The organism is Rubripirellula reticaptiva (assembly GCF_007860175.1).
Taxonomy (GTDB): domain Bacteria; phylum Planctomycetota; class Planctomycetia; order Pirellulales; family Pirellulaceae; genus Rubripirellula; species Rubripirellula reticaptiva.
On sequence record NZ_SJPX01000001.1, the window covers coordinates 634,388 to 692,058 of the forward strand.

Annotated in this window: 46 protein-coding genes (2 of these 46 running past the window's edge); 17 read left to right on the forward strand and 29 right to left on the reverse strand. The window is 55.1% G+C overall.

Annotation, left to right across the window (positions count from 1 at the left end):
* The 7 genes from Poly59_RS02350 to Poly59_RS02380 all read right to left on the reverse strand — a co-directional run.
* Nucleotides 1-177: the 5' end (the start) of a Gfo/Idh/MocA family protein gene (locus Poly59_RS02350; RefSeq protein ID WP_146532457.1), read on the reverse strand. 1,179 nt of this gene lie to the left of the window's left edge; only the first 177 of its 1,356 coding nucleotides appear in the window; it begins with the start codon at nt 175-177; the stop codon falls past the left edge of the window.
* Between the two features lie 82 nt (nt 178-259).
* Complete coding sequence (locus Poly59_RS02355) at nt 260-1,144, reverse strand: DUF1571 domain-containing protein (RefSeq protein WP_146532458.1); 885 nt, start codon at nt 1,142-1,144, stop codon at nt 260-262.
* 162 nt (nt 1,145-1,306) lie between these two features.
* The gene (locus Poly59_RS02360) at nt 1,307-3,040 is read right to left on the reverse strand and encodes a hypothetical protein (RefSeq protein ID WP_246151323.1); all 1,734 of its coding nucleotides are present in this window, start codon (nt 3,038-3,040) and stop codon (nt 1,307-1,309) included.
* 356 nt (nt 3,041-3,396) lie between these two features.
* Complete coding sequence (gene infA, locus Poly59_RS02365; RefSeq protein ID WP_146532459.1) at nt 3,397-3,618, reverse strand: translation initiation factor IF-1; 222 nt, start codon at nt 3,616-3,618, stop codon at nt 3,397-3,399.
* Between the two features lie 269 nt (nt 3,619-3,887).
* Nucleotides 3,888-4,301 carry a 30S ribosomal protein S9 gene (rpsI, locus tag Poly59_RS02370; protein ID WP_146532460.1) on the reverse strand — a complete coding sequence of 138 codons (414 nt, stop codon included), beginning with the start codon at nt 4,299-4,301 and terminating at the stop codon, nt 3,888-3,890.
* 104 nt (nt 4,302-4,405) lie between these two features.
* Nucleotides 4,406-4,834: a 50S ribosomal protein L13 gene (gene rplM, locus Poly59_RS02375; protein ID WP_456238988.1), complete on the reverse strand. Its 429-nt coding sequence runs from the start codon at nt 4,832-4,834 to the stop codon at nt 4,406-4,408.
* Nucleotides 4,835-5,130: 296 nt separating this feature from the next.
* A complete protein-coding gene (locus Poly59_RS02380; protein ID WP_186775969.1) occupies nt 5,131-6,066 on the reverse strand; it encodes an ATP-binding response regulator in 936 nt (311 codons plus the stop codon).
* 220 nt (nt 6,067-6,286) lie between these two features.
* Here Poly59_RS02380 and Poly59_RS02385 point away from each other — a divergent pair, with 220 nt between their 5' ends.
* Entirely contained in the window at nt 6,287-7,588 is a 1,302-nt protein-coding gene (locus tag Poly59_RS02385) for a prepilin peptidase (protein ID WP_222436028.1), read from the forward strand.
* Between the two features lie 6 nt (nt 7,589-7,594).
* Here Poly59_RS02385 and Poly59_RS02390 read toward each other — a convergent pair whose 3' ends face one another.
* Both Poly59_RS02390 and aroE read right to left on the reverse strand, forming a co-directional pair.
* Entirely contained in the window at nt 7,595-8,035 is a 441-nt protein-coding gene (locus tag Poly59_RS02390; protein ID WP_146533206.1) for a GNAT family N-acetyltransferase, read from the reverse strand.
* 118 nt (nt 8,036-8,153) lie between these two features.
* Nucleotides 8,154-9,647: a shikimate dehydrogenase gene (gene aroE / locus Poly59_RS02395; RefSeq protein WP_146532463.1), complete on the reverse strand. Its 1,494-nt coding sequence runs from the start codon at nt 9,645-9,647 to the stop codon at nt 8,154-8,156.
* Between the two features lie 155 nt (nt 9,648-9,802).
* Between aroE and Poly59_RS02400 the strand changes: the two genes are divergently transcribed.
* From Poly59_RS02400 to Poly59_RS02410, 3 genes are all read left to right on the forward strand, one after another.
* The gene (locus Poly59_RS02400; protein ID WP_146532464.1) at nt 9,803-10,969 is read left to right on the forward strand and encodes an outer membrane protein assembly factor BamB family protein; all 1,167 of its coding nucleotides are present in this window, start codon (nt 9,803-9,805) and stop codon (nt 10,967-10,969) included.
* A gap of 74 nt (nt 10,970-11,043) precedes the next feature.
* A complete protein-coding gene (locus Poly59_RS02405) occupies nt 11,044-12,360 on the forward strand; it encodes a coproporphyrinogen-III oxidase family protein (protein ID WP_146532465.1) in 1,317 nt (438 codons plus the stop codon).
* The gene (locus tag Poly59_RS02410) at nt 12,357-12,851 is read left to right on the forward strand and encodes a glycine cleavage system protein H (protein ID WP_390621416.1); all 495 of its coding nucleotides are present in this window, start codon (nt 12,357-12,359) and stop codon (nt 12,849-12,851) included. Before Poly59_RS02405 ends, Poly59_RS02410 begins: the two co-directional genes overlap by 4 nt.
* Nucleotide 12,852: 1 nt before the next feature.
* On the opposite strand, the gene hisI is transcribed toward Poly59_RS02410, so the two are convergent.
* Nucleotides 12,853-13,254, reverse strand: a complete 402-nt coding sequence (hisI, locus tag Poly59_RS02415) for a phosphoribosyl-AMP cyclohydrolase (protein ID WP_146532467.1) — start codon at nt 13,252-13,254, stop codon at nt 12,853-12,855.
* Nucleotides 13,255-13,432: 178 nt separating this feature from the next.
* On the opposite strand from hisI, the gene Poly59_RS02420 reads away from it, so the two are divergent.
* Together Poly59_RS02420 and Poly59_RS02425 are read left to right on the forward strand one after the other, a co-directional pair.
* Complete coding sequence (locus tag Poly59_RS02420) at nt 13,433-14,023, forward strand: glycosyltransferase family 2 protein (RefSeq protein ID WP_146532468.1); 591 nt, start codon at nt 13,433-13,435, stop codon at nt 14,021-14,023.
* 84 nt (nt 14,024-14,107) lie between these two features.
* Nucleotides 14,108-15,139, forward strand: a complete 1,032-nt coding sequence (locus tag Poly59_RS02425; protein ID WP_146532469.1) for a DUF3500 domain-containing protein — start codon at nt 14,108-14,110, stop codon at nt 15,137-15,139.
* Nucleotides 15,140-15,265: 126 nt separating this feature from the next.
* Here the strand turns inward: Poly59_RS02425 and Poly59_RS02430 are convergent, their stop codons facing one another.
* The 3 genes from Poly59_RS02430 to smpB are packed head-to-tail and all read right to left on the reverse strand — an operon-like array spanning nt 15,266 to nt 17,859.
* Complete coding sequence (locus tag Poly59_RS02430; protein ID WP_146532470.1) at nt 15,266-16,660, reverse strand: ABC transporter permease; 1,395 nt, start codon at nt 16,658-16,660, stop codon at nt 15,266-15,268.
* Between the two features lie 3 nt (nt 16,661-16,663).
* A complete protein-coding gene (locus Poly59_RS02435; protein ID WP_146532471.1) occupies nt 16,664-17,347 on the reverse strand; it encodes an ABC transporter ATP-binding protein in 684 nt (227 codons plus the stop codon).
* Nucleotides 17,344-17,859 (reverse strand): SsrA-binding protein SmpB, encoded by a 516-nt coding sequence (gene smpB / locus Poly59_RS02440; protein WP_146532472.1) that lies wholly within the window; start codon nt 17,857-17,859, stop codon nt 17,344-17,346. Before smpB ends, Poly59_RS02435 begins: the two co-directional genes overlap by 4 nt.
* Before the next feature lie 189 nt (nt 17,860-18,048).
* Between smpB and lipA the strand changes: the two genes are divergently transcribed.
* Entirely contained in the window at nt 18,049-18,972 is a 924-nt protein-coding gene (gene lipA / locus Poly59_RS02445) for a lipoyl synthase (protein ID WP_146532473.1), read from the forward strand.
* Between the two features lie 31 nt (nt 18,973-19,003).
* Here lipA and Poly59_RS02450 read toward each other — a convergent pair whose 3' ends face one another.
* Nucleotides 19,004-20,383, reverse strand: a complete 1,380-nt coding sequence (locus Poly59_RS02450) for a tetratricopeptide repeat protein (RefSeq protein ID WP_146532474.1) — start codon at nt 20,381-20,383, stop codon at nt 19,004-19,006.
* Nucleotides 20,384-20,526: 143 nt separating this feature from the next.
* Complete coding sequence (locus Poly59_RS02455) at nt 20,527-22,086, reverse strand: sigma-70 family RNA polymerase sigma factor (RefSeq protein ID WP_146532475.1); 1,560 nt, start codon at nt 22,084-22,086, stop codon at nt 20,527-20,529.
* An 881-nt stretch (nt 22,087-22,967) separates the two neighbouring features.
* On the opposite strand from Poly59_RS02455, the gene Poly59_RS02460 reads away from it, so the two are divergent.
* Nucleotides 22,968-23,498 carry a hypothetical protein gene (locus tag Poly59_RS02460; RefSeq protein ID WP_146532476.1) on the forward strand — a complete coding sequence of 177 codons (531 nt, stop codon included), beginning with the start codon at nt 22,968-22,970 and terminating at the stop codon, nt 23,496-23,498.
* Between the two features lie 177 nt (nt 23,499-23,675).
* Here Poly59_RS02460 and Poly59_RS02465 read toward each other — a convergent pair whose 3' ends face one another.
* The gene (locus Poly59_RS02465) at nt 23,676-25,133 is read right to left on the reverse strand and encodes an SHD1 domain-containing protein (protein ID WP_186775970.1); all 1,458 of its coding nucleotides are present in this window, start codon (nt 25,131-25,133) and stop codon (nt 23,676-23,678) included.
* A 307-nt stretch (nt 25,134-25,440) separates the two neighbouring features.
* On the opposite strand from Poly59_RS02465, the gene Poly59_RS02470 reads away from it, so the two are divergent.
* Nucleotides 25,441-26,562: a hypothetical protein gene (locus Poly59_RS02470; protein WP_146532478.1), complete on the forward strand. Its 1,122-nt coding sequence runs from the start codon at nt 25,441-25,443 to the stop codon at nt 26,560-26,562.
* 57 nt (nt 26,563-26,619) lie between these two features.
* On the opposite strand, the gene Poly59_RS02475 is transcribed toward Poly59_RS02470, so the two are convergent.
* The 3 genes from Poly59_RS02475 to Poly59_RS02485 form a co-directional block, all read right to left on the reverse strand.
* Nucleotides 26,620-27,417, reverse strand: coding sequence for a methyltransferase domain-containing protein (locus tag Poly59_RS02475; RefSeq protein ID WP_146532479.1), 798 nt, complete (start codon nt 27,415-27,417; stop codon nt 26,620-26,622).
* Nucleotides 27,418-27,561: 144 nt separating this feature from the next.
* Nucleotides 27,562-28,098, reverse strand: coding sequence for a DinB family protein (locus Poly59_RS02480; RefSeq protein ID WP_246151324.1), 537 nt, complete (start codon nt 28,096-28,098; stop codon nt 27,562-27,564).
* A 19-nt stretch (nt 28,099-28,117) separates the two neighbouring features.
* A complete protein-coding gene (locus Poly59_RS02485) occupies nt 28,118-28,570 on the reverse strand; it encodes a hypothetical protein (RefSeq protein ID WP_186775971.1) in 453 nt (150 codons plus the stop codon).
* Between the two features lie 374 nt (nt 28,571-28,944).
* Between Poly59_RS02485 and Poly59_RS02490 the strand changes: the two genes are divergently transcribed.
* The 4 genes from Poly59_RS02490 to Poly59_RS02505 all read left to right on the forward strand — a co-directional run bounded on the left by Poly59_RS02490 (nt 28,945) and on the right by Poly59_RS02505 (nt 35,016).
* Complete coding sequence (locus Poly59_RS02490; RefSeq protein ID WP_146532480.1) at nt 28,945-31,011, forward strand: biotin/lipoyl-binding protein; 2,067 nt, start codon at nt 28,945-28,947, stop codon at nt 31,009-31,011.
* Nucleotides 31,012-31,076: 65 nt separating this feature from the next.
* Complete coding sequence (locus tag Poly59_RS02495; protein WP_246151429.1) at nt 31,077-31,961, forward strand: efflux RND transporter periplasmic adaptor subunit; 885 nt, start codon at nt 31,077-31,079, stop codon at nt 31,959-31,961.
* A 72-nt stretch (nt 31,962-32,033) separates the two neighbouring features.
* A complete protein-coding gene (locus Poly59_RS02500) occupies nt 32,034-34,271 on the forward strand; it encodes a site-2 protease family protein (protein WP_186775972.1) in 2,238 nt (745 codons plus the stop codon).
* A gap of 343 nt (nt 34,272-34,614) precedes the next feature.
* Entirely contained in the window at nt 34,615-35,016 is a 402-nt protein-coding gene (locus Poly59_RS02505) for a DUF3467 domain-containing protein (RefSeq protein WP_146532481.1), read from the forward strand.
* 143 nt (nt 35,017-35,159) lie between these two features.
* Here Poly59_RS02505 and argH read toward each other — a convergent pair whose 3' ends face one another.
* Nucleotides 35,160-36,575, reverse strand: coding sequence for an argininosuccinate lyase (argH, locus tag Poly59_RS02510; RefSeq protein WP_246151325.1), 1,416 nt, complete (start codon nt 36,573-36,575; stop codon nt 35,160-35,162).
* 106 nt (nt 36,576-36,681) lie between these two features.
* Here argH and Poly59_RS02515 point away from each other — a divergent pair, with 106 nt between their 5' ends.
* A complete protein-coding gene (locus Poly59_RS02515) occupies nt 36,682-39,432 on the forward strand; it encodes a hypothetical protein (RefSeq protein WP_146532483.1) in 2,751 nt (916 codons plus the stop codon).
* Here Poly59_RS02515 and Poly59_RS02520 read toward each other — a convergent pair.
* Together Poly59_RS02520 and Poly59_RS02525 are read right to left on the reverse strand one after the other, a co-directional pair.
* Entirely contained in the window at nt 39,409-40,203 is a 795-nt protein-coding gene (locus Poly59_RS02520) for a sirohydrochlorin chelatase (protein WP_146532484.1), read from the reverse strand. The two genes, Poly59_RS02515 and Poly59_RS02520, sit on opposite strands and share 24 nt — an antisense overlap.
* The gene (locus Poly59_RS02525; protein WP_146532485.1) at nt 40,200-40,589 is read right to left on the reverse strand and encodes a heavy-metal-associated domain-containing protein; all 390 of its coding nucleotides are present in this window, start codon (nt 40,587-40,589) and stop codon (nt 40,200-40,202) included. Before Poly59_RS02525 ends, Poly59_RS02520 begins: the two co-directional genes overlap by 4 nt.
* 238 nt (nt 40,590-40,827) lie before the next feature.
* Between Poly59_RS02525 and Poly59_RS02530 the strand changes: the two genes are divergently transcribed.
* Entirely contained in the window at nt 40,828-41,664 is an 837-nt protein-coding gene (locus Poly59_RS02530; RefSeq protein WP_146532486.1) for a hypothetical protein, read from the forward strand.
* Nucleotides 41,665-41,704: 40 nt separating this feature from the next.
* A complete protein-coding gene (locus tag Poly59_RS02535) occupies nt 41,705-42,892 on the forward strand; it encodes a hypothetical protein (protein WP_146532487.1) in 1,188 nt (395 codons plus the stop codon).
* 50 nt (nt 42,893-42,942) lie between these two features.
* On the opposite strand, the gene Poly59_RS02540 is transcribed toward Poly59_RS02535, so the two are convergent.
* From Poly59_RS02540 to Poly59_RS02560, 5 genes are all read right to left on the reverse strand, one after another.
* Complete coding sequence (locus Poly59_RS02540) at nt 42,943-43,401, reverse strand: hypothetical protein (protein WP_146532488.1); 459 nt, start codon at nt 43,399-43,401, stop codon at nt 42,943-42,945.
* Nucleotides 43,402-43,460: 59 nt separating this feature from the next.
* Entirely contained in the window at nt 43,461-44,141 is a 681-nt protein-coding gene (locus tag Poly59_RS02545; RefSeq protein WP_146532489.1) for a tellurite resistance TerB family protein, read from the reverse strand.
* 88 nt (nt 44,142-44,229) lie between these two features.
* Nucleotides 44,230-46,089, reverse strand: a complete 1,860-nt coding sequence (locus Poly59_RS02550) for an IRE (iron responsive element) (protein WP_146532490.1) — start codon at nt 46,087-46,089, stop codon at nt 44,230-44,232.
* Complete coding sequence (locus Poly59_RS02555) at nt 46,086-47,981, reverse strand: ABC transporter permease (RefSeq protein WP_146532491.1); 1,896 nt, start codon at nt 47,979-47,981, stop codon at nt 46,086-46,088. Before Poly59_RS02555 ends, Poly59_RS02550 begins: the two co-directional genes overlap by 4 nt.
* Nucleotides 47,978-48,979, reverse strand: coding sequence for an ABC transporter ATP-binding protein (locus Poly59_RS02560; RefSeq protein WP_390621417.1), 1,002 nt, complete (start codon nt 48,977-48,979; stop codon nt 47,978-47,980). Before Poly59_RS02560 ends, Poly59_RS02555 begins: the two co-directional genes overlap by 4 nt.
* Nucleotides 48,980-49,191: 212 nt before the next feature.
* On the opposite strand from Poly59_RS02560, the gene Poly59_RS02565 reads away from it, so the two are divergent.
* The gene (locus Poly59_RS02565; protein WP_146532493.1) at nt 49,192-50,754 is read left to right on the forward strand and encodes a bifunctional folylpolyglutamate synthase/dihydrofolate synthase; all 1,563 of its coding nucleotides are present in this window, start codon (nt 49,192-49,194) and stop codon (nt 50,752-50,754) included.
* Nucleotides 50,755-50,846: 92 nt separating this feature from the next.
* On the opposite strand, the gene Poly59_RS02570 is transcribed toward Poly59_RS02565, so the two are convergent.
* Together Poly59_RS02570 and Poly59_RS02575 are read right to left on the reverse strand one after the other, a co-directional pair.
* Nucleotides 50,847-55,946: an Ig-like domain-containing protein gene (locus tag Poly59_RS02570; protein ID WP_146532494.1), complete on the reverse strand. Its 5,100-nt coding sequence runs from the start codon at nt 55,944-55,946 to the stop codon at nt 50,847-50,849.
* 569 nt (nt 55,947-56,515) lie between these two features.
* Nucleotides 56,516-57,671, reverse strand: partial view of a hypothetical protein gene (locus Poly59_RS02575; RefSeq protein WP_146532495.1) — the 3' portion only. 683 nt of this gene lie beyond the right edge of the window; only the last 1,156 of its 1,839 coding nucleotides appear in the window; its start codon lies off the right edge, out of view — the gene reads right to left on this strand; its stop codon occupies nt 56,516-56,518.

Here is a 57,671-nt window from a genome sequence, read left to right on the forward strand (position 1 = left end):
CACTTCCACTGGCTCAACATTCATCAACTGAAGCAGGTCGCACTTGCCGTACCAACCACACCCGATCAGCCCAACTCGGCGTGGCCTTGATTTTTCGTCCGCATAGGCTCGCGATTGAATCGCGGCAACAGTCGCCGCCGCGGCAGTTGCACCGTGAATAAAATTACGTCGATCCATGATGTCTTGGAGTGTACGAGTGTAAAGAAGTTCGAAAAAGGACAGACGGCCGAACGGCCGAATCAACCTCCATGATACTCGATCAAAACAGCGGAAAACCATAGTTCGAGTTCTTGGTGTCAAAGTCAGTCTCGGTCAGGCCCACATTCGTTTTCAAATCGTGATAAGCGTACGACTCTAAAAGCGGCGGCTCGTCACCCAATTGTTCGGGCCAACCAAAGCTGCGGTAACTGAGAATCAGTTGGCGTTGTGGATCGACGACAATCTCGGCGACGGAAAAATCGTCTTCGCTGTCGCTGGGTTCACGGCGACGGACCTGGATCAACTGACAATCAACTTCATCAAACAGATGGCCGTCTTTGATCGCAACTTCGACATTGGGGTTATTGCGATCCTGCTCGCCTCGCTCGATCAGTTTTTCAACCAGCTTCACCAAGCCAATTTCGCTGATCGGATAGCGTTGCCCTTGCATCGCGATCATTCCGGTCGGATCCAGCCAGATCGTTTTCAATCCTAAAATCATGCCAACTTCGTGGACCGCCATTTTCCCATCGTATAAGTCTTCGGCCCAAATCACCTCGCGTCCTTGCAAAGAGGCCGGAGATTCGAAACGCAGATAGATCCGCCGAGGCGACTGGTTTTCGTCACCTCCGAACCGGGTCTGAGCGCGGATTGAAATTTCGGCGGGCTCGCCTAGGACTCCGCTTGCATCGCGTTCTTGCTTGACGAAACGAGCGGTATAGTCATCCAAGTTGGTTTCCATCGCCAGCAACGCGTCGCTGGCCATTTTCAAGACATCGTCAATACCGGGCGATTGCACGGCCGGATTGTCGGACTCCGGTGCATCGCTTCGCACATACACGGTTAGCGGTCCCGTCGACGATCCCGCTGTCGAAGTTTGCGTGAACCGCCAAACCACAACGCCAGCTACGATCAATGCGATACCGACCAGAAATTTCTTCAACATCCGAATTAACCTTCCCCAACGCTCCAATTACGACGATTCCAAAAAACAGGCCGTAGCGAGCCTCAACGAGTCAGGACGGACACAATCTAACGGGTCCAACACCACTCATCAAAACTCGCTACGGCCGACGCAGCTTCGATAGGCATTCGCCTACGAGTCCGACTAGAATTGATTTTGGCGACCTTGGCTTTGCATCGCTGCCGCCGCAATCGCTTTGATCAGGCCTTCGCCAATCTTGATAACCGACGCCTGACCGTTTTCGACGCTATTTTGTACGATGGTTGCGATCCCCTGATCAGCCGCACTGCCAAGCGCGTCGATCATCGCCGAAATTGCCGCATTGGACTCTACCGAATTGGCGTACTGAAGAATCGGCAACAACGTGAACTTCAACTGTCCGACCGGACGATCGGCACCCTGATCAAGCGTGCTGCTGTCGATCAACTCTTTCAACAACGCCTCGCTGTTGTTACCAACTGCCAAGTAAACTGCTTTCGGACCGGTTCCGACGTGCACTCGCAACGTTTCGCCAAAGACTCGGCGAGCTTCGTCTTCGCTGGCTGGAACGTCGGCTTCGACCAAGTGCATGTTGACGTCTTTGTACGTGCTGACGTCGAACGTGAACCGAGGCGCACCCTTTTCGTTCTCGATTTTGGCAGCCAAGTCTTTGACGATCTGAGCAGCTTCGTTGCCGTCTGCGACGAACGAGCCAAACACGAAACGGAAATCGTTCTGATCGGCCATCAACAATGTTCCGACATCGGCGCGGCCTTCTTCGATCGACGACATCGCTAACTCTACCACCCGGTCAATCATCGCTCGGATGTCATCTCGTTGAGTGGCTGAAAGGTTGTCTTCGTTTTCGAGCGCTCCACCGAGCGACTTCAGAGTGCTCTTGAGCGTCATCCGCGTCTGCTCGACGGCTTCGGGGCTAATCGACGTGGCGGCGTGGTAGTAGGCGGCGGCGTCCGAACGGATGACTGACGCAAACTGTGAAGGAATCGGTTGCTGGCCACCGTAAATCGCAGCCAAAGTTGACCCGGCGACCGCGGTGAACGATGTATCGATGACGACTTGTTTGCCGGGTTCGTCAACGTTGATACCGAACATCAAGGTGTCAGTTTCGTTGATGAACTGCTCAAGCTGCTTCATCGTGCTGTCGGCCATTTCACGTGCAGATTCGGCATCCGCGCCGTCCTGCTTTTCCATCGCTTGCTCAAATCCTTGGCGAATTTGGGCGACCAACATGCCGCGAGTCGCAGCTGGCACTTGTTGCATTTGCAATCGAAATGCCAGGTCAAAGTCGTTCCCCAACCCAGCAAACAACGCGGTTGGATCGGCAGGTGCGAGATCCAACAAGTCCTTTCGCTGTGCCATCACGGCCCAAGCACCAAGTTGGCGAATGTAAACCGTGTTCGGCCCCAGCGCGATGACCAACGTGCCGTCGTCTAACTCGTCCGCAGGTCCGGTTTGAGCTTCTAGCCGCTTCAAAACGGTCTTCACGTCAGCGGACGGCAAGACTGCGATCGGCTGGGGAACGCCATCAACCAGTGGCACTAACACGCCAACGGGCATGTCCATATCGATGCCCTGCGTGTAGGTCCCCGCGATCATTGTGAACATGCCGCCAACCTGTGGCTGGCCGCCCAAGCTGGACAGGTAGTTCACATCTCGCATCAACTTGTTGATCGAGCCGAGCGTCAGCACCAAGACTGGTTCGGTTGCATTGTCCGTCGCCGCAGGTGCGTTATCCAATTGCAGCTTCTCTTGACCCAAAACGGGCGACACAGCCATTGGCGACACCGCGATCGCCAGACAGGCGACCCAGCCGGTAGCTGCTGCGGTAAACGACTTGGCAATCCAACCTTGCCGTGATGTTTGATTCCACAAACCCATTGTTCCAAAATCCTAAGAGAGGGGGAGGAGATTATTCAGCGGTGAACGAAACCATTCACCGAATTCATTCGAATGACACACAATCGCCGACACTAACCATTACCCGACGGCGACGCGTTAAGTTTCGCGGGTTACAAAGAATTGGGCAATCGCGACATTCTGATTTTCATAGCTCGGCACCACGCCAGCCGCGTATCAGGGGTCAACGACACTGCCAGCCTCGCTTGCAATACAGAGACGTTCAGTCGGTCGCCCGAGCAGGAACAGCCGCCCAGCGAGGCGAGCACACCCCATTTAGAAATCGATCGACGCATCGACAAGGAAACACAAACTTCCCTGCCCGATGCGGACCGTGACTACCGTTCTCGGTAGGTGATCCGACCTTTGGTCAAATCATACGGGGACAGTTCAACGCGAACCTTGTCGCCCGGCACGATACGGATAAAGTGCTTGCGCATGCGTCCTGCGACGTGCGCCAATACTTCGCTACCGGTTTCCAATTGGACCCGAAAACGAGTATTCGCAAGTGCTTGTGTTACCGTGCCTTCAACCTCGAAGGCATCTTCTTTCTTTCCCAAAATCTATCCTCGAACTCGTAAATGGTTGCTTCGGCGAACATGCCGATGCGATCGAAACTCGCGAGAATGGCCAGCATCACTGACCCACGAGTACCCAAAGAATAGGCGAACGCTGCCAAAAATGGCAGCCCCAATGCCCACGACAGGAATAACTATGCAAATTCCTTGCCGGATCTCGCAGAGAGGCGAGAAAGTGGCCGATCGCTCCGCGACCGAAAAATCCCGACTGACCAGCAGTCGGGAAAATTGCCACAAGCAGCGGAACGCGATTAACGCTTGCTGAACTGGACGCCGCGGCGTGCACCACGAAGACCGGGTTTCTTTCGTTCCTTCATGCGAGAATCTCGCGTCAGGAAGCTGCCTTCACGCATCGGATCATGCAAAGTTTCGTCGAAACTGCACAAGGCACGAGCCAATCCCATCCGAATCGCACCGCTTTGGCCGGTCATTCCGCCACCACTGACACGAACGACGACGTCAACTTTGTCCGCATGCTCAGCGGCGTCAAGCGTTTGCATGATCGAGACTCGATCTTGCTCGTTCGCGAAATACTGCTCGATCGGGAGAGTGTTGACGGTAATCTTTCCGCTGCCAGCACGCACGCGAACGCGAGCAACACTGCTTTTACGGCGACCTGTGCCGAGAGCGTCTCCGTTGATTTTGTCCTTTTTGACAGCGATCATAGATTCGAGCGTTTATTAAATGAGGGATTGGGAGATGTGGGTAATCTGAATCTTGGTTGACGAAGCCATCCGGCAACGCCTGCTCACAGTAACAGTCGGCCGGATTAGACCTTCTTGCTAGTACGATTCAATTCTTGAGGCATTTGCGCGGTGTGAGGATGTTCCGGACCCGCGTAGATTTTCAGCTTCTTAATCATTTGGTAAGCCAACTTGTTCTTCGGCAACATCCGACGAACAGCGTGGAAGAGCAAGTCTTCTGGCTTACGATCACGGCGGTCGCCATAGCTTTCAAGACGCAGACCGGTGTATCCGGTGTACCACGTGTAGTGGCGGGCGTCCATTTTGCGACCGGTCATCGCGATCTTTTCAGCATTCGTGACGATCACGAAATCGCCGCAATCAGTGTTCGGGGTGTATTGCGGGCGATGCTTGCCCATCAAAACAACCGCTATATCGCTGGCCAAGCGACCGAGCACTTCGTCGGTTGCATCAACGTGGTGCCATTGCTTAACGACTTGGTCAGGTTTTGCGATGAAGGTTGGTTGAGCGACCACGGAAATGACTTATTTTTAGCGTTCGATTCGGAATTGGTTCGTCGCTTCGGCAGACGAAGCCCGTAGGGGACGTCCAGCGAAGAATCGGGGAATTTATCGAGACTGGCCCGATTGGGCAAGGCCTTTTATCGCGATTGGTTGCTAATTCGCGCTCGAGTACCCACATTGCGGCGGCTCCAAGCATCCGTTTTCGGCGACACTTTTGCCCAGGGGCGAGTGGACACTGCTGAAAACAGGGCGTTTGGGCGGCATGGGACGGCATTTCCCCTGGCGAACTAATCGTCGGCGGCGGCAGCTTCGGCGGCCTTCTCTTCGTCGGTTTTCTTGCGTTTGATCATCGTGATTTCGTTGCCTTCGTCATTGTGCCGAACTTCGTCCATAAAGGCATGGATCAACAATAGGCCCCGACCGCCTGCACGTTCCAAGTTTTCGGGATTCGTTGGATCGCGCAGATCGGCACAACTGAACCCGTTTCCTTCGTCTCGGATCGTGAAGGTGACCTGGTCGGAAGTCGCATGAAGATAGACATGCAGCTTTCGGTCCTTATAGGGCTCGATCGTTTTCCGATGCGCGATCATGTCGACGTAGGGCTGGCCGTCGTCGATTTGACGCAGTTCCGAAGACACTTCGAGATTGCCGTGGACGATCGCGTTGACGAGAGCTTCGTCCAGGGCCATCGCGACTTGCATTCGTTCACCATCGTCGAACAGTCCCAGTTCAACGACCGGCAACTCCAACCGAGCGATCACGCTGGGGACCAGCGTTTCATCGTTGCTGAGTTTCAATTTCAACGTGCATTCAACGGCGTATTGAGCGACTTCGCGAACCGATTGCGCGGCCTGATTGACGGACAATACTTGCCGGATCACCGGACAAAGCGTGGTCGATATGATCCGTTTGGGCACATAGCTTGATGCGCCACGCCGTAGTGCTTCGGCTGCAACATCTTCACTGCCCTCGCTGGTTGTCAGCACCAACGGCAGTCCCGGTTGGCTGTAGTGCAAGGTTTCGACAAGTTCCAACCCGCTCATCCCAGGCATTTCCAAATCGGTCACGACCAACAGAGGCATCTCCGCGGCAATCGCAACCAATGCCGCTTCCGCATTTTCAGCGGTACGAACCACGAACCCATCTTGCTCCAGCACAATTTGCATCTGGTAGAGCTGGGTCGGGCTGTCGTCGACAATCAGGATATGGGGAGTGCCGGTCATGAATACTATTATTGGTGGCGTCGGGTGCCCGATCCGATAGGAACCTGCGTTGCCCATTCTAACGAATCGCGCGCGCGGGTGGGGAAGCCGTTGCTGACGAATTGGCCGAGTTAGTTACCTGAGTGAATTGTCCGACCGAATCAGTCTCGGTTAGGATTTGAATCCGCGAGCCCGGTAAGCTTGCCAATCGATTTCCTCTCCTCTCGCTTGAAAGCTCATTTTGCGTCGCTGGCGATTTCCAATCCAAACGGCGTTCTTGTTGACGGTGATTGCCGTCATCTTGGCAATCGTCGCGTATGTGTTTGGTCTGTCGTGGTGGCAAGCTCTCCATCACAGTTATTACGAACCCAACGATTTGTGGATCCCGCGGGCGATCGATGTGGTGGTTGCGTTTTGGAGTTTCTGGGTTGGATCGTCGATCGGCAGCTTTCTGAACGTGGTTGCTTGGCGAATGCCTCGCGGCGAGGGCGTCAACGGCCGCTCGTACTGTCCACGATGCAAAAACCGTCTGCGAGCTCGCGATAATTTCCCGGTGTTCGGTTGGCTGGCACTCGGTGGCCGCTGCCGTACTTGCCGACTGCCGATCTCGCCGCGTTATCCAATCGTCGAAGCGGCCGTCGGAATGTCGCTGACGCTTGTCTCCATTGGCCAGCTCTACCGACTGTCGTTGCCTGGCCAACCAGTCCATTCGCACGGCGGTCCCTTGTGGGCACCGATCATCGACGGTCCGGTGTTGGTGATCCTGCTGTTCCATGTGTTTGCGGTTGCTTTTGCATGGGCGATGGGACTGGTACGACTGGACCGAAACCCGCTTCCCAATCGCTTGGTCTTCACCGGCTTGGGAACGATCGTGATCGCGATGTTGGTGTTCCCGATGCTGATGATTGTTCCTTGGCAGAACGCCGCTACGACCGCAGAAACTTGGACGGGACTAAGCCTGTATGTCAACGCAGGCGTTCGAGTGCTGACGTCGTTGGCGGCCGCTGCTTTGATCGGTCGTTCTCTGGCCCGAGCCTTCTGTCCATCGGCGGATCCCAAAGCCGATCCCCTGGGAAAATCAACGCGCCGATTGATCGACGTGATTGCGATCGTTGCCGTGCCATCGCTGCTGGTAGGCTGGCAATCGGTTCCTGCGGTGACCGTGATTGCGACGTTGATCGCGATTCCCCTTCGCGGAATTTTTCGCTCGCCCAAGCGAATCGGCACTGACGGACTGGGCGCGTTCGCGCTGGCGATGCCGATCGCGTTGACGATGCAACTGATCGCTTGGCGATGGCTGTTGGTCCAAACATGGTGGCCGAGCGGATTCAACGGCGGACCTTGGACGATCCTCGTCTGGGCCGCCGCGATCCTGGTTGTGCCGGTGTGGCTGCGAGACCCCGAAATCAAGTTGCCAATGCCCGGCCCCGATTCCGATCTGAATCAGGCCGAAGACGAAGACGAAGACGACGACGACGAAGACGGCAACGATGAACTGGAAAACGAAGACGGTGAACCACCGGATCGCCGCGACCAGCCGTAATGCCGACTACTCTTTGGGTCGCGGACGCAATTGGCAAAACAGTGCTTTCTTTTGATCAGGAAGCGAGAAATCGAAGCCGCAGCCCTGCAAGAACTTCTCTGACGAACTGATCGCCATCACTTCCATCACGTTCAAGCTCTTTGCTCGCTCGACACAATGCCGAACCAGTGACCGACCGACGCCGCTGCCCTGATATTGGTGATGGACAGCCAAGCATTGCAACTCGGCCAATTTGGGACTGTAGATTTCGATCGCGGAAAACCCAACCAACTGAACTTCGCGTTGATCTTCCATTCGAATTGCCACAAACCCATGCCGTGTCAACTCGATCACTTCGGCTTCGGTCCGTGCCAACAACAATCGCTGCATCACATAGGGTCGCATTAGCGCGTGAATCGTCTCCGCATCAGCGGGAGTCGCCTGGCGAACGGAAATCTCAGATGGCATCGGTACTTCGGCCGCCGATTGCTGAGCCCCTGTCGTTTCGGAATTGCCTGACACCGCATTGTCCAATTCGGTTGAATCCAAAGTTCGCACCTCTCGTTATTTTAAGTTTAGTTAGATGCTAATCATTCAATTGAACCGGATTGGTCGCTTGTTTGATCGTGTCACGCATCAGTCTGACCGGCGCATCATTGCCAGTGAATAATTTGTACTGATACGCTGCCTGCCGGACAAACATATCGATACCAGTAATGACTCGGCATTGGGCCCGTTTGGCGTATTTGATCAGCATCGTGTTCTCTGGGTTATAAACCGTGTCAAACACAACCATGAACTGGTTCATCGATCCCGACTCGAATGGCGAGCTGTCGACATCGGGGTGCATGCCGACCGGTGTTCCGTTAACCAGCAAGTGAATCCGTTGCTCGTGCCGATCGGACCACTCGATGGCACGGCAACCGAGTTCGGAAGCCAACAACTGGGATTTTTCCATGGTCCGAGACGTGATCAACACTTCGCAGTGACGTTGTCGCAACCCCCACGCGATTGCTCGCGACACGCCGCCGGCACCCATCACCAGCGCCGTTTTGCCTTGCATTGGGCGGTCCAGTTTCTTGTCGATTTTGAACGCTTCTTCGATACAGTCCATCGCCGCGCGATAATCGGTGTTGTAACCAAGCACGTCTTTGCCGTCGAAAATCATCGTGTTGACCGCGCCGATGCCCGTCACACTCGATTCCGCTTGCGTGCATTCATGCAGCGCCGATTCTTTGTGCGGAATGGTGACACTTAGGCCATGCACGCCAAGTTCTTCGCAGTGCCTGATAAAGTTATACAAGTCGTCTCGGGTGATCCGAAACGGTAAGTAACGCGCGTTGATTTTCTGGTCTTCGAACGCCTTGTTGTGAATCAGTGGGCTGTGGCTGTGCGCGACGGGATCCGCCACGACTCCGAACAGAGCGGTGTCGTCGTTGATTTGGTCATATCGGTAGAGATTTTTCATCTCTTTCCATTCCAACAATCCCGGCGCCACCTTCTTCTCTTTGCTAAACGAAGCATAGGTGAACGGCGAACCTAAACGATTGGCCATGATTCGCGTGATCATGCCGGTCTCGCCCATGCAGATCCCGATCGTCGGCACTTTCGCTTCCTTGACCAACTTCATCATCCGCAAATTATCGCTGAACGAAGTCGCCATCGTCGCGATCTTAACGATATCAGCGTCCTCTTCGGCCATTGCGGCGTGAAGTTCTTCCAAGTTATCCGGCGTATCTTCGAACCGGTGGAAGCTGATGATTCGCTTGGTCTGGCCGTACCGAGGAATCTGAGAGGCGACGTCGGCTTCGATGTCGACGTACTCGACACCGGCGGCGATCGCACTGCGCAGCAGCGTCATCCGTTCTTCTTCGGTCTTCATCCACCGGCCACCGTCGTTCCGGCGGCGCACTGTGACAACCACTGGGCCAGGCCGATTGTCGATCAATCGCTTCAGACTGACCGCCCGACCGATGTAATCGAGTCGTAATTCGACGAGTTCGGCGCCCTGTTCAACCAAATACTGATGCTCGGCGATCATCCGAGTATGGCGGGCACGTCCGAGAGTGACACAAATCATAAAACGGTGCTGATAAAGTTAACGAAACGGCGAATCGACAAAGAGCCTATAATAGACGCTGCCTACCTTGCGAGCGGGGGTCTTTTTGTCCGCTCGCAGAATGCTTCCACCGTCTACATCCACGCGACTCTCTGCGACTTCGGACGACATTGCTGATGCCCCGATTGACTGCTAACGCCCGAATGTTCCGACCCTCTGTCCGCATGGTCGGTTTATCGGCCGCATTCCTTGCCGTAACGATGGCGATCCCGTCCATCGCGGCTGAAACCAACAACTCGAACGACTGGCCGCTGCCTCGCGGTGACGCGCAATCGACCGGGTCAACCACGATGGACGTCCCCGACGACCTGAAGGTTCGCTGGGAATTCAAAGCGGACGAAGCCATCGAAGTCACTCCGGTCATCGCCGGCGGCAAAGTTTTCTTTGGCGATGTGATGGGCAAACTTTACGCGGTCGATCAATCCAGCGGAAAAGAAGTGTGGTCCCACGACTACGACACTGGCTTCATCGCCGCGCCGGCAGTATCGGGATCGAAGTTGGTGGTGGGCGACATCGATGGCAACCTGTACGCGATTGACGCCGCAACCGGAAAAGAGATTTGGAAGCAGCAGACCGAGGGCGAAATCAGTGGCGCGGCGGCATTCTTTGGCGACCAAGTCCTCGTCACCAGCCAGGATGGGAAACTGTATTGCTTTCGACTTGATGACGGTGCCCCGCAGTGGACCTACCAAACCGACGACCAAATTCGATGCAGCCCGACCGTCGCGGGCGACCGCACCTTTCTTGGCGGATGCGACGGACGATTGCACATTGTCGACCTGAATACAGGAAAGGCGATCGGCGAACCTCTGCCGCTCGACGGCCCCACCGGCAGCACCGCAGCGGTTCGCGGCGACAAAGCTTTCCTGCCGATCATGGACGGAGCGGTGTTTGCGTTTGACTGGAAGAACGCCAAACAGCTCTGGCGATACGAAGACGATGAACTGCAACAGGAATATCGCAGCAGCGCCGCGGTCGGTGAAAAGCTGGTCATCCTTAGCAGCCAGCGTAAACAGGTCGACGCAATCTCGATCGAGACCGGAAAACGGGTTTGGCGCCACTCGCTCAAACGCCGCGCCGATGCCTCACCCGTGATCGCTGGCAACGACGTTTTCATCGCCGCCACGGATGGTCGTTTGGTGCGATTGTCGCTGGCCGACGGAACCAACGAAAAATGGAGCTACGAAATCCGCGGCTCGTTCCTGGCGGCTCCCGCGATCGCCAACCACATGCTTTTCATTACCGACGAAGATGGCGTGGTAAGATGCTTTGCCGGAAACTAGAGTGATGTTTTCTGGTTTATCCGCCCCACCGTCGCCGCTTTGTCCGCCCCCCTCCCCCCTCCCAAGCCATTGCCATGTCTTCAGCCGCCAACCCAAAGAAAACCGAAGTCGGCAGCTACTTCATCTCGAACTATCCGCCGTACAGCCAGTGGAACAAAGATGAATTGCCGCGGGTCCAAGAGGCACTGCACAGCGCACCTCGCGAGGACACACCGCTTGGGTTGTACTTGCACATTCCGTTTTGCCGCAAACGCTGCAAGTTTTGTTACTTTAAAGTTTTCACCGACGTGAAAGCGGCCGAAGTCCAACGCTATGTCGATGCGTTGTGCAACGAAATTTCGATGGTCAGCGAACTGGAAGTCATGAAGGGACGGCCGTTTCGGTTTGTCTACTTTGGCGGTGGCACACCAAGCTTTTTGTCGCCAAAGCAACTGACCAAGCTTGCCGATCGACTGCGCGAACATATCACTTGGGACGGCGCCGAAGAAGTTACTTTCGAATGCGAACCTGGGACTCTAAGCGAAACGAAAGTCAAAACGCTACGCGACGTGTTGGGCGTGACAAGACTAAGTCTAGGCATTGAAAACTTTGACGACAAAATCCTCGAAGAAAACGGCCGCGCTCACTTGTCCAAGCAAGTCTACAACGCGTGGCAGTGGATCACTGACGCCAAGATCCCTAATGTCAACATCGACTTGATCTCGGGCATGGTCGGCGAGACTTGGGACAACTGGAAACAGAACGTCGTCAAAACGCTGGAACTATCACCCGAAAGCGTCACGATCTACCAAATGGAACTGCCATTCAACACCGTCTACAGCAAAGACATGCTTGGCAACCAAGTCGAAAGCCCAGTCGCAGATTGGCAAACCAAACGTGACTGGGTCCAGTACGCGTTCGAAGAATTCGGCAAGCATGGCTACAGCGTCAGCAGCGCCTACACGGTCGTCAAAGATCCATCGAAGGTGAATTTCAGTTACCGTGACAACCTCTGGCAAGGCGCCGACCTGCTGGCCACCGGCATTGCCAGTTTTGGACACGCCAGTGGTGTGCATTACCAAAATGTTGCCGAGCTTGAGAAATACCTCAGCACGGTCGAGTCGGGGGAACTTCCGCTGGGCCGTGGCTTCGTGCCTACCGAGCACCAGAAACTTGTCCGCGAGATGATCCTGTTGCTCAAACGCGGCTATTTGAAAACCGACTACTTCGCGAACAAGTTCGGCGTCGACATCCTGCATCAATGGCGTGACGTTTGGGACGGCTATGTCAAAGACGAACTGGTCACGATCGATGGCGACGAGATTCGCTTGACGACGGAGGGACTGTTGCGAGTCGATTCGTTGCTGCCGGCGTTCTTCGAGCCCGAACATCAAGGGGTTCGGTACACTTGAGCGACACGGGTTCCCCGAGTGAAGGCTCGTTTGAATTCGCGATGGGCGAATTCACGGCCGAGTTTCCTCGCGATCGACGGTACGCCAAAAACCACATGTGGGCGATGGAAGTCGCGCCAGGACGTTTTCGTTTTGGTTTGACTGCGTATGCTGTGCGCCTGCTGCAAGACGTCTACTTTCTGGACTGGCTGATCGAACCGTCGGCACCGGTCGCATCGCGTGCCCACATTGGTTCGATCGAGAGCAAGAAAGCCGAAAGCGATTTGTTTTCACCACTATCAGGCAAGCTGGTTGCGATCAATGAAGCGGCGCTGGCCGATCCATCGGTCATCAACGCGGCTCCCTATGGCGACGGTTGGATGATCGAGATCGAAGCCGATGCCAATGCGGATGTCGACCGCACGTTGCTTTCGCCCGATGGTTATGCGACTCATCTCGCCGAAGCTTGGGATGTCGCCCAGCGGACCATCAAGGGTCAAGCGAACACCTAGTTTATTTTTTTCCATAGACCGATTCAGGATCGACCAAGCGAGTGTCCACGATGGTCGCGTCGCCTTGCTGATCCACGACACGAAAGAAACAACTCTGGAACCCTTCGTGACAAGCGGCGCCGACTTGCTCGACCTGCAACAAGACGGTGTCGGCATCGCAGTCAATGCGAATCTCTGTCACACGTTGACGGTGACCGCTGGTTTCGCCCTTACGCCAAAGCTTGCCACGACTGCGGCTAAAATAGACAGCTTGTCCGGTCGACAAAGTTTCGTCCCACGCGACCTGGTCCATCCACGCCATCATCAGCACACGTCCACTGGTTGCATCTTGCGCGATCGCAGGCAACACGCCCGTCGTGCCGTCACACGGTTGGCCCTTGGAAAAGTCGGGGATCAATGCCATTGGTTCAATTCAGTCGGTTGCGGTGCATCAGTTCAAATCTGCACACCATTGTAAGTCCAATCGTTACCAACGGAACGACTAGGACAAACCAAAATCGGCGCGCGGAGGTCAAGTTTGTCGCCGCGTTGCGACGATGGTTTGAAAGATCTATCTCGATCTCCCGCCAGAGCACGCCTTCATGACGCCACCTAACAAACTTTCGATCGTGCTGCCGGTACGAAACGGGCAAGATCGTATCGAACGGCGTCTCGAAAAAGTCCTGGTCGCCCTGGCGGAACTAGGTATTGGCGGCGCCGAAATCGTGATCGTCGACGATGGCAGCAGCGACGCAACGCCGAGAATCCTTGACCAACTGTGCACCCGATTCTCGCGAGTTCGAGTACTGCGACATTCTCGTCCGCGAGGAATGGAAGCAGCCGGGCAAACGGGTCTTGAACGATCGACCGGCGACTTAATTTTCATCCAAGAAGCGGATGAAGACCTGCGACTCGAGGACCTGCGGCGATTGTTGAAAATGAGCGAAGACTTGACCGTGGTCGCTGCCCGTGCGGAAAGCTCAACGCGGCCAGCATCCCCCGAATTGCTTCGCCGACTTCGAGCTTTTGGAACCAACGCGGATCGCCAAGTCATCGCACGGTCCGATCCAGGACACCAGCAAAGCCTGCAAATGGTACGCCGCCCGCACCTGCAAACCCTGGCCGGCCCAAAAGGTGATCGCTATCGCCTGGAAAGTAGCACCAGCCAATCGGTGGCAATCGAAACGGCCTAATTCTTTCGACTCGCCCCCGGACGGTCGGGTACAATTCTTCGATGGAGCGCTATCCACCCCACCCCATCGTAGGATTTCTTGGCTATGAGTCAGTCACCATCTATCAACCGTCGCACGTTTCTTGAAAACACTGCCGCGTCTCTCGCCGCCGGTACTGTTCTCGGCAGCGGCCTAACAAACCTGCCACTGCGGGCCGACGCGGCGACGACATCAACGAGCGCTGAAACGCTGGTCGGCCAGCTTTTCCAAACGCTTGACGCGAAACAGAAAAAAGAAGTCTGTTTCGATTGGAACCACGTCGACAAGAAGCGAGGCTTGCTAAGAACCTTCGTCGCCAACAACTGGAATATCACCGAACCGGAAATCAACGACGACTTCTACAGCGACCAGCAACGCGACTTGATCGAACAAGTTTTTAAGTCAATCATTCACCCTGATTGGCACGACCGCTACTATCAACAACTCAACGACGACGCGGGCGGTTTTGGCAACGAACAATCGATTGCGATTTTCGGCAAACCAAGTCCCGATGGATCAGGTGAAAAGTTCGAGATGGTCATCACCGGTCGCCACATGACGATTCGGTGCGATGGAAACTCGGCTGACCACGTTGCGTTTGGCGGTCCAGTGTTCTACGGACACGCTCCCGAATTCGACGAAAACCCGAACCACACCGACAATGTGTTTTGGCACCAAGCGGTCGCTGCAAACGACTTGTACAAGATGCTTGACGGCCGGCAACAAAAGCAATCACAGGTCGCCAAGACGCCGCGCGAACAGGCAGTCGAATTCCGTGGTAAGAGCAGTGACATCACGGGACTGCCGGTCACAGAGATGTCGTCCGACCAACGCGAAAACTTGCAAAAGGTTCTCGCCACGATGGTCGAAATGTATCGTCCATCGGATCAAGACGAAGCGATGCAGTGTTTAAAGACGCAAGGCGGCTTGGATGCATGCAAGCTTTCGTTCTATACCGACAACGACCTCGGCAAAGACGGCGTCTGGGACAACTGGCGTCTCGAAGGCCCATCGTTCGTGTGGCATTACCGTGGTGCACCGCACGTCCACGTCTGGGTCAACATCGCCGATTCGGCGGACGTGGTTACGAATGTGTAGTGACCAGGCCCTTCGCTAAACGCTGCCGATAACTAATCGCCGTCAAAGAAATGTGGCGTCGCAAGAAACCGCGGCGCCACTTTTGTTGCGTGAGGAGAGGAAAGGATCGCTTGCGCGAGCGATAGGCTACGCCGACAAGTTACTTCCCACATCGGTACGATACGCCGACCATGCGGGCAGCAGTGCAGCGAACAATGCCAGACCGATCACGACTGGCAAGATATAAAGCTCATATCCGCTGGTGCTAAAGAAGCCAACTTGAATGCCGGTTTGATCTTCGATCCGGCCACTGGCCATTGCGATGGCCGCATGAGCAAACACCCAGCCCAAGATGCCGCCGATCACCGCAACGATCAAGCTTTCGGCAACGATGATCGCTGTCACGGTTTCGCGCCGTGCACCGAGAGCCCGCATCACCGCAATATCTCGGCGACGGTCGTTCATCGAATTGTAGATCGCCACCAGCACACCCACCGCTGCTACGAAACACGTGATCAACGTGATCGCCAACATCGCTGACATCAACGGCCCCACGATCAAGTTCATCAACTTATTGATCTCGCCCACTGGCGCGGCCGCCTGACTTCGGATGCCTTCGTTGATCGCATTTTGCATTCCCGGTGCAAACATGACATTGCCGTTGCGAACCAAGATCGACGTGACCTCACGCTGAGGAATTGACAGTAGCTTGAACTCCCCCGGATTGGTCGCGGGAACAGCATCAGCAACCGCATCTGCGTCCAATTCTCCTGCGTCCGCCTCTTCTTCGCTTGCTTCAATCGGCTTGGCGTGACCGTCCATCAGGTAAAAACCTTCCAGATTGACGAATGCCGCGCGATCGTTCGGGGTGCCGGTCGAATCCATAACGCCGACGATTGTGAAGCCGAGATCATGACCGTGACCGGTCGGATCGCCGTGAGTCGGGTTGAAGGTATCACCAACGCCAACGTTCATATCCTTGGCAACACGAGCACCGACGACGGCTTCGAAGTAACCGTATTCGTCGGAGTAATCTTTCAGCGCCCGCCCATCGCGAAACGTGAACTCTTGATCAAGGTTTTCACCATGACGCAGCTTTTCAAAGAACTCTGGCGTCGTTCCCACGACCCGAAATTCGCCAAAGTAATCACCCAAGGCCAACGGAATCGCAAACCCACCGGAAACGAACGGTGCATATCGACCGCCGCGATCGGCCAATGCCGGATCACCGCCAAATTTCTCGACCATCGACGCGCGAGTCTCTTGGTCAAAGAACTCCATGTACTCGGTGTACGGCAGATTCTCGATCGGTTGGCTCAAGTAGAAGACACTGTTGAGCGTCAATTGAAGCGGGCTGCCCTTTGGTCCGACCACCAAGTTGTAGCCAACGTACGAGTTGCGAGTGAACGCCTCGTGGATGACGCCGTAGATCGACAACACCAACACGACCAACCCGACGCCTAGCGCCAGCGACAAAGTCGTCAGCACACTCGACAACGATCGATGCCAAAAATTTCGCCAAGCAATTTGAAAAAGTGACATAGGTTAAACAGACGGTGCGAATGCGCGATTGATATTTTCGAGTCGCTCGATGCGGTCGAACTTTGATGCGATGTCCATGTCGTGCGTGACCATCAACATCGCCACGTTTTCGCCGCGGCATGACGAGCGAATCAACTCTAAAACACTTTCGGCGCTAACAGGATCCACGTTGGCCGTCGGTTCGTCAGCCAACAATAGCCGCGGCCGACCAGCCAGTGACCGGGCGATCGCAACACGCTGTTGCTGCCCGACGCTTAGTTGGTTCGGACGATAGTTGGCACGGTCTGCCAACCCAACCTTGTCGAGCAAGTCTTTTGCTCGAGCCGTATCGTGTCCGCCACGCCCAAATGTCATTCCAAGCTTGACGTTTTCAAGCGCCGTGAACGCCGGCAACAAATTGAAGGTTTGAAAGACATAACCAATCGTCGAAGCGCGAAAGAGGTCGCGTCCTTGTTCGCTCAGCCGCGTCAGTTCAGTACCGGCCAACTTGATCGATCCGGAATCCGGCGTCAACAATCCGGCGATCAAGTGCAACAGCGTCGTCTTGCCGCCGCCACTGGTCCCGACCAACGCGACCTGTTCGCCTTCGGCAAGACTTAGCTTTGGCACATCCAGCACCGTCAGCCGACCGCCGCCCGGTTGCGGGAACGACTTCACCGCGTCAGTGATCTCTAACAGATTGCTCATCGGCGTCTCATTGCGCGTTGCAGGCCACGGTCGGTTTCACGTTTCTTGATCGTTTCGCGTTTGTCGTGCAGCTTCTTGCCCTTGACCAACCCCATCACGCATTTGGCGATGCCGCGTTCGTTGAAATAGACACGCAGCGGAATCAAGGTCAGGCCGCGCTCATGGGCCTTTCCGGCAAAGCTGTCGTACTCGCGAGCATGAACAAGCAGCTTTCGAGGTCGCCGCGGATCGTGGTTCCACATCCCTGCGTTACGGTAGTGGGCAATGTCCGCACCGATCAGCCACAGTTCGTTATTGCGAACGCGAATGTAGGCTTCGTCGATCGAAAGCTTGCCGTCTCGCATCGACTTGACCTCGCTGCCCATCAACATCATGCCACATTCCACCGAATCTACGATCTCGTAGCGGTGCTTGGCTTTGCGGTTGTCGGACACGAGCTTGAACCCGGGTTCGGCCTTTTTTTTGCCGCCCCCCGCTTTGCTAGTCGATGTGGTCTTATTCTTTTTAGGCATAGCGTTGCGATTGTAGAGGCCGAAGGTGTTTTTAACCACAACGAGTGCAGCCGCAACGACTCAACCGAGACGATCGGGCCGAAAGTCGAGCGTCGCCTCTTTACGAACGGACATTCGCACTACAATGCGTTCGGTAGACCGGTTTGGTTCATTCTCGCCCGCACGTTTCCACTCATTTGTCGTCTTTCCATGGCCTTTCGCTTACCCGTCATCGCCGAACCCGAAATGCCCGAAGGCGCCCAAACGAGCGCGACTGGGCGGTTGCCCCGTTGGCTCAAACGGCCGATTCCCAAGAGCAACGCCAACCACATGACGTCAGAATTGCTGACGGAATTAAAGCTGGAAACTGTCTGCGAGAACGCTAAGTGCCCCAATCGGATGGAATGCTACAGCCAGCAGACCGCCACCTTCATGATTTTGGGTAACGTTTGTACCCGTCCCTGTGGGTTCTGCTCGGTCATGCGTGGACGACCGCCGCAGTTGCCCGAGGCGGATGAACCGGCTCGGGTCGCCGAAGCTGCCTCGCGACTGGGCCTAAAACACGTTGTCATCACCAGCGTGACTCGCGACGACCTACCCGACGGAGGTGCCCAGCACTTTGCCGACTGTATCGTTGCCGTCCGCGAGCGAACGGGCGCATCGACCGAAGTCCTGACTCCAGACTTTGTTCACTGCAAAGACGCTCTGAAAATCGTCATCGACGCGGCTCCGGACGTGTTCAACCACAATATGGAAACCGTCCCGCGACTCTACCGCCGTGTCCGTGGCCCCAAGAGCGATTACCGCTGGACGCTGGACATGATGAAACAAGTCAAGAAATACAATCCAAACGTGAAAACCAAAAGCGGCCTGATGCTGGGACTCGGCGAGGAACGCGGTGAACTGCTTGAGGCACTGGCTGATCTTCGCGAGCACGACGTTGATTTCTTGACGCTTGGCCAGTACCTGCAGCCCGGCGAAAAGTACTTGCCCGTTGTGCGGTTCGTTCCGCCCGAAGAGTTTGACGAAATCGGCGAACTCGCCAAAGCCATGGGATTCAAAAAGGTCGCCAGTGGCCCATTCGTGCGAAGCAGCTACCACGCACGAGACATGGCCGAAACAGACATCTCGTAGCGAAAAGTCGTCAAGGGCTTGTCGAGTTCTGCTACCCGAGGGCCAGGCTGTCGTGCAATTCGGCCACGACATTATCCCAACTGCCCAGTTGTTGCTGGCGAACCAACTTCATCGTCGGATACCACGGCGTCGTGACACCGGTTTGCAGCCATCGCCAATCCGGCACTCGGCCCAGGATCGTCGTCACATCAGCACCAACTGCGCCGGCCAAGTGAGCAATCGCCGTGTCCGATGTGATCACGCGGTCCAGACTAGCAAGGATCGCAGCCGTGTCCGTGAACGCACCTTCGGTCACATCAACATGATCGGGCAATCGCACGATACGATCGCCAAAACTGCACGTATCTAACTGCTCGGCACCGAACCCGAACTGCAGATTAACCAGCGTGACACCTTCGATCTTTGACAATGGTTCCAAGATCGATAGCGGCACGCTTCGATAGACATCGGCATGGTGCTGTGGATTGCCCTGCCAATTGATGCCGATGCAACGACCGGTCGTGTTGGCCGCCAACCATTTCTTCCAGTACTGGACCAACTCGTTCGACACGCCCAAGTAACCGCTGTTCGGTGCGACCAAGTCGCTGCGGTAGTCGACGCGGCCATCAATCTGGTACAGCACATCGACCGCTTCGATCATCGAGACCTGATAGTCGACCGGGGGCGCAACATCCGTGTCCGCAATCAAGCGAGACACACCCAAGGTGTTCACCGTCGACGAAAACAGCGGGAACAGTTTTGCGGCGCACTGCAGAATCACCGTCGCGCCACGATCGACCATCGTTCGGGCGACTCGAACAAAGTGGATCGCATCACCGAGCCCTTGTTCGGGATACAACAGCACGGTTCTGCCGGCCAGCGACTGCCCACCCCAGACCGGCGCCAGTGATTGCGGCCGGGCCAAACCGGGCATTCGCCATCGCCACCGGTAGTGCGGCCATCCGGCGTCATAGTTGCCCCTCAGCAGCTCGATAACCCCAAGGTTACGGTGCAGTTCAGCGTTGTCGGGATCGACTTCGAGACCGCGCTGGTACCACAGCAGTCCCCGCTCGATGTCACCGGTCCAAATCCACAGCGTGCCGCGATTCTTCAGCGCCGACAAATAGTTCGGATCTTGGTCCAACGACGTCTGCAGACAACGATCCGCCTCGTCAATATCGCCTGCCATGCGAAGCGAATTGCCAAGATTGTTCCAAGCGATTGGATAAACTCGCTTGATCTTGATCGCCCGGCGATAGGCATCTACGGACTCAGTGAACTGGCGCTGATCAAACAACGCAATCCCCAGATAGACCCAAGCGTCCGCATTCTTGGGCGTCTGATCAATCACGCGGCGATAGATGGCCTCAGCACGTGCCACGTCACCGGACTGGTGAATCTGCCAAGCCTGTTGAAGAGATTGCGACGACATAGCGAGATCGAAAAAGGAGTGAACGATGAAAAACGTACGGACGGATAGCCTACCGAAAAACGAAAAAACGGCGTGCTTCTGAAGAACAGAAACACGCCGCTTCGTGGTTTATCAATTCGCGATCGCGAGTTTGCTTAAGCGACTTAGTCGAGGAAACCGACCAAGTCTTGGCTGCGGCTTGGTTGCTGCAACTTACGAACGGCCTTCGCTTCGATCTGCCGAATACGTTCGCGTGTCACCTTGAAAATATGACCGACTTCTTCCAGCGTGTAACTGTATCCGTCACCCAGACCATAACGCAGCTTGATGATTTCGCGTTCTCGGTACGACAACGACTTCAACACACCGGCGATACGGTCACGCAACATTTCTTGCGTTGCACCGATCTGTGGGCTTTCGGCAGTTCCGTCGGGCAGCAAGTCGCCAAACTGGCTATCTTCGCTGTTGCCAACCGGACGATCGAGCGAAATCGGGAAACGCGACATCGTTAGCACTCGGCGAGCTTCCTCGACGGTGACGTCGGCACGACGAGCGGTTTCTTCGATCGTAGGTTCACGACCGAGTTCTTGCAGCAATTGACGAGCGACGTTGCGAACTCGCGACATCGTTTCAACCATGTGAACCGGAATCCGGATCGTACGGCTTTGATCGGCAACGGCGCGAGTGATCGCTTGGCGAATCCACCACGTGGCGTAAGTACAGAATTTAAACCCGCGACGGTATTCGAACTTATCGACGGCACGCATCAGCCCCGCGTTGCCTTCTTGGATCAGGTCCAAGAACGACAAACCACGATTGCGATACTTCTTGGCGATCGAAACGACCAACCGCAAGTTACCTTCGCTCAGTTCACGTTTGGCTTGCTGATACTCACCATAGACCTTGTTCAACATTTGAACGCGGTTACGAAGTGACGTCGGTGTTTCTTGGCACGCGGTCAAAATTTGGCGACGTTCACGCAGTAAGTCTTCGCGGACTTCGCGACCGTGCTTGGTTCGCTTTTGGTCGCTGATCTCGTTTTCGATCTGAGTCAAACGATGCGAGAACTTCTCCAACAACTCGATACGCGTTTCGATTCGCTGCGTCCGCAGACCGAGTTCTTCGATCAAGCGAACGGCACGACGGCGGCGGCGAGCAAGCGAACGCCATGCTTCGGCCCGACGACGCTGTGACGCACTCTTGGAAAGCGAAACCTTCCAGTCATGTCGATTGCGGCGAAGCAACGTTTGCAGGGTCCGCAAGTTGTGCGGCAAACGGCCGAGAATCTGTTCTTTTTCCAAGCGGTCGGTGACCGAAACTTGGACGGTACGGTCGAAGGGCAATTGCCCACGATGGACCTTTTTCAACGTCTTGTAGGCTTCGACCAAGACGTAATGGTTTTCCAGCAGTTTGGTGCGGAAGCGGCGGCGAGTCTCTTCGATCCGTTTGGCAAGCTCAATTTCTTGCTTACGGGTCAACAAAGGAATCTCACCCATCTGGGTCAAATACATCCGAACCGGGTCGTCGGACCACGATTCGCTTTCGTCGATCGCTAGCAATTCGTCGGGGCTGTCCAATTGGACTTCACCGTCGGCTTGGCCGGCGAGATCAACGGGGCTGCTTTCTTCGTTTTCGTCGGCAGGCAACTTCCGAAAACCACCAGTCATGGCTTCGGTGCTTTGTGCGTCGACGGACTCGAAGTCATCCAATAGGGTGTCGAACAAGTGAGAGACTCCTGGCGAAAGCTGTTTGGGGGTGATATTAGCGGACGCGGCTTTCGCGGCGGGCAAAATGACGGAATGACTTCTGGAATGATCGGTGTGGGCTGTCCGGCGGCAACCTACGCTCTAATCATAATCGATCGAGCGAGGGCGACCAGAAAACGGCCTAGGAACAAGTCAAATTTCGATTTTGCAGGCGCAATTCTGCGGCGCAGGAAAGTCAGCGTGTGAGTAAACGGTGTAGTAAAACTGGGACAAATACGAATAACAATATGCAGGAATGAAATCAGCAAGCCCGCACCTCATAGCGTGATTCAAATTTCCCCAATCAAGTTCCGTCGGTCATCTCTGCCGCCGGAAGTGACCCTGCCGAGTCACGACCACAGTGAACTGTACCACCACACGAGCGGCACGCCTTCGCTGCGAACCAATTGGAAAAACATTGCGATTGGGCAACTTTTCTCGATCACGACATCTCTAACGATATGGCGCAATAGCACCGTTGACATCGCTAACGCGAAAACAAGACCCAATCAGAACTGCTAAAAACACTGGCAAAGAAGGTTCTGGACCGATATACACCATCGCGGGCGAACACTGTCGCCAGCTCAAACGTAACCGATACACTTCCCCCGAATCCTTCATCCCTGATTTACTTGGGCAAACGTCAACCACTCGAGAAGGTTCTTCCATCCTTGGAGAATCTGATACGAACAAAACAGTTCGCTGTTGTTACGTCCGCAACTCACCCGATCGGGTGCCCCGCAGTGAAGCGAGAGCGGAGCGTTGGGGCTGGTGGTGCCGTAAGCTCAATTGGATTCTAGTCGGGCCCACGGTTCGGTCCAGGCGTCCTCTCCGCAATTCTTCTCCATTCTTTAACTCTTATGCATTTGCTGACCTGCCCTGCCTGCCAGGAATCAATCCCCGTCACCACTAGCCAGGCCGGCGAACGGATGACCTGCCCGGCCTGCCAAAGCCCAGTCGACGTGCCAACCCTTGGCCAGCTTCGCAAGTTGCCGGCGGCCGAAGAATCAGCCACCGAGTCACCGAAATTGCGAGAAACCGCAGGCGGTGGCTCGATCGCTTTTGGAGTGCTCGGATTGATCGCAACGGCAGCCCTGTTAGTGGCGGGATTTTGCGGAATTCGGTGGGCTTTGATCGACGTTCCCATCGACACCGAATCACATATCGCCGAATTCGAAAAGGCCTACCAGGAGACCACTGCGGCGCAACTGATCCGCGAGTACGAACAGATGGAAGAGTTTGGTGTCGATATTGCGATGCCCTACAAATACAAGACTCTCGCCAATACCAAATCCGACTGGGGATGGTCATCCGCAATCGCCGGTGCCGTCGCCGTGACCGCGATCATCCTGGCGACAATTTTTGGAATCGCGGGCCGCAAACGAAACTGATTTTCACAGCCCGACTTCGCCGGACACTTAGTGAACAGGCGACTTCTAATTTGACGGACCTAGATCAGGCTGATTCGGCGGAAGCGTTCGCGGGTGGTTTCCGAACTGAACTCCTGAAACACCCTTCCGTCGAGCCCATCTCGGCAGCGGAAGCAGGATGCTGTCGAACGAGCCGATTTACCGCTGCTTGATCACAGTTCGATCTTCGGTGGAAAGCTGTTCGATTGGAATCTGGATGACGCGGCCCTCTGGTGTTTTCAGTGTCACGACTTCGTTGACGACTCTTTCCAAAGTAGCTTCCACGCTGAACTTTCCGCTCGCGTCCTTCCAAGTCCTGATCTCCCTTTGCCGCGGATCCGGTTCGGCCCTCGCCGGCGGGACTTTCCCTTCGGCATGACGAAGTCTTGTTGCCATGACCAGATCTCGCTGCGCGATGAGCAACTCCTTTCGAAGAACTCGGTAGTCGCGTGCCCTGTGCTCGCCTTCGAACCGAACCGGAACCCAAGCGGTGTCGGCCGTCGAATCCGACAGTGCCATGACTTTCTGCCATTCACCGGATGAAGAAACCATCATCTCGGTTCCGATGTTGATCGGCTTATCCATCGGTGCCAACTGATATCCACCGGGCAACTCGGCTACGACCGGGAACGTCCGCTGCGGAATTTCTTCGACGTTGTCATCGGAAAGGATGACGTTTTCGAGGTACGCTTCCGCGGCGACTCGGCTGCGTGCTTTTCTCGCATCGATAGGACGTGCGAAAATTTGATCGCGATTGATCGGCACATCGCGTGACGATGGTGTCCCCGGTTTTCGAATGAACAATTTTTCGCCCGATGTGGACGCAATGAAGCCGTCTAAAAGCGTTCCGTGGTACACGCACTGGACTGGCATGCCCAGAGGAACGCTGGGCAGTTCACTGACCGGCTTCGCGTTTCGGTCGACGTAAAGTCTCGTGCCCGGAACGAGCAGTACGCTGGGTGAAAACCGATTCGGATTTGACCGCGCCATTGCGAGCGTCTGAGGTGTGGCAGCGATCCATTTGGAAATCGGACGATTGACGATCGTGTCGTCATGCTCGGGGTATCGCACCACGGCCCAGACGTTATGGTCGACGGCTACCAATTCAGCTTTTTCCCATTGGCCTCGCCAACCCGCGATGATCGGCATGCCGGGGGCGCACACGCTGCCATTGGCAGGTCTCATGTAGCCGTTCGGAACTTGCTCGGGCGGATTGTTTTCGAGCTGAAATTCCATCCAGTCGGCACGATCAACATCGGCCATCGGACGCGGTTTCAAAGGCGGATCAGCTCCGACACCAAACTGAATGGAGTTGCTGTGCATGAAATAGCGGTTGTCTGGCCCCTCCGATTCGGCCCAGAACTCGATCCATTTGGTTTTGCCGTTAAAGAAGTCGAAGATCTGCTTGTACTTCTCGGTCCCTGAAGCTCCACGGATGGAACTGCCGAACGCGATATTGACACGTCCATTTTCGGTTCGTGCCGCGATCCGAACACGCCCTTGCCCAGGACGCATCAACAGCCAATCGAAGACGCCGATTGGTTCGTTAAATCGGTCGTGCTCAACTCGCGGATTGCTAAGCTGGTAGATCGCCATGTCGGGTGACGGTTCGAGCATGTCGAATTCAGTCGCGTTGGCGATAGTGCCAAGCTCCACGCAACACCAGAACAAAACGAAGGTACGGAACATTCGCACTGGCCTGTTCGCTTTGATCATTTTTAACCTCATCCCCTCCGACCTACCTCCTCTTTAACGCTGTTAGCGTTGTAGCGCACCGCAAAACACCGGTCAAGAAAACCCGGCGAGGAAATGGGCGAAACGAGGGTCTTTTCCAGACACTCGCATTTCGGATATGCGTTACCATTGCCCTTGACTGACGACGCTAACCGGCGACCAATGATCCACGAACACCCGAGTCAAAGCCGTGAACCGTTACCTTTCTTGCAGGAAGATGGTGGCAAAAAATACCGTGTCCTCATTTCCCTGCCATCCCTTCTTAAATGCATACCAAGTCGCGTGCATTATATTGGCTTGGTCCTGCTTCGCGTCACAGAACTGGGCAGCGGAGCAGGAAACGGACGAAGACATCAAGTCGATTGTCGATGGAGCAATCGCCGAACTTACGTCGGTTCGTGATGATGTGCTTAAAAGGTACGCATTGATGGTCCAAGGCGAGAGCCAAACACTCCGAGGAGGGAACATCGGCGGTCCTCCGCTTAAATTAGACCGCATCTACAAGCTTCAGGCCGGGGACAAGTCGAGCAACTTTAATTACAGTTCGCATTGCAAAGTGATGGATGCTGGTACAACGGGGTTTGAGTACGAAACTCAGTATTGGACTGAATACTTGCAGTGCGGCACGACGACAAAAGCCCGCATCAGCCTGGCGAATATGAAAGACTACAAAGTGCGCCCGGAAGGCCAATCCATCAAGAATTTCCTCGCGGAGAATCGTCTTTCAAGGGCAAGCTTTGACCCTTTTGATGATTTGGTTTTGCATGTCATGTTTTTGAAAAACAAACTTGCACAGCGAGGTTGGATTGAAAAGGTTTTTCTTCAGGAGTGTAAATTTGTTTCTGCTGAGAGAATTACGAACGGCGACATTCTAAGTCGGTGGCAATGGAAGCAACACTCGTTGGAGTTCGAGATCGAACTCACCCAGTCGAAAGCGTATGACTTGATGCCAGTTCGCGTCAAATACGTGAGCAAGATCAAAAACATGCCGAAGCTATTCAGTGACACGGAAATTAGCTGGAGGAAACACGCGACTTTGGGCAAGCATCTTCCCTATCGTTTAAAAGCAGCTTCTGGGGGCCCTTTTGGAAACACGCAAGAATATCACCACTGGATTTTTGACTGGCGCGTTGGAAAGGAGATCGATGACGATTTTTTCGATTGCAAAGCAGATGACTTTCGCATCAAGTTCACACCAGTCTTCGATTTCGTGGCTGACATCTACACTCGCCCTACTGGTGTCATCCCGGGGACACCATGGGAAACGCCGGAAGAGATACTTGGAGCGGAGCAAGCACCGAATGGGCGGTGAGGTAATCCAGAAGCGCCCGGGCGAGAATAACAGGACGGCACGCTACCAAACTCCACTCTACGTTTTCTTTTTTCGTCGCATCACATAGACGACGTCTTCGGTCGTTGAATCGACTTCGATCGGCTCATCCAAGTCGTAAGCAAAGTCGTACGTTTCGACGACTTCCCAGCACTGGCTCGACGCAATCAAGGCGTCCATTTGTTTGGGCGTGTAGCTTCGCAAAACCAATTCGTCGACGATGCGAAAACTTCGCGACGGACTGTGCACATCGAACCGTATCCCGAATCGTTCGATGCGGCTTTTTTTGTCGCGCGAGTTCGTCCACATGTGTGTGTTGATCGCCAAGTGACCTCGCCGAGCCGACCATGACTCGGTCTCACTTGGCGGTACATCGGTTGGCGTTAAGTGAACGCCCAACAAATACAAACCGCCGACGCGAACGGCTTCACCCATACAGTTTAAGTGATCACGAGCGGCCTTTTCGGTACCCAAATGGCGAAAGCTGTTGATCGTATTGAACGCAATGTCATAGCGACGCTTGACTTTGAAATCAGCCATGTCCGCGACAAAGGCTGGCTCGGGGCGATCGTGTTTGCGGAAACGCGCATTGCAAAAATCGACTGCCTTGGCGTTCAAGTCCAAGCCGCCGATCTCGTAATCTTTTTTGGCCAACGCATACAACAACCGGCCGGTGCCGCACGCCGGTTCGAACATGCGGTTCGTCTTTCCGCTGCCATGCTTGGCGGCGCACCCGGTGATGAATTTGATCTCGGCGGCACAGTCGGCGCCAAACACCAAGTCGTAGTACTTGGGATGATCGTAGATCGATTCGTCGATGACTTCGAGTTCGCTCACGAGAGCCTTCTGCGGTGTGACGGTAGAGTTGTGAGTGTCTGCTGGGATTTGCCGTAGGGCCGGTTCCCACCGGCCATTTTGAAACTGGCCAAGCTGAAACCGGCCGGTGTGAACCGGCCCTACGCGCTACACGCAAGAAAGAAGCTAGCGAACTGGATCTAAACCCAAGGCTCGTCGCAGCATGCCGATGTGCCCACAGTGAATCTGTTCGTGAAGGGGACAGAACAAGATCGCGCCAAGCTTGTTTGGAAACGCGGCGTAGGGCATGTCGACCGGTTCTAGCAACGTGGCGGCATCGACACTCGGCAGCTCGCGGCCGGCAACCTCGTAAACTTTCGCCATGCGGTCGAGCAACTCTCCGGGACTGGGTTGGCTCGCCGGATCGGCGCTGGGCACCGATCCGCGGCCATAGGCTTTGCGAAACTTGCCTGGAATCAACTCCAAATCGTCCGGTTCGCGACCGCGGATCCGAAACAGCAACAATCCATACTGGCTGACAGTCAGGTGACCAACCTGCCAAGCAATATTGGTCGGCAAATCTGCGGGCATTTCGAACCATCGCTCGCGCGGCGTCGCGGCGAGCAGTTCGAGGGTATAGCGGCGGGCGAATTCGATCTGACCGATCGCGCCGGCAAGCATGGATGGGACCGTTTCGGCGGTGGGGAGAGGCGGCGTATTCATGCCGGGGATGATAGCAATTTCAGCCCGCATTTGCCTTGCGGGTCGACTCGTTTTTTTGCGGCATGACCTTTGACGGGGCAACCTTCGATGACTCGGCCCGTTTGCGAGGCGGTTTTGCCACCAGGCGAATCTCTGGCACGACACCGCGTCCACCATGAAACGTCCGCCGCCCGTCAATGCTGTGGTCGAACACGAAGGCTCCGTTGACCGCGCCCCCGCGAGGCGAGACACGCAAAATCGCAGGATGACCACATTCGACACACCGAACCCGCAAACCGTGGCTGTCGAGCAACCGGTGGATCGAGTCGGCCAAATCGCGGTTTTCCTGCAGCGACGCCATCGCTTGGCCGGTCAACTTGGACAACTTGTCCTGAATGGCCAATCGAATCGCCCGCTGCAATCGATTCAGCTCTTGATCCAAGTCGGCAAACGCAGGATGCAGTTCGGGATCAGTCGGCGAGGGTATCGGCATCCGGGTTTCCAAGGGGCTTCCGTCGGTCGCAAGTGACTTGCCGGCGTTTTCAAACAGAGGACCGCGAGGAATACGTCCTGCGACTGCGAGAAAGCAAAGGCAAAATTCCAAATTCAACTATGGACGAGTTTATACAAATTGTATAAAGTGTCCAGAGCCAAGGCCGGAAAGTGGCCTGTGGCGAAAAGGCAACACGTCATTCAGCCCCGAAAATCCGCAGTCCCGGTCCACCAGCCACTCCTTTCCCAACTTCCGCCCCAGGTCAACGTGGCGAAAAACGACTCGATTCAGTAGTGTCGCTCTAGTGGTGCCTTCTGGCCCCCAAAACACGGACTTTCTCCGCCAAACCAATTCACCAGACAAGCTCATCGCCCATGTCGGTCAACCAACAAACCGTTGAAGAAACGAAAGCCCAGATTCGCGGGTTGGTCAATGAGATCGCGACGCTTGCCAAAAGCGGCGCGACCGCAGACGAGTTCTATTCAGAACTGCTGTCACGAATCATCACGGCCCTGGCGGCTGCCGGTGGTGCCATCTGGCTGCTCGACGAGGACCGCCAACTTCGTCTGCAGTACCAAATCAACGCCGAGCCATCGATCCTGGGCAACGATTCAGACGACGCAAACCGACACACCCGTCTGATCGCTCGAGTCGCCAACAGTGGCCAGTCCTTGCTGGTTCCGCCCTATTCGGGAACCACCGATGGCGATGCCGAAGGCAACCCAACGCGATATTTACTGGTCTTGGGTGCGTTGAAGCACGAAGGCCAACACGACGGGCTGATCGAAATTTTCCAGCGTCCGGACACGGCCCCCGACACCCAGCGAGGTTATCTGCGGTTCCTGCAACAGATGTGTGATCTGGCTGCGGAATGGTTGCGCAGCCAAAAGCTTCGCAAACTGGGTGATCGCCAAGTCCTGTGGCAACAAGCGGACTCGTTCGCACGTGCTTCGCACGAATCGCTGGATCTCAAAGAAACCTGCTTCATCGTCGCCAACGAAGGCCGGCGGTTGATCGGTTGCGACCGTGTCAGTGTGGCGATCAAAAAAGGCCGCAAATGTGTGGTTCAAGCGATCAGCGGGCAAGACACGATCGAAAACCGGTCGAACATCGTCACCGCACTGAACAACTTGGCCACGCGAGTCGTGGCGGCCGGCGAACCGCTCTGGCACGATGGATCGACTGAAGACTTACCACCCCAGATCGAAGAAGCACTCGAAGACTACGTCGACGAATCCTACGGTCGTAACATTGTGGTGCTGCCACTGCGCGAACCCGAACGCCGCCTCGGCCAAGGCGAGGACGCTGGCGCCGCCGGCACGATCGACCGCGACAATGCCCACCGCGGCGAAGTCATCGGCGCCTTGATTGTTGAACAAATTGAAAGCGACATTCCGGCCGAAATCTACAAGGCGCGTGTCGACTTGGTGTACGAACACGGGACTCGCGCGATCGCCAACTCGCGTGCCCACACCAACCTGTTCCTGATGCCGCTGTGGCGAACGCTAGGTCACGCATCGTGGATCCTGCGAGCCCGAACGCTGCCCAAGACGCTTGCCGCGATCGCCGGCGTCGCGTTGGTCGCCGCTGGTTTGTACTTCATCCCGAAAGACTTCAACCTCGAAGCCGAAGGCACGCTGAAACCAGAGGTCCGTCGCGAAGTCTTTGCGCCGATCGATGGTGAAGTGATCGAGGTGCTAGCCGATCACAATCAACGAGTCGCCAAGGGCGAGGTGCTCGTGCGACTTCGCAACCCCGACATGGAAGTCCAGCTTACCGAAATCCGCGGTCAAATCTTGACCACACTCGCCGAGAAAGCTCGTGTCGAGGGACAACTTGGTGGCCAGCGACGAAAATTAGAGGACTCGGATCAACGAGCCTTGCAAGCCGAGCAAGTCGAGTTGCAAGTCAAGCACGATGTATTGCTAGAAAAACTGCAACTTCAACTCGAGCGAGAAAAGGACTTGGTTATCAAGTCGCCTATTGATGGTGTGGTGGTTTCCTGGGACGTCGAAAAGATGCTCCGCAGCCGACCGATCATGACGGGCCAAGTGTTGCTGGAAATCGCTGACCTCAATCAACCGATGTTCTTAGAACTCGACCTGCCTGAAAAACGCGAAGGCCACTTGGATCAATACGTTAACCAAGAAAAGCTGAACCAACCCGATTCGAAACTGACCGTGTCCTACATCCTGGCCACGGACCCGGACAAACCGCTGGATGCCGAAATGTTCGTCAACAGCATTTCAACACGTGCCGAAGCCAGCGAAGAACACGGTGCCATCATCAAGATGCGTGCGATTCCAGAACAAGAACCGCTGCGTGAATTGAACCCGCGTCCCGGTGCCAAAGTGATCGCCAAGGTCTACTGCGGTCGTCGATCGAGTGGATTCGTTTTCTTTCACGAGATCGTCGAGTGGTGTTACAAGTTCTTCTTCTAAGACCGACCTGATCAGCACCACTTGATTCATTTTCGATACAACCTAATCCACCGGAGTCCGCCTTGATGCGTCCCACTTTTCTCGCTCTCCTCGCCGCTACAATCACAATCTCAACGGCTAACGGGCAATCCCCCGGCGAGCAACGATCCGAGATCCATGCTGAAAACTGCTTTGTCCAGTACATCAACAAAGTTGATGTGCCAGCGACTGCAGAGGGCCTGCTAACGAGCCTAGATTTTGAAGAGGGCGATGAATTCAGCAAAGGTGACATCATCGCGGTCATCGAAGACAAACCAGCGCTGCTGGCCATCGAGCTAAAGAAAGCCGACGAAAAAGAAGCGATGCTAACGGCCGCCAGCGACGTCAATCTCCGCGACGCCAAAGAATCCGCCAAAGTCGCTGCCGCCGAGGCAAAATCTTTTGAAGCCTTGCACAAGGATCGAGTGATTCCGTACTGGGACATGGAAAAGAAACGACTCGAAGCCGGCCGCCAAGAGCTGCGAATCGAGATGGCCGAGACCGAACAAAAAGTCGCTCAGGTCAAAATGATCGCTGCTCGCAGCGCCCTTGAAATGGCCGAGTTTGAATTGACACAGCGATCGATCCGAGCTCCTTATACCGGCTTCGTCGAATCAAGGATCGCCCAATTGGGCCAATGGGTCCAACCGGGATCGCCAATGGCAACGCTGATTCAAATGGACAAACTTCGCGTCGAAGGTGACATCGATGCGCTTGGAGACTCGACACGCGTGGTCAAAGGCGCCCCCGTCGAAGTCCTGATCTACAACCATGCCAACGATGGCACTCGCATCCAGGGCGTCTTGGGATTTGTCAGCATGGAAATCGACTTCAACAAACGTTACCGCGTTTGGGTTGAAATCGAAAACGAAAAGATCGGGAACGAATGGAAATTCAAACCCGGCATGCGAGCCGACATCGTCATCAAATAGTTTTTAAAGAAATCGAACCGCGATCCTGTTCTTGAAACTAACGCCAATACCTAACGCTTAAAACACACTCTCTTGTCCACACTCGCCGAATCTCTCGTCAGCAGTTCATCACGACCGCTGACGGTCCGAAAACGCCCAGACCTGTCGGCTAATCGCCAACGGTACCAGGGCACCGGCTACTGGGTCGTCAAAGAACCGGTGGGGCTGCAGTACTTTCGTTTTCACGACGAAGAGTATTACATCCTGAACATGTTGGACGGGCATGTTTCGCTGCAGCAGATCAAAGAGGGTTTTGAACGTCGTTTCGCGCCACAGAAAATCACCTTCGGCGACTTACAACAATTCATCGGCATGCTGCACCGCAGCGGTTTGGTGATCAGTAATTCACCTGGGCAAGGCAAATCACTGCGCGAACGCGGCCGCAAAAAGAAGAACAAAGAAGTGATGGGCAAGTTTGCCAACGTCTTTGCACTTCGGTACCGAGGCTTTGACCCCGAGCGCCTGCTCAACTGGATGCTAAAACCATTCGGATGGATTTTCACCGTTCCGGCGTTGATCTTCTTCCTGATGCTGATCGCTTCATCGGCACTGTTGCTGGCCAGCCAGTACGAAACGGTCTACGCGAAGCTACCAACTTTTCAACAGTTCTTTGCCGCCGATCGTTGGCTAATTTTGGCAGCGACGATGGGAATCGTCAAAGTCCTGCACGAATTTGGGCACGGTCTTAGTTGCAAGAAATTTGGCGGCGAGTGCCACGAAATCGGCTTCATGCTGCTGGTGTTTACACCATGCCTGTATTGCAATGTTTCCGATTCATGGATGCTGCCTAACAAATGGAAACGAGTTTGGATTGGTGCCGCGGGTATCTATGTCGAAATGATCTTGGCGTCGATCGCCGCCTACGTTTGGTTATTTACAGAATCGGGCACGACGATCAACGACCTGTGCTTGAACATGATGTTCTTGAACGTTGTTAGCACGGTGCTCGTCAACGGTAATCCGCTGTTGCGATTCGACGGTTACTACATCCTGATGGATGCGTTGGAAATCCCCAACCTTCGTCAAAAAAGTACCGAAGTGCTGAAGCGTTGGTTCCAAAAAACTTGCTTGGGTTTGGAACTTCAAGACGATCCATTCTTGCCGACTCGTGGCAAGCTGTTGTTCGGAATGTTCACGATCGCCAGCGTGATCTATCGCTGGGTTGTAGTGTTTTCGATTTGTTGGTTCGTGATCAAAGTGCTTGAGCCGTATGGCCTGCAAGCGATTGGGCGAATGGTCGCCGTGGTCGGTTTTATCGGCTTGGTCGCCCAACCGTTCATTCAAACTTGGAAGTTCTGCCGCACTCCTGGGAGATTAGCGAAAGTGAAACGTGCCCGTCTGTTGCCAACCATTGCGATTGTCGCTGCAATCATCGCGGGCGTTTGCTACATCCCGCTGCCTCACCATATCGATTGTGCGTTTGAGGTTCGCCCAAGCCAAGCAGGTGCCGTCTACGCCGGTGTCCCAGGCCGAATCGAATGGACAATCCAGCCGACCACCGTTGTGAAGGTTGGCGACCCGATTGCCAAATTAAAGAACCCGGACCTTGAAATTCGCTTGGCCGAACTGAAAGGCGAAGAAGAAATTTCGATCGTCAAACTCGCAAACATCTCGGCTCGCAGTCGTGAAGACGCAGTCTTGAAGGCACAAGAGAAAACCCAAACCGAGCTACTGGAATCGATCCAGCAATTGAAGGCCAAAACGCAAGAAGAAATCGATCGATTAACGGTGCGAGCGAAACGTGAAGGCTATGTGATTCCGCCACCACTGCGGCAACCACAAAAAGGCCAAGACGGACGACTACCTGGCTGGGTTGGTTCACCACTGGAATCAAACAACCTTGGGGCGCTGTTGACAGCCGATGATGTAATTTGCGAAATCGGCACTCCCGACGCCCACGAAGCGGTGCTGATCATTGACCAAGGCGATGTACAAATGGTACGCGAGGGTCAGTCAGTCGACTTGAAATTGGACGCGATGCGATTGGAAACATTCAGCGGAGTGATTACTGAAAAATCAAACGAACCGATCGCCTCAACCTCCGTTTCCATGTCCAGCCAAACAGGCGGCGACTTGCAAACTGAAATTGACCCTGCAACCGGACAGGTCAAACCAAGAAGTGTTTCCTACCAAGCGCGAGTTCCGTTGGAACTTGATGGGTCGGTGATGCGTCCGGGTTACCGAGGTTCGGCAAAGATCCATGTCGATCCGATGTCGCTCGGCAACCGACTGTGGCGAGTGATCGCGCAAACCTTCAACTTCGAACTTTAGCCCGCACGTTTTAAACAACAAAATTTGATCGAAGCTACGGCCTCAACCCCATCCAAAAACCGGGCAAGCTACGCATCTCCCGCGTTTTAACACACTGGCCGCAAATCAACGCAAATTAAGCCTATGACACAATCGTTTTACGTTTCAGCCAACCAAGTCTTCGTTACGATAACCCACGTGATGATTGTGACGCCGGCTGGGACTAGGTGCTTTTAGCGGGCAGCACTTCAAACGATCCAAGATCGCCCCACACTCACATTTTGGACGTCCATCGAGATCTTTTGCATGTTGCAGAAGACAACGAAACGTCAAACCCATTTTTTTACCTTTCGGAGAAAACATCATGGCAGACGCCAAAGCCCCCGAAGCTGAAAAGCCAGCTGCAGCCCCAGCAGCAGCAGCTCAAACACAAACTCAGCAACCCGTTCAAGTTCAAGTCGAAGACCAAGGCGCGACCGCTTGTTACGCGAACTTCTGCCGCGTGACTGGTTCGCCCGAAGAACTGATCGTTGACTTTGGTCTTAACCCACAACCGATCGGCGTGCCAAAGGACCCCATTCAGGTCAAGCAACGCATCATCCTGAACTTCTTTACCGCCAAGCGATTGCTGGCCGCACTGCAAATGTCGGTCGCGCGTCACGAATCGGTATTCGGCGTTTTGGAAACGGACATCAACAAACGCGTTCGTCCAGGCCTGATGCAACAACAAGGCGGACAAGCTGCACCAGCCGAAAAGAAGAGCTAGTTCAGAGTCGACCTAATTTAGAACTTGTTCGATGAATCGACATTGCTTGACGAGATTTCCACGAGGTCTCGGCCTGGTTTAAGCCATAGCCACGTTTTTGGTAAATCCGAAGACGTGGCTTTTTTATGCCGACTGGTTTCAAGCTAGGCCAACAACTTTTTCCAACGGTCAATTTGCGACCGAACCTGGGCCGGTGCAGTGCTGCCATAGCTAACAAAAGCATCGACGGCATTGCGGCTGCCCAAGCAGTCATAGATACTCTTGTCGATCTCTGGTGCGTGTGCCTGCAACGACTCAATGGACAACTCGCTAAGCGGCACGTCTAACTGCATCGCTTCGCCGACAATCGCGCCGACCAAATGGTGCGCCCGCCGCTGCGGCATTCCTTTGGCGATCATCCATTCCATCAAAGTGGTTGCGTCGAGGTAACCTTTCTCCAAACGGCTGGCAATGGATTCGCGTTGCAACACGCTGCCCTGGACAATCGGTGCGGCCAACTCCAACATCGCGATCACTGTATCGACGCTATCGAACAACGGTGGCTTGTCTTCTTGCAGGTCACGGTTGTAGGCCATCGGCAGATTCTTGACCAACAACATCAAAGTTTGCAGATTGCCCATCACGCGAGCCGACTTCCCACGCGTCAATTCCAACGTATCTGGATTGACCTTTTGGGGCATGATGCTTGACCCGGTACAGAACGCGTGCGGCATCTTGATGAAGTTGAACTCAACCGTGCTCCACAGAATCCATTCTTCGGCCCAACCGGACAAGTGGGATGCGATCACCGACAATGCGAAAGCCGCTTCCAGCATAAAGTCGCGATCACTGCTGGTGTCGAGACTGTTCGCCGTCACCCCCGCAAAGTCTAGTGCTGCGGCGGTCTGGTCGCGATCGATCGGTAGCGTCGTTCCGGCAACGGCTGCGACACCAAGCGGACACTGATTCATTCGCCGCCTGCAATCGGCAAGCCGGTCGCGGTCGCGTTCGAACTTTTCGATATAAGCCAACCAGTAATGCGGTGCCAACACAGGTTGAGCGCGCTGCAGGTGCGTGTAGGCAGGCAAGACAACATCAAAGTCAGCGTCACATCGACCAAGAAACGCGATCTGCAAATCTTTCAGACGTGCATCAATTTGGTCTAGTGCGTCGCGGACCCACATCCGAATGTCGGTGCTGACTTGGTCATTTCGGCTGCGGGCGGTGTGCAGTTTCCGTCCCACATCGCCGATCCGATCGATCAGCGCCTGCTCCACGTGCATGTGGATGTCTTCAAGTTCGAACCGAATCGGCAATCGCCCACTGTCCAGTTCGACCTCGATTTCTCGCAGAGTTTTTTGGATCAGCGCGGCCTCCTCTGATGAAATCAGTCCGACCGACGCCAACATATCGGCGTGGGCAATCGAGCCGCGAATGTCATGTCGGTACAGCCGACGATCAAAACTGATGCTTTCAGCATATGCTTCGAGCCGTTGGTCGGTCTCGGCGTGGAAAACGCCGCTCCGTGACGGGCTGGCTTGCTGAGGGGCGGATTCTGGCGGGGTGGGGGGCGTGCTCACTGCGTGACTATCCCGAATGGTCGGCAACTTCAATAATAGAATGGACTGGTCATTATCGCCGGCGCCCCTTCGGTGGCGACCCCGCTTCAACAGAGAATCTCTCGATATGCGTCTTTTCAGCCTTCGGAATCCCTTTTTCGTCATCGCATTTGCCCTTTTGCCAGCCATCGCGGCTCGCTCAGCAAACGCGATCGACGTGCTGGCTCGGGCGGTCGTAGGCCAACCCTATGGCGTCGCCACAATCGAAATCCCATTGGCACAGCCGATTGTGGGACAAACGATGCCGCCAATCCAAGCCATCGATGCCGGCGCCGATGCGAATGGCGGGCGAGTCTTCTATCCGTTTTCCGAAGATTTGAAGGTGACTGTTCCACCGCCATCTGAAACGCCCGTTCCGCGCCCCGGCAACGGCCGATTATTGGGACGACTTGGCAACCTGATTCGCGAGATCGCCAGCCCCGAGGCCACTCAATCTCAAACCGTGGCTCGCCGGGTGACATTTCTGTTCGTCGGTTCGGCACCACTGCGAATCCGAGTCGGTGATGGCATCAGCGAAATCGGCACGTACGAACTGATCCCTGAACAAGATCCGAGTGCATTCGGCGCGATGAAGTCGACCTGGTGGGCAGGATACACGGCGTCTGTCAAAAGCCAGATTGATGCCGCAGATTACCCGGCGTGGGTCGAAGAGTATTTGATTGCGATGTTGTCGCGTCGAACGCGGTCACCGTTGCCAGCTTGGTACAACAACGCTCCCAGCGATGACGACGGGCTTACCGATGCGATGAAGTTGATCGCCGGTGCCAGTGGTGTCAGCGAAGCCATCTTTCGGCGTTCGGCAGTCGGTTTTCTGGACACCAGTGGCCGACCGCTTCCCGAAGCCACACTGCCTTTACCGGCACCGCCGCGATGGGCACCGCTCTACGATGACCCGACCGTCGCCAATGTGCCCGTCGAGCCGATGGCGACTCATGTGCCACCGGAGTGTTTCTACATTCGCTACGGCTCGTTTGAAAACTACCTTTGGTTCGCGGACCTATCAACCGAGTACGGTGGCGACGTGTCCAGCATGGTGACGCTCCGTGGCATCGAGGTCGACACGAACGAGAAGATTCAGTCTCAACTGAATTTGAAAATGAATCAGCTCTCGCGTTTACTCGGCCCAACAGTAATCGCCGATCAAGCGATCATCGGTCGTGACCTATTCGTAAGCGACGGTTCGACACTCGGTGTCATGCTGCAAGCCAAGAACGCGTTTCTATTGAGGACTTCGCTAGCCAATGATCGCACCGCGCTCACTCGCAGCGACGATGAAGTCACCCTAACAGATGTGACGGTCGACGGCCAAACGGTGTCGTTGTTGAGCACGCCCGATAATCGCGTTCGTTCCTTCATGGTTCAAGACGGCGACTTCTTTCTGTTAGCCAACAGCAAGGCCTTGGTAAGCCGCTTTTTAGAGGTCGGCAAAACCCAACAGTCATTGGCGGCGACGCCATCGTTTCAACTCGCTCGACGTTTGATGCCGCTTGATCGCGACGACACCCTGTTTGCGTATTTTTCACCCGAGATGCTTCGTGGATTGGTGTCGCCGTCGTACTTGATCGAATTGCGTCGCCGAGTTTCGGCAAACGCCGAGGTTGCGTTGATGCATTTGGCGGATTCGGCCGGCAAGCAAGAATCTGGCGTCACCGGTGCCTCGCTCAACGGAGTCGATGATTTGATTGACGCAGGTTTTTTGCCGGCCGGTTTCGGGGCTCGTCCCGATGGCAGTGGCGCCATCAACGTTGGCGATCAAGTGATGGATACGCGTCGCGGTCGCCGCGGTTCCTTTCTACCAATCGCCGATGCAGACATTGACGCGGTAACGCCCGACGAACTAGCTTGGTACGGACGAATCGCTAACGACTACGAAACTCGTTTCCCAACAATTGATCCGATCATGGTGGGCATCCACCGCGAATCGATGCCGGCATCAAGCCCCGGCGCCGAAGCCATTGATCGAATCTCGGTCCATGCGGAAATCGCGCCACTTGTCCCGGATAAGTACGGCAAGTACGCAAAGTATTTGGGGCCGCCAACCAACGTTGCGATGCAGTTCGCCAATGACGACATCATCGCCATTCAGGCCCACGTCGTATCCGAAGAACTCGGCCCGCCAACGCATCTCTTCGCCGCCGTAAAGGACACACTTCCGCCCGACCCTGAACAATTCGACGGCCTGCTGAACATCTATCGATCTCTTCGTGGGATTCCCGGCTATCTCGGCGCGTGGCCTCAACCAGGAATGCTCGACCGATTGCCACTCGGAATTGGACGCGGCCAACCGGTTGGGCCAGGCATCAATCGATTGATTGGCGGAATTTATCGTTATACCGATGGTCAATTCAGCGTGCTGTCATTCCAGCCTGATGTATTGCAACACGCACTGCCCAATCTGGCGGCAATCGATGTCCCCGATCTGGCTCAAATCCGTGCGCGCGCCGACAACTTGAAGGGCAGCCAAATCGAAGGATGGGTCAATCGCCAACTCTATGACCGAGCCCGCCAAAGCAGCGTGGCCGGCGCCAGTCTCTTGTCGCGAGTGACTCGGCAACTAGGCGTTGCGCCCGAGCAAGCGGAAGCCGAAGTCGAACGTATCCTTGGCGTCAAACTGCAATGTCCGCTGGGCGGTCAATACAAGTACTCGCAAGTCACTCAACGCTGGATCAGCACGGCATGGCAAGGCGAAGTCGCGCCCCCTTTTGCACCTGCTGATTATGTCGCACCACCGATGAAATGGTTCCGCGGCGCCTCGGCAACGGTAACTCAGTATGCTGATCGATTGGTCGTGGACTCAGTCATTGATGTGGCCAGATAGGCTAGCGTCGGTCGCAGTACAGTCACACCTTGCGGCGATCGCTTCGCAGACTTCGATTTCAGGTCCAAGATAATCGGACAAGTAAAATTGGATGGCCGGGTGTCGTAATTTAGCTTCGGCAATTTGACGACTGATCGCCTGGTACAGACGTCCTTCGAACAACAAGTGTGGATGAACGACGATCGCGTCAAAGCCACCTGTGATTGCCACCTTGTCGATCAAATCAGGAACCCGGGGCAAAGCCATCGCATAAAACGCAGTAGCAACGTGCGCCACATTGACACGGCGACGAATCACTTCCGTCATCACTCGCATGTCGGCGGCCGCGCATGGGTCGTGACTGCCACGACCGACCATCACAACGGCGGTTCGCTTTGGTGGCTCGGCGACTTGCCGCAAGGCACGCTGTAGCCGGTCAGTGACTAACTTCACAATCGACGGATGCCGCGACAACGGCCTGGCTTGATCGGTTGTGACGCCCGGCCAGCGCGACTGGCACTCGGCGATCGCCGATGGAATATCTTGCTTGGCGTGACCGGCTGCGAACAACAACAACGGAGCCACGTGAACATGATTTACTTTCCGTGCCATCAATGCGTCCCAAGCTTCGGCAATGGTTGGCTTTTGAAACTCAAGCAACGACACTTCGACGGGAACCGGTCGCAAACGATTTTCCAACCGACGCCCAAGTTGAAAGAACTGCTCGGTCCCTTTGGCTTCGCGGGTTCCGTGTCCGATCAACAGGACACCGGTGCTGCGGAACTCACTCACTGGACCATTTCGTTTTTGTTAAAGCCTTCTTCTTTCAACATTTCCAACGCGTCGTCCAGCTTGAATCCTGCATCGTAGTTCACGATGACTTGGCGATTGTCAATCTCGCCTTCGACTTTCTGTGGTGCCAATTCAACACTCGTGACCAAAGCAGTGCCTTCAAGAGTCTTTTTGACTCGGGGGTAACACGAGAAGGGGCACATCATTTCGGGCACGCTTAACGTCAACGTGCCAGATTCAGCCATCGCGGCAACTTGGGTCACCACGGCAGCTTCGGCGGATCCAAGCCCATCGTTGGCCGGGGTACTGTCGACCGGAAGACTGCCGATGCCAATCATGATTCCCACCGCAGCGATCACGGCAATGATGTAAGCAATTCCACGCATAAAGAGCTCTATTTTCGACGGATACAGATAGGGAGTGTCGCCGCATTCGTCGCAGCGAACTGATCGCTGCCAACCGGCGACCTAAGCATCACCCATTATGCTCGGATCGGCAAGTTGCAGAGTTGTCGCATCACGCACCCCACTTTTGCCGATCTTTCTGGTCTTTCGACAAAATATCAATTTTTGCTAAAGCTCAATCGACGTTCACTGAAATTCCTCACCGCCACGGTGTTTGGACATGCAAAAAATCCAACTCGCGATGCCTCTGGCCGCCGCTGCCCTGTTCACAATTGGGGCAGTTGGTCTGACGGGCTGTCGCCAAACGACAGGACCAGTAACCGCCGGTTCGTTCGGGCCCGTCGGTCCACTTTCACCAGTCGCCCCCGGCCAAACTCCGACACTTGGCCCGTTCGGTGGCAACACCCGTGTGACACCGCCGCCAACTGGCTCGTTTACCCCCCAGCCCAACGCCAACATCTTCGCCCCAACGACTCAGCCCCAAGCATCGTTTAGCGACTCAGCACCAAACAATGCGTTTGGCCAGGCTCCGATCGGTTCAGGTGTTCAAACGGCGTCGTGGACAGAGACCAACGCAACGGTTCCCAATCCAAATCAGGCTTCCGCAACCTCGCCACGAACGATCGATCCGCGCAGCGGCGGTATGGGGGTGATTGACCTGACCGGCGCCCCCAATCCACCGGGATACCAGCCCTACACCCAGTTCCCACCAGCGACCGTCTATCCGGGCTACCAACAGTCGAGCGCCAACCAGTTCCAGTCCATCACGCCAGCGTCCCCAAACTATTCGCCACAGAATAGTTACGCACCACAGAATTACGGTGCTCAGGCACAACCGACACTTCGCCCGCTGACTCCGCCGCCTAGCGCAAACCCGATCGATCCAGGTCAGATCGCAGCGAGCCAAACCGCAGAAACCCAGTGGTCCACCAGCCAGTCATCGGCGCAAGTGAACTACCCGAGCGGCGTCGCCACAACATTGCCGAGCACCGCTCCGATACAAACCGCCCAGCAGTCCTCAGATCTGCAATGGCGACGTCCAGGGACTCAGTACTAACCACAACACCGGAGAGCCTTCGAAAAGCAAGGCAAACTCGATGGGAATGTTCTACGCCTATGGAGGCGCGTTGATCGACGAAAACGAAATTCAAGCCAAGACTGAAAGTGGTGAATTCGCTAGCTTTGCCAGGTCGGCAATGAAAGCACCCGCCGACGCGTCGATCGACTTTTCAACCGGGCGATTGACTGCCGCCGATCTGCGCGGCCCGATGGTTTCGCCCGTTGCGACACGAACGCCATTCGAAGCTATCGGAATCGGCAAGCCGCTGACGATTGAAATTCGCCACATCTACACCGGTCGTTATCCCAAACGCAATTTGTTTCACCGCTCGTCCGACATGATCGTGACCTCGGCAATTAAAAGTTCGCCGGTGCTGAGCGAAGCGTCGACGGCCATCAACATGATGCGCAAAGACGTCTGCCCGCGGACAGGGTTCTCGACGCCGCACGCCGACGAGTTTGGAACACCAGTGGTGTTCTACACATCGGCACTGACCCAGCGCAACTCGTCGCTGACGATCAAGTTTGGGTTCGACGAGTTCCCCGGTGATGAACTCGAACGATTCGGTCAAATTTTGGCGGATGCTGCAGGCATGCCATTGTTCGCCGCGGCCGGATTGCAACTTCATGGTGCGTCGGCAATTGCGAAATTAGTTGGCCGATTGGGCGAGAGCCTCTTTGATCGCAGGGCAGCGTTCCGCGCAACCGAGTCGATCACGTTCGCACGTCCCGGATCAACCATTCCAGTCGCAAACTTTGCACTGATGATGCAAGACGATGAAGACGAGCGTCGGATTTTGAGAACCCACGTCATTTCCGGTGGAAGGCTTGTCCACGCCGAAACCAACCGCCCTTACGACGGCGACATCCCCTATGTCGTGATTAGCCTGGATGGACGGCGCAATGACGAACTGAAACATTTCATGTCGGAAAGCGCGGTGTCGGTCATGCTAAGCGACCTGACCAGCGGCGCTGGTGTCGATTCAGCACACATGGACGAACTTCGCGAAGCCGTCGCCGTCTACCACGACTATCGATTGCGACGCAGAGCCGACCGCATTGCTGACAAGATGAGCCACGAATCGCCCGAATCCTACGAAGGCAAACGTCTTGCGATCGAATACAGCGCGTTAGTCGCCAACATCAATGAAGCAGCTCTCAAACCAATCCGCGTCGCCGAGCAGAACACACCGTTGTTCGTCAACCCAGTTCGCCACGCCGCTTAATGCCGCAAACTCGAATTCGACGGCGCTATCTCGCCGAGACAAACAAGTTGTCATACATAGAGACTGACCAAAAACTGGCCGCCCGATCGATCGATCTTCGATTTCACCGATAGTCCAGGGCAAAGCCTCGACAACCGGTCAATCAACCACTGAGCTGCAGCTTGCGCATCGCCATCGGTGGGACAACGAGCCATCGCTTCGCGACCACCCTTTCGTTCCAAACGTTCAGCCGTTGCGATGATCGGCGCGGGATCGACCACAATCAAATGATCTGGCCAAACGATCACAGGATCGACGGCACCCTTGCCAGTGTTACAGCCTTTGTGAGCCAAACGCTCGGGCGGAATGGGCGTCTTGTCCTTCTTCATCTTCTTGACTCGAGCCTTCGTGATCCGCGTGTCAACACTGGCCCCTCGCGGATCGTTCGACGGCATATCCGGATCGACCGGTTCATCACACAGCCAACAACGCCAACCATCCGCGTCGCCTATCTCGTCCAACTGGCTCATCGCTCGCGTCCCGGTTTATTAATCGACTGTATCGCTGGCACATCAGTCCCAGCGGATGCTTAGGCCTTGAAAATCACCGGCGCGCCGAAGCTCTGGTGAATTTGGTTGCAACGGGCAGGGTCAAGTCGTAGACCATGAGCGAGGTCGGCCAAATAGTTGGCTTCCTTTTGCTCGTCCAAATCAATTGAGATCAGCGAGACCGTATAGACCTGTTCTTCCAATCCCAGTGGGACCGACCAAGTGAAGTCTTTGACGTCAACATTTTCCGCAAACGCGGCGCGCAGGAAAGCGATTTCTTCCTGCGAAACGTGATCCAGTTGCTTCAGGATCTTGTCCTGTTCTTCTCGAGTAATCTGACCATCCGATTTTGCTGCATTGACCATCGCACGCACGAGAATCTTCGATTGCTCGTTCATCGCTTCGGTCTCGGCCGTCGTCCAGGACGGCGTCGCGGATGACTGTGGCTCAGGCGCGGGCTGAGCCTGAGGAGTGCGAGCCTTCGATTGCGGAGCTTGGCGTTGCTGTTGGTGATGGCCGTGACTGACACCAAGCAGGTCTTCCAAACTCTTTGCCGCATCGTCAATGGTTCTTGGTGAGTAGGCTTTGGGATGGGGGCGTGATGGTTCACTCGGAGCCGGACGTTTTTCCCCGCCCAAAATGTCCTTCAAGACTGCACCACTGGCTCCGCCCGATCCCGCCTTGTTCCCCAGCAGAGCACCAAGAATATCCATTGCGTCCATCGTCACTTTATCCTGTCAAAAAATATACTCAGAACTGGGAACTCGCTTTCGACGACGATGAATCCCGCCGCAATTGGCTACCTACCCCTTACTCATCAGAGCCTTCTGCATCCGAAGCTTCTTCGCCCGAATCATTTTCGCTGTTCGGCGATTCAGCTTCTGGCTTGTCGGAATCGTCAGCCTTAGGCTCGGCATCAGCCTTCTCTTTCTCAACTTTTTCTTTTGCCGCTTTATCAGCCGCCTCCTTCTCTTTTGCTTTGGCAGCTTTTTCGGATTCAGCTTTCTCCATTCTCGCCTTCTCTTCTTCTGCCTTGGCAGCTTCTTCGAGCAAGCGTTCCTCTTCCGCTAATTCCTTTTTCCGCGCCAGCATGGCCTCTTCCGCTTGGGCTTGGATCTCGGTGTACATGTGCGAATCGATCTGCCCGTATTCGCCCATTAGCTCAACAAACGTCCGCAGCGGAAAGTCTTCAGGCATCTCTTCGCTGTCGATCGCAATCGAGTAACGCTTGAGCGACTCGAACAAGTCTTGGGCCGTATCATCGACCGTCAACAACGGATAGTCGTCGAAAATTTCTGCCCAAACGGCAAACGATTCTTCATACAACGCGATTGCCTTGTCGAGTTCTGCATCCTCGTTGGCTTTTTCGGCCTCATAGATCAGACGTCTTGCTCTGACCGTACGTTCTTCTTGCTCGGCCTGCGCAAGCGACTTCCAGTACGGATAGTTGATCTGGGTCCTGTAACCACGAGTCTTGATCAACCGTTCTTCCAAGTCATCCAGTTCACCAACGATTTCAATCGCTCGCAAACGAACCGCCGGATCAGCCGCACGGGCGAGTGCGGGCAAATTAGGAACCAAGCCACCCTTGATCGAGACGTACATCTCTTTGTCGTTGTGGGTCATTTCTTCGCGAGGCTTGTTGTAGGTCTCCTTCAACACCTCAGGTAAAGCGTCGTAAAGCCGCTTTGTTTCCGCGTCGAATTCTTCCTTGACTAGCTCGCGCAACTGCTCGATCTTCTCTTCTTTTTGTCGCTCGAGCACGTCGAGCTGATCCAACTTGATCGTGAAAGGCGAGGTCGTCGGGATGCTGCGGTTTCCGAACGAGCTCCAGTCTTCCGCTGCCATTTCCCACGCATTCTGGGCACGTTCGTCCAAGATACCTTCTTTCTCGATCGCTTCGGCGTGTTGGAAACGCCATTTTGGTCCTGTTTCATAGAAGTTGATCGGCGTTTGACGGCGAATTTTGACTCCTGCATCGACCATTTCGTAACCGCGGTTTAGCCACAAACGACCAACCAACCAATTATCAGGCTTGCCGAGCGGACCGCGAGCCTCTGGGCTGTCAACGGCAATGTTTTCCGTCAGAAGTTCCTCGTGCAATACTTCGTCATCCGAAAACAGACGCCGAAACTGAACCTTCTCGTCCGACATTCCCATCTTTGATCCATAGAACCAACCGGTGTACCAAATCAAACGGGGAGCGTTGCGATTTTGACGAACACCACGAGTCAGGAACTCGGTACCTTCGCGGACCATTTCATATCGCTGACGATAATCATCGAACTCGCTCGAAACGTTGTAGGCCAAGTTGTGAGCTTGGTGTTCCCAAACTTTATCGAAGTGAGGCTGCAACAGAGCGATGTTGTTTAAGGTCGCTTTCAAGCGATCCCATTCGTGCTTGACACGGTATTCGTGCGCCTTGTTCCACAACAAGGTTGCCGCAACGCCTCGCAAGCCGAGCGAAGCAAGCTTCATCGTTTCACTGGCCGGACTGATCTCGCCCAGATCGCTTTCAGCGATGTTGTACTTGATCCGCATTTCAGAAAGCTCGCCACCAAAGTCGCCCTTGCCGCCAGCAGGTTGTCCCAGCAAATACAGCGGGATCAACATGGCAACAAGAATGACCAAGTAGATGAGTTTTCGACGAAGAGTAGTCGTACGATTCATGCCGCGATCTCACGCGATTTCAGGAAGAAGTAACTAACAATGAAAGCCAGTAGGACATAGCCCAAGGTGGCAAATGCGTGTCGCAGCAGCAACGCACCAAAAATATCAAATCCACTCGCAGCGTATTCCGCCGTCCCGAGCATCTTGGGCAAGTTCGGCAACGCCGTTGCGATCGCGTCAAGCGTGTAGACGATTCCAGCATCGGTTGTCTTGATCACGCCAGCCGCGATCGAATCAACGTCCAATTCGGTTGTCATCGCATCTTGGCGAAGCAGCCGAACCAACGATTCAACAGGCCCACCACCACGCGAAATCCCCTCGTCGATGTAGTGACGCGTGTCGTAAACCTGTTCGGCGGAAAAGCCCAACAAGACACAAACAAACGTCGCCACCATCGCCACAGGACCACTCAGGAACGTACTGAACATGACGCCGAATGCGATCACCATCGTCATCTGTAACCAGATCGACATGTACGCTTTGACCAAATTCCACCAGAACGGGTTCTCGGCCGGACGCAAGTAAACACCACTGCGGGTCATTCCCAAATACTGGCTACGGTCGAGACAGCGAACGACGATTTTCAGTTGACCGTTTTCGTCAACTAAATCGTCGAACACGCTCAAGACACGAGTCTCGTTGTTGTCCGTGCCTTCCATTTCGAGTGGCAGGACTTTTTCGTCCACCGTGTACTCGTCGACCACGAATGCGATCGGGTTGGTTTCGATTTCTTTTGTCGGGTGCTTCATCGTGATCGAACCACGGATGCCCGATTCAATGTCACCTTTGTAAGAACGATAAGCTCGCACCGACAAGTCAACGGAAATGCCTTCGCCGTATCGTGCTGGCGTCACGTTCGAGAACGTGTACTCGGCCTTGCCCAGCGTTCCACCCTCGACGTAGCCGTGTTCGGCTTTCAGTGCCCCACGCGACAAACCGATCAAGCGAGACACACCCGCACTGCCGTATCCACCGGCCAACTGCTCGTTACCGACGTCGATACCAGCGTCTTTAGCTTCGCCGCGACGATCATAGAACTGAATATCGCCATACGAAGGAATTCGTGCTCGCAGCGCCCCGGTAGGCGGTCCAATCACGAACGACCCGTCATCTTTGCGAGTCACCACGTGCTGGTGACCACGCACATTGTCAGTCAACCCTTGCCCATCGGCATCGGGATCGATTGTGAAGCTGTGCTTGTGGTTGCGGACGTAATCGGTTTCGCCGACCAAGCGACCACTACTTAGCTCTTCGACATCAACGACTTCCTCGTGAGTGTGCCGAAGTCCGCGACTCACGAACAGGTAACTCGCCAATCCCATTGGGATCAAAACCAACGTACCGACGCCAATGAAACCCAGCATGCGGCCGAGCACGATTTCAGTCGGACGCACAGGTTTGGTAACGATCGAGTAGATCGTTTTGCTTTTAATTTCGGCGGGCAATGAGAACGCACTGATGAACAACGCGAGCGCGAGCACCAGGTAATTCGTCGCCGTCAAAACAAAGCTAATGTACAAACGGGCGGGATCGTTACTGTCGGGGTTCAAATACCAACCCGCTAGCAGCAACACGACCAAGAACAACCCGACGACGAACAACACGCGGCGACGAATCGCTTCCTTGAACGCCAATCTTGCCAGCGCGTAGATGCGGCGGCATGAAGTCCCCGGCAAGTCAAAACGGATCAAATCGCGAATCACTCGCGCGACCGCGTAAAATCCTTCGACTGGTCCGTACCGAGCTGCGGACACGACATAGCCGATCAGCAACCCCAGCACGATCGCCAGAACCAATAGCACGATGCCCTGTAGCGCCGCACTTTCTAAAAAGGCATTCGGCCGTAGCAACCATTCGTAGAACGACCAAAAATCATCCGGCTGAAGCGTCATTGACCGCCCTCTTGGTTAGGGCTGTTGGCATCCCCAGATTGATCGGGCGAACTGGTCACGCGGCGAGCACCAGGCCGAGCTTCGCTTTCACGAACAATGTTCAAGAACAAGTCTTCCATTGTGGCGGTCGGATTGTCGATCGACTTGACCGCGCCGCCCTTACGAGCGATCAGCTCAGCAATCTCGGCCTTCGTCGCGTCGTCCAAACCAGTGGCGTGAATTTCGGTAACGTCCTGAACCTTCAACAGTTCAGACACACGACCGAGCTCCTTCAATTCGCCTTGGTGCAAAATCGCAACCCGATCGCAAACGTCTTGAACGTCCGCCAACTGATGGCTGCACAACAGAATGGTTTTTCCTTGGTCACGAAGAGCCAGGATCAAGTCCTTCATCTCGCGGGTCCCGATCGGGTCGAGGCCCGTCGTGGGTTCGTCCAACAGAATCAAGTCGGGATCATTGATCAGAGCTTGGGCCAAACCGACGCGGCGGGTCATCCCCTTACTGTATTCGCGAAGCTGGCGGTGTTTGGCACCCTTCAAACCGACCAAATCGATCAGTTCGGCGACGCGACGTTTCCGGTCAGCGCTGGACATGTCGAACAATCGACCATAGAAGTCCAACGTTTCTTCGGCGGTCAAGAACTTGTAAAGATACGATTCTTCGGGCAGATACCCAATCCGTTCGTTCTTGCTGGTTTCGGTCGCGTCTTTGTCGAAGACCAGAACGCGGCCACTGGTGGGGAACAACAATCCCAGAATCAGCTTGATCGTGGTCGATTTTCCCGAACCGTTGGGACCAAGCAGGCCAAAAATCTCGCCTTTCTTGACTTCGATATCAAGCGATTTGAGGGCGTGAACCTTTTTACGGCCCCAAAAGTCGCGATATATCTTGCTCAGGTTGCGAGTCTCGATGACGACACCCGAGTCAGTCGGGTTGGGTTGGGTCTGCGATGAGGCGTTGTTTTGGGCCTCAGCGACCGCGGTTGCTTCGTTATCCACGGGCAAGCTTCTAGAAAGAGAACTGTGTATCAATGATGGAAAGGTACCGGTCTGTACGCTACGGGGCGGCCGGGACAACGGTTCGAAAAGTTTACGGCTCGAAAGACCAAACCACAGTCTCCGAGGCAATTCGCGGCCGGATTGTCCCCTTGCCGATTGTCCAAAGTACGCAAAATCAGTCATGATGGGCGCAATCGGCGTTTGCGACACCGATGCTTCTTTCCTTCTTGTGCGATACGACGTTGACCCAGCCGACTCGCCACGACGAATCCACGCCGGCCTCCTCTGGCAGGGATAAAATTGATTACGAGAATGCCCTCGGTTTTTTGTACGACCGGATCGATTACGAGCGGTTGACTACCGGCACGTCGCGGTACCCGTTCCGACTAACGAGGATGCGAGAACTGCTGGGCCGACTGGGGCTGGGGCACTTTATCGAACTGGCACCCGTAACCAAACTGGCATCCGCCGCCGAACGGACGTCTGATATCGAACGGGCGTCTAAGCCTGCGGTCATCCACCTAGCGGGGACAAAAGGCAAAGGATCGACCGCGTCGATGGTTGCGGCAGCTTTGACCGCGGCGGGCCTGAAAACGGGACTCTACACCTCGCCTCACCTGCAACAATTGGAAGAGCGGTTCCGAGTCGACGGCCAAATCTGTCACCCCAACGAACTGATTTCGCTGGTCGATCAAGTTCGACCGGTCGACGAAGCCTTGATGTCGGATGGTATCGGTGCGGGATCGTTCTTCGAGCTAACGACCGCCCTATCGCTGCTCCATTTCCATCACAGCGGCTGCGACGCCGTGGTTCTGGAAACCGGCCTGGGGGGGCGACTGGACAGCACCAATGTGTGCTGGCCCGATGTGACGGCGATCACGTCGATCGGGCTCGATCATCAACATGTCCTGGGCGATACGCTGGCCCAAATCGCCACAGAGAAAGCAGGCATCATCAAACCCGGCGTGCCGGTGATCAGTGGCGTGCGAGCGGACGAACCCGCCGAAGTGATCGAACGAATTGCGGCGGAGAAGAACTCGCCGCTGTTGAAAATAGGTCGCGACTTTACCCTGGATTGGCAGCCCAATCCGGTTTGGGGATCCCAAATCACATTCCATGGAAGAACGAACCCGCTAGGCAAGACTCTGGCCGCCCATGTCGCAATGGAAGGCGAGCACCAAGCCAGGAACGCAGCAATGGCGATCGCCATCGTGCAAGTCCTACGAAACCGCCTGCCAACTGTCATTCGCGGTGACATCAAGAGTGCCGACATCACTGATGCCACCATCGCGGGCGCGTTAGCCAATCTGCGATGCGATGGACGAATCCAACGCTATGCGCTATCGGAAAAAACAACTGGCATCATCGATGCAGCTCACAACGAAGACTCCATCGCCGCTTTGTGCCAGACGCTCAAACGCCGAGCTACCACCGGCCCCGTCGCAATCGTTTTTGGCACCAGCATCGACAAATCATCCGGCCCGATGCTGGAACAGATTGCCGAACTGGCCAAGCACATTGATTTGAAACGAATCCAAATCACTCGCTTCAACGGAAATCCACGCTGGCGACCAACGGCCGAACTGATGGCGCAGATGCCCGACTCTCTTCGACCAATCGCAGTCGTCAACGACGATCCCATCCAAGCCTGCCAAGCTGGACTGCAAGCGGTGACGCCCGGCGGCATGCTGATCGTGTGCGGATCTTTTTTCCTGGCCGCCGAAACAGCACCATGGATGCACTCGATCACGTGCGAAGCAACTGACGCATCCTGAATCAACTGGGTCCTGCCGGACCCAGTTGCGAAGTTTCAAAGTTGTGCTGCGTCAAAGTCACGAATCACCGAGCGACGAAACAACCTCGAGGTTTAGGCCCAGAGGTTCGAAACGTCATCGGCAAGCAGATCAAGGACATCGATCGAGCCGTCTTCGGCATCGTCGCTTTCGCTGTCAACCGACACGATTGACGATGACACGGCCGACGAGCTACCCGCCGATGCGTCGACGATCAAATCATCGCCGCTCAGGTCAGCGAAGACTGCATCGCTAGCCAAATCCGACGACAAGTCCGTTGGCGTAGATCCTGACTGCCCGACCAACTGCTGAGCAACCGCTTCACCTTCGCCGGCCGCTAAGTTATTGGATTGACGAGCCAGATAATTGATGACCTGCAGCGCGTCGAGAGCCGAGACACGGTTATCGCCGTTAACGTCGATGAAGACCTGAGGTAGCGATGTGCTTCCCGCGACTTCACCTTCGCCCGATACCGAACTCAACCGGCTCATCGCGTTAATGACCAACAAAGCGTCGATCGGCGAAACTAAACCGTCATTGTTGACGTCTTGAGCCAAGGTTGGATTCTGAAACGCTTGGTTAGCCGGTACTGATCCGCCAACGTTGATGACAAGGCTGTCGTAACGAATTTTCGAAACGTCAACAGGTTCATCTTCGTTGAACAGCAACGTGTCTTGGAATGGGAACGAATCCGCTGGCGAGCCAACAACTTCGGCTTGCCCTGGTGCGATCGCATCGAAGAACAACGTTGCCAAACGAGCCGGGTTGGAACCCGTCGCACCGTTGGACAGCAGCGTTCCAAATTCGTTAATGATGCCCAATCGCGATGCTGTACCGACACCGGCATCTGCTTCGAACCCTGGACCAAACGCAACATCAAAATTGTACTCGTCACCCGTAACCGTGTTGGCCGGACGAATGATGCCTTGGCTGTAAAGCACGTCCAAGTAACCGGCAAAGACATAAGTCGACCCGAGTTGACGCAGGTCTTCGACATCGACACGAATGCCGAAACGATCGCCGACACTCACATTGGTGATTGGCGTGACACCATCAGCACCCACCAATGAGAAGTCAATCGCAACATCCGCGTTGGCAACCGCATTACCAAGCGCCATCGTGACTTCGGCGGTGCTGCGAATGTCGTCCTCGGTCACGACCACATAAGTGAACCGTTCTAAACCGTTCGCATTCGAGTTCGCACGATAACTGAAGAAGTCATCATTCAGGTTGTCTGGTGTCCCATTGTCATCGATAAAGACGTTACCGAGTGATGGGCTGGTCACCAACCCGAACTCGCGGATCGTTCCGGTTGGCCCCAAGTTATCATTGGCAAGGACATCGATGACGCTGCGGGTAATCGTATTGGCGTTGATCAATTGGCCGTTGCTATCACGTCCTTCGGGGAACGAATCATCGATCGCAGACGTGAAGTTATCGTTTGTAGGAACGATCAACAATTCAGTCTTACCCAATCGCAGTTGTCGGACCAACAACGCAACGTCCGAAGCCAAAACCGTAGTTTCGCTTTCCGCGTCATCGGCTGGGTTAGATAAGAACTGAGCCACACCTGGCGAAACTGCCTTCATGCGAACCGTGAATAATTCAGCCGGTCCGTCGAACGCAACTTGGCCGGTGATCTGCTGAACTCCACCGACTTCGTCGATCAAACCAGGAGTCTGAGCATTGGCTCGTTGCAATCCATCGGCTCGCGAAAACAGTGGCCCGAACGTGATGTCGAACGGGAAGTCGTCGCTGCCGTCGGTGTCCAGCGTTGACACCAATTCATCGGTGTAAAGCAGGTCAAGGAATGCTGACGCGACGCCTTCGGGATTTGCAAAAGCACGCAGGTCTTCGACGGAAACTCGCACCAAGAACTCTTGCCCGACTTGGACATTCGTGATCGGGGTTGCAATATCGACAGGGTCAAAAATCTCGATCGAGAACGCTACCACGTCATCGCTGCGAGTACCTGGCAACAGGTTGACCGTGACGGTCGCACTGCTGACCGAACCAGCCGAGTCTTGGATGCTGTAGGTGAATTCTTCGGTGCCGGTAAACCCAGGTTGCGGCGTGTACCGTAGCGACTGACCGCCACCAATGATCTGAATCGTGCCACCGTTGGTGCCCGGCGTCACGCTGGTAATCGAGATACCACCAGAAAGGCTAGGCACGTCGTTATCGAGAACGTTCAATGGACGTTGCGACGAATCCTGGGCGATTTCGAATGAATCGTCGACCGCAATGGGAACGTTCGATTGGAACGTGACGTTCACAACCGCAGTGGCGGTCGAACGTGTTCCGAATTGATCAAGAACGGTGTACGTGAACACGTCGCGACCGGTGAAACCGTTCGGTGGAGTGTAGAAAATCGTTTTGCGATCGTTGGACCGAACGACTTGGCCGACCGTCCCGGACGTGTTCAGAGTTTCGATCACAAGTGGGTTGTCAGCCGTCTGGAAGTCGTTCGCCAAGACATCCAGGTTGTTCGACAACGTGTTTCGAGCCACCGAGAATGTATCATCGTTAGCAATTTCAGCAGCGTTCAAAATCGGAAACGAGTGATCCTCGACTTCGCCCGTCGTCACGAAACCGGTTGGTCCTACGCCCGATGTCTGACTCAAACGGAACCGGACATAGGTCGTTCCGACGCTAGCACCGACAGGAACATTCACGTTCACCGGCATCGCTTGAGCGACAGTGCCGGAAGCGACTGGCAGGTTGGTGGCGAAATGTTCGCCGCTGTCCAAGAAGTCGCCGTCACGGTTGAAGTCAATGAAGCCTTGCAAGAATGCGGGCAAGCCCGTCGTGTTGGTCACTGTAACGTTGAACGTGGCGCTGTCGCCGGGTCCAAGCGGCGAAAGCAATTGCACGCCGTCTTCGTCATCGATCACGCCGGTCGTGTCGTCGCCATTTGCCAAAACCGATGGTGAACCGCTCAGTTCACGGTCGATGTTGGCACCAATCGTCAAGCCGCTGACGATGCCGTGACTGGCACCATTAGCGCCGACGGTCGTACCGTACGAATCAGGTGCATCGCCGTAGTCGCTCGACGACAAGAAACCGAAGTTGAAGTTGTCGGTCAGCGATGTCCCGTCGAAGGTAACAGTGTGCTCACCAAGAGTCGGTGAATCCAAATCAGGGAACGTTTGCTCAAAACCGGCCGGCGTCACCACTCGAATCGTATACGTGCCTGGGCCTGGAAAATTGATCGAGTACGTGCCGTTAGCGGCTGATTTGCCGCTTGGCTCGCCAAGGTCAGGACGATTGTCGCCGTCCAAATCGGCGTAAACATAGACGTTCGCCAGGCCACCATCCGACGCATCCCGAATTCCGTCACCATCGTTGTCAATGAACGTGGTACCGGTGATGTTCGCGACCACTTGGCTGAAACCAAACTTGATCGAGCTACTGCTGCTGGAAATCGAAGTCGCTGTGGTCGCTGTAAAGTTTGCCGGCGTGATCGCGCGAATGTTGACCGTTCCAGGCGGCAACGTCAGCGAAAATGATCCATCCGAACCCGTGACGGCGCTTGCTTCGCTGGCGTCGAATACCGAGTTGTTGTTGACGTCGGCGTAGACGGTAACACCGGCCAAGCCCGCTTCGTTGTTGTCGGCCCCGTTTCGGTTGACATCATTGAAGACGCGACCGGTTTGCCCGACACCACCTTGGGTACCGGTCGACAAGGCGTGGGTAAGCGCCGCAGTAACACGGTTGAATCCGGCATAAACCTCAGGTGCATAGAAGTCATCGCGGAACTGTGGCTTAACGTCATCGAGCGTGCCAAAAATTCCGTCTAGACCAACGCCCAAGTTATTTGCATTGGCCAACAGCGTTCCGCCGGCATCCGCGATCGTAGCAATTGAATTTGTGTTGACCGTGTGCAACATACCGAACGTATGACCGGCTTCGTGCGAAATCACGCTGGACAAGAACTGGATGGTCGCATCCACTTCGCTTGCCGCTGGTGCGATTGGGAAACCAAGCAACGAACCTTGGAAACCGTCGAGCGCAAAAATACCAAATTCGCTCAGGTCAAAGTTACCAACGTCCACCGACTGAGCGATCCCGTAAACACCCGGGACACCAATGTCTAACCCAGTGCCACCGACCAACAGGCGAGTGATCCGCGGATCGTCAGAGTTGCTGTTGAACCAATCACGATGCGGGTACGAACCATCGGGTGCCTGGAAGCGGCTCGAAAGAATTCGAATCCCGTAATCACCAGGAACACCGGTCTTCGTGAAGTCGCCATTCGTGTTCGTCGAAATGTCGCCAAGGTCATTGAAGACCCGAACGACGTCGTCATAAACGGCGGTCGTGATCCGGTTGGCCGTGGCAATATCGCCAAATTCCAATCCCAGGAACGGCAGCGAATCTTCAAAGCTTGGTACGACTGTGAAACCGAATGTTGGCAAGCCGGGCACCAACAAATCTTCGTTGAAGATGTTGTTGTCGATCACACCACCCTCGAAGTCGAGGTACATGATTTGCGCATCACCGACTGAAAGTTGCTCGGTGACCGGGCGATAGGTTCGCAGTCCGACCGTGTAGGCGTTAGCAAGACCTGCCGAACCAACGGTCATGAAATAACGTCCGTCTTCGGGAATGACCATCGTCCCGTTGGCGTTACCGACCGTTTGTAATGGAAAGTGCAATCCACCGACCAACACTTGGCTGGTCAACAACTGACTGCCGCGTGAATTAATGATCGAAAACTGACCTGCCGATCCACTGGTCGCGATGTCAAGAATGTCGCCCGCTCGCAAATCGAACGAGAACGTATCGAGGTCAGACGAAAATCCGCTGGGATTACCAGTCGTTGTCGTAATCGGCAGCGATCCAACCACATCGATGGTGTTTTCCTGACCGGCGCCGGTTCCCAACGGAATGAAGTCCGCGTTGGAACGCTGGTCATTCGCGCCAGTCAGCGACGTGCCTTCGGATTCGAAATACGAAGCAGCAGCGACTGTCCCGATATTTCGAGGCGTCGTGTACTCCGGCAGGTCGGTCGGTGCCGGCTGCGAAGGAAGGCCAGTCATCACCGCCATCAATTGGCGACTCTCCAGCCCTTCCAGCGTGAGACGCCGTTTTTTGGCGCGCTCACGTTTGGTCCGCTCGGGAGCATTGTGGCTGGTAAGTTTCGATTTCTTCGAATCGTTTCGTTTGATCATCGAGGGTCTCTACCAAACTGAAGACCAACAACCGCCTGCGGGCGCTGGACCGATCGACTTGGGTGGATGAACGGAGTCACTAGTTTAATTTTGCCAGAAAAGTCGCTCGAAAGCGATGATTATCTGACTGCTGAATGGTCTAAACAGAACCAAAGGCTTTAGGCTTCTTAGACAAACATCGGCCTAAAGTTTCGCTGTCATTTGCCAAATGGCCTTTGCCGTCTTATTCGGACCAGTGCCTTCCCATTCGGAAGCAGGAAAAATGGGCAAGCTGCGAGGGTTTGATAAGTTGCGTCTGCGATTCTACTTGCACCCCCGAGAGTGTCAACGAATCGCACTGTTTGGGACGCCGAACCTTGAGCAAAGTTCCCGATCGAACCCTCAAAATCACTTGAACCTTTGCCAAGGACCAACAATAGGCGCACATTCGAACAGGCACCAATTCCTTCAGAATCCGATGAATTACCGACGAAACGCAAAAAAGCCCGCTTCCAGCGATGCCTGGAAGCGGGCTCTTCGTTATTTGTTGGATTCTTTTCTCCCCTGATCAATCGACCAGGGAATTTTTGCTACCAAAGGTATTCAGCACCGAAAGTGAACCCGTTCAGTGTCAGCGATTCGAAGTTCATCCCTGGTCGACCAACGCTGGATGGCGAATCGACGACATCTTTCAGGAATGTACCGTTCAGCTCGGGGCTAGCCACTTCGTCGATCGCAACCAGGTAGTAGGCGGATCGAAAGGACCACGAATGGCTGAGGCGATAAACCAACTGAGTCGAGAATTCCAAGGCCAAGGTGCCGTTGTCCTCACGATACGAGTCGCTGACCGTCCCGGGACCACCACCGGCAATCGAGTTTGCCGATACGGTGTAGTTGCGACGTGCTTCGTTCTTCATCCACATCCCCTTCAGCTCGACACCCATTTGGATGCCAGGTGTCATGGTGTACCAAAGGTCGCCACCGATCTGACCACCGAACATGCTGTTCTCGATGGTGTCCCGCGAGCTAAAGAACCGTTGGGTACCGTCGGTCAGTGTCGCGTTGGTTCCGTCGTTGTTCAGACCAACGATGTCCAAACCAATGCGATTGTTGTAGCGAAGGTGACGCATACCGGCCAACCAAGAACCTTGGAAGCGGTTGTACGGTCCAACCGTTCGGCGTCGATAGCTGACTTCGCCACTATTGAACGTCGCATGGCTGGTCACCGATTGTGAAATCGATCGGTCGGTGTCGTCGAACCCGCCGGCCGGGTCGACACCAAAATCACTAATGAAGGAGTAAAGGTCTGCTCCACTGGTGATTGCGAATGGAAAGCTATCCGGACCTGACGTGGCCAGCGGGTCGAAAGTCGGGTTGGCGATCAAGGTCGCTGGCGATGATACGGATGCTGATCCGTCCCATTCCAAGCCACCAAAGTAGGTCGCTTCGATGTTACCACCGACACCAAAGATCAAAGCCGCTGACAATCGAACACCAGGCTCGATATCGCTGTTGATCGCGTCACTGCCTCGCAGTACCGCGACTCCGCCTGGGCCCGGACCACGCTGAGTGATGATCCCGCCACCGCCGGTCGATCCCGACCGATCCATGAACAGGGCTTCAGCAGAGATGTCGTACCAGCGTTGGGCCGCCTTGCCAGCTTTGCTGTAAGGCCGTAGTGCCCCAAGCAATCCCATCAATGATCGTCCGCGGAACATTTGGCAAGCTTCACAGCCTTCGCCGCGA

What these genes read in the sequence shown, in the direction of transcription:
- Poly59_RS02355 (WP_146532458.1), bottom strand. Translation starts at nt 1,144, where the DNA reads ATGTTGAAGAAATTTCTGGTCGGTATCGCATTGATCGTAGCTGGCGTT.
- Poly59_RS02360 (WP_246151323.1), bottom strand. Translation starts at nt 3,040, where the DNA reads ATGGGTTTGTGGAATCAAACATCACGGCAAGGTTGGATTGCCAAGTCG.
- rpsI (WP_146532460.1), bottom strand. Translation starts at nt 4,301, where the DNA reads ATGATCGCTGTCAAAAAGGACAAAATCAACGGAGACGCTCTCGGCACA.
- Poly59_RS02380 (WP_186775969.1), bottom strand. Translation starts at nt 6,066, where the DNA reads ATGACCGGCACTCCCCATATCCTGATTGTCGACGACAGCCCGACCCAG.
- Poly59_RS02390 (WP_146533206.1), bottom strand. Translation starts at nt 8,035, where the DNA reads ATGCCATCTGAGATTTCCGTTCGCCAGGCGACTCCCGCTGATGCGGAG.
- aroE (WP_146532463.1), bottom strand. Translation starts at nt 9,647, where the DNA reads ATGATTTGTGTCACTCTCGGACGTGCCCGCCATACTCGGATGATCGCC.
- Poly59_RS02400 (WP_146532464.1), top strand. Translation starts at nt 9,803, where the DNA reads ATGCCCCGATTGACTGCTAACGCCCGAATGTTCCGACCCTCTGTCCGC.
- Poly59_RS02405 (WP_146532465.1), top strand. Translation starts at nt 11,044, where the DNA reads ATGTCTTCAGCCGCCAACCCAAAGAAAACCGAAGTCGGCAGCTACTTC.
- hisI (WP_146532467.1), bottom strand. Translation starts at nt 13,254, where the DNA reads ATGGCATTGATCCCCGACTTTTCCAAGGGCCAACCGTGTGACGGCACG.
- Poly59_RS02420 (WP_146532468.1), top strand. Translation starts at nt 13,433, where the DNA reads ATGACGCCACCTAACAAACTTTCGATCGTGCTGCCGGTACGAAACGGG.
- Poly59_RS02425 (WP_146532469.1), top strand. Translation starts at nt 14,108, where the DNA reads ATGAGTCAGTCACCATCTATCAACCGTCGCACGTTTCTTGAAAACACT.
- Poly59_RS02430 (WP_146532470.1), bottom strand. Translation starts at nt 16,660, where the DNA reads ATGTCACTTTTTCAAATTGCTTGGCGAAATTTTTGGCATCGATCGTTG.
- Poly59_RS02435 (WP_146532471.1), bottom strand. Translation starts at nt 17,347, where the DNA reads ATGAGCAATCTGTTAGAGATCACTGACGCGGTGAAGTCGTTCCCGCAA.
- smpB (WP_146532472.1), bottom strand. Translation starts at nt 17,859, where the DNA reads ATGCCTAAAAAGAATAAGACCACATCGACTAGCAAAGCGGGGGGCGGC.
- lipA (WP_146532473.1), top strand. Translation starts at nt 18,049, where the DNA reads ATGGCCTTTCGCTTACCCGTCATCGCCGAACCCGAAATGCCCGAAGGC.
- Poly59_RS02450 (WP_146532474.1), bottom strand. Translation starts at nt 20,383, where the DNA reads ATGTCGTCGCAATCTCTTCAACAGGCTTGGCAGATTCACCAGTCCGGT.
- Poly59_RS02460 (WP_146532476.1), top strand. Translation starts at nt 22,968, where the DNA reads ATGCATTTGCTGACCTGCCCTGCCTGCCAGGAATCAATCCCCGTCACC.
- Poly59_RS02465 (WP_186775970.1), bottom strand. Translation starts at nt 25,133, where the DNA reads ATGCTCGAACCGTCACCCGACATGGCGATCTACCAGCTTAGCAATCCG.
- Poly59_RS02480 (WP_246151324.1), bottom strand. Translation starts at nt 28,098, where the DNA reads ATGAATACGCCGCCTCTCCCCACCGCCGAAACGGTCCCATCCATGCTT.
- Poly59_RS02485 (WP_186775971.1), bottom strand. Translation starts at nt 28,570, where the DNA reads ATGCCGATACCCTCGCCGACTGATCCCGAACTGCATCCTGCGTTTGCC.
- Poly59_RS02490 (WP_146532480.1), top strand. Translation starts at nt 28,945, where the DNA reads ATGTCGGTCAACCAACAAACCGTTGAAGAAACGAAAGCCCAGATTCGC.
- Poly59_RS02495 (WP_246151429.1), top strand. Translation starts at nt 31,077, where the DNA reads ATGCGTCCCACTTTTCTCGCTCTCCTCGCCGCTACAATCACAATCTCA.
- Poly59_RS02505 (WP_146532481.1), top strand. Translation starts at nt 34,615, where the DNA reads ATGGCAGACGCCAAAGCCCCCGAAGCTGAAAAGCCAGCTGCAGCCCCA.
- Poly59_RS02515 (WP_146532483.1), top strand. Translation starts at nt 36,682, where the DNA reads ATGCGTCTTTTCAGCCTTCGGAATCCCTTTTTCGTCATCGCATTTGCC.
- Poly59_RS02525 (WP_146532485.1), bottom strand. Translation starts at nt 40,589, where the DNA reads ATGCGTGGAATTGCTTACATCATTGCCGTGATCGCTGCGGTGGGAATC.
- Poly59_RS02530 (WP_146532486.1), top strand. Translation starts at nt 40,828, where the DNA reads ATGCAAAAAATCCAACTCGCGATGCCTCTGGCCGCCGCTGCCCTGTTC.
- Poly59_RS02535 (WP_146532487.1), top strand. Translation starts at nt 41,705, where the DNA reads ATGGGAATGTTCTACGCCTATGGAGGCGCGTTGATCGACGAAAACGAA.
- Poly59_RS02540 (WP_146532488.1), bottom strand. Translation starts at nt 43,401, where the DNA reads ATGAGCCAGTTGGACGAGATAGGCGACGCGGATGGTTGGCGTTGTTGG.
- Poly59_RS02545 (WP_146532489.1), bottom strand. Translation starts at nt 44,141, where the DNA reads ATGGACGCAATGGATATTCTTGGTGCTCTGCTGGGGAACAAGGCGGGA.
- Poly59_RS02550 (WP_146532490.1), bottom strand. Translation starts at nt 46,089, where the DNA reads ATGAATCGTACGACTACTCTTCGTCGAAAACTCATCTACTTGGTCATT.
- Poly59_RS02555 (WP_146532491.1), bottom strand. Translation starts at nt 47,981, where the DNA reads ATGACGCTTCAGCCGGATGATTTTTGGTCGTTCTACGAATGGTTGCTA.
- Poly59_RS02565 (WP_146532493.1), top strand. Translation starts at nt 49,192, where the DNA reads ATGCTTCTTTCCTTCTTGTGCGATACGACGTTGACCCAGCCGACTCGC.
- Poly59_RS02570 (WP_146532494.1), bottom strand. Translation starts at nt 55,946, where the DNA reads ATGATCAAACGAAACGATTCGAAGAAATCGAAACTTACCAGCCACAAT.